This is a genomic window from Mycobacterium sp. KBS0706, assembly GCF_005938675.2.
Taxonomy (GTDB): domain Bacteria; phylum Pseudomonadota; class Alphaproteobacteria; order DSM-16000; family Inquilinaceae; genus Inquilinus.
Genome location: NZ_VCCH02000022.1, coordinates 1 through 55,677, shown reverse-complemented (window position 1 = coordinate 55,677; position 55,677 = coordinate 1). Strand labels below are relative to the sequence as shown.

The following is a 55,677-nucleotide window of genomic DNA, read 5'->3' as shown; positions in this document are numbered from 1 at the left end:
GGCGCGCCGGTCTCGTCCAGGTAGCGGACCTTCACCTCGGCGGGACGCACCACCTCGGCCCATTGCTCGGGCAGCGACAGGCAGCCTTCCTCGGCCGTCTGCAGCTCCTCCGACGCCCAGGTGATCTCCGGGTTGATCAGGCGCAGCGGCGCCGGCGGCTCGTCCTTGCCGGCGACATCGATGACGATGATCCGCTCCAGCACGCCGATCTGCGGCGCGGCGAGGCCGATGCCCGGCGCGGCATACATCGTCTCCAGCATGTCGTCGGCCAGCCGGCGGACGCGGTCATCCACCGCGGCGACCGGCTTCGCCTTGGTCTTGAGACGGGAATCGGGGGCGATCAGGATCGGGAGCTTGGCCATGGCGCGATCCAGATAGGCATGCGGCGAACAGGGGTCAAGCTTCGCCATCGGCAGAGCTGTTGTGTTAGGGTGCGCGCGCGCCGCCGGGCGCGACAGAGCGACGACACAGGACGAGAGCCGTGACTGCGATAGCCAAGCCCGAAACATCGCTGCTCGCCGACATGGCGCCGGAGGAGCAGGAGCGGCTGCGGTCGATCGCCGAGGACGTCCGCAGCGGTGCCAATTGGGTGGTGCGCAAGCGCAAGCTGCTCGACACGCTGCTGGCGATCGAGGCGGCGATCGGCGGCACGCCGAACGAGGCGCTGATCGGCGACGACAGCGACTTCGCCGCGCTGCGTGACGAGATCCGCAAGATGGAGGAAGCTGCCCAGGCCGCCGCGGCCGCCGCCGGCGAGGCGCTGGACGAGCCGCTGGATGAGGACGAGCTGGCCGCCGCGGCCAACGAGATCGCCTTCCTGACCGGCCTGCCGACCTATGTCGGTGCGGTGCTGGAGATGCTGGACGAGCGTGAGGTCAGCACCGTCGAGCAGGCAGCCTTCTACCACCTCTCGGCCCATCCGGAGCACCAGCGCGCCGCCGATGCCTGGTTCGACGCGGACATCCGCAACGACAAGGCGTTCCGCAAGTTCCTGCGCGCCAACCGCGACTATTCCGACCTGCTCGACCGGTTCGAGGAGATGCTGGACGTGGTCGAGGAGGGGCCGGAGGACGAGGAGCTCGACGACGTCGAGGTCACCCGGCACTGACACCAGCGGCCTGAGCCATCAGATGAAACCCGGAAACGCCATCTTCTCCGGCCTCGGCACCACAGTGTTCGAGGTCATGTCCCGGCTGGCGCGGCAGCACGGCGCGGTCAATCTCGGCCAGGGCTTCCCGGACGGGCGCGGGCCGGAGGACGTGCTTCGGGTCGCCGCCACCGCCGTCACCGATGGCTGGAACCAGTATCCGCCGATGCTCGGCCTGCCCGAGCTGCGCCAGGCCGTGGCGGCGCATGACAAGCGCTTCTACGGGCTCGAGGTCGACCCCGACAGCGAGGTCGTGGTCACCTCCGGCGCCACCGAGGCGCTGGCGGCGGCGCTGTTCGCGCTGATCGAGCCGGGCGACGAGGTGGTGCTGTTCGAGCCGCTCTACGACGCCTATCTGCCGCTGGTCCGCCGCGCCGGCGGCGTGCCGAGATTCGTCCATCTGACGCCGCCCGGCTGGTCCTTCGACCGGGCGGCGCTGGCCCGCGCCTTCTCGCCGCGGACCAAGGCGGTGCTGTTCAACAACCCGCTGAACCCGGCGGCCAAGGTGTTCGGCGCGGCCGAGCTCGACCTGCTGGCCGAATTCGTCGAGGGCTCCGACGCCTACGCCATCTGCGACGAGGTCTACGAGCACCTGGTGTTCGACGGCCGGCGGCACCAGCCGCTGATCGCCCGGCCCGGCATGCGCGACCGCTGCCTGAAGATCGGCTCGGCCGGCAAGACCTTCTCGCTGACCGGCTGGAAGGTCGGCTACATCACCGCCGCGCCGGCGCTGGCGACGCTGCTGGGCAAGGCGCACCAGTTCCTGACCTTCACCACGCCGCCGAACCTGCAGGCCGCCGTGGCCTACGGCCTGGCCAAGGGCGACGACTATTATGACGGGCTCGTCGCCGAGCTGCAGGGCAAGCGCGACCGCTTCGCCGCCGGCCTCACCCGGCTCGGGCTCGGGGTGCTGCCCTGCGACGGCACCTATTTCGTCAATCTCGACATCGGCTCGACCGGCTTCAACGGCGACGACCAGGCCTTCTGCCGGCACCTGATCGAGGAGGTCGGCGTCGCCGCCATCCCGGTCTCGGCCTTCTACGCCGAGTCCCCGCTCTCGACCGTGGCCCGCTTCTGCTTTTCCAAGCAGGATGCGGTGCTGGACGAGGCGCTGGCGCGGCTGGCCAAGCGTTTCGGCTAGGCGAGACGACTCTCTGGACAGCCGGGCAGCGGAATGCCTTTCTCGCAGCTACGATCCTGCGAAGGGAGGCCGCCCTGCTCGGCTCGATCCGCAACCATCTGCGGCACCACACCCGCTTCTATGCCGGCGTGCTGCTGGGGGTGGCGCTCTGGTTCGCCCTGGGCGGCAGGGCCGGCGGCCCGATCGCCGTCGTCGTCGCCGGCGATGCCTTCTTCGGCCTGTATCTCGCCTGGACCGTGGTCCTGGCCCGGCATGTGACGCCCGAGTCCTTCCGGCATCGCGCCGATATCGACGATGAGGGGCTGCCGCTGATCGTGCTGATCACGATGATCGCGGCCGGCCTCGGCGTGGCCTCGATCTTCAGCCTGCTGAACCAGGCGCAGGGGCCGGCGCCGCTGCATCTGGTGCTGGCGGTCGCCGGCGTGGCGCTGGGCTGGGCCACGCTGCACACGGTGTTCACCTTCCGCTATGCCCATCTCTATTACGGCAAGGCGGAGGGCGGGCACGGCAAACGCCAGGATGCGCGCGGGCTGGAGTTCCCGGGCGATGAGGAGCCGGGCGTGTGGGACTTCCTCTACTTTTCCTTCGTCATCGGCATGACGGCCCAGGTCTCGGATGTGCAGGTGACCGATTCGACCATGCGCCGGATGACTCTCGGCCACGGTATCCTGTCCTTCTTCTTCAACGCCGTGATCCTGGCGCTGGCGGTCAATATCGCGGCCGGCCTGGCGAACTGATCGATCCCGCCCTTGACAGGGCCGCCCATTCGCCCGACCTTTATCGCAGGTGCAACAAACGAAAGGAGGTGATCCGATGTCTAGCGCTCCGGTGACCATGATCTCCGTGGCGGCCCTGATGGGACGTGCGTCGGATCGGGCGATGTCGGCAACCTCCGGTCTGCCGGCCTGACACCGACCATTTCGTCGCGGTGATCCGCGAGTGCCGGCACTCAAGACCGGCGCCTCACCGAACGTTCAACTCCAACCGCCGCCCTCCGGGGCGGCGGTTTCTATATCGGGGCGAGGGTTTCGGAAGCGGGGCGAGCCCCAGCATTGTGCAATGCACCCATGCGATGGGTGTCCGCCATTGACTTTCGATCTCGGCGCCGCCACTTCTACGATCGAATTCAATCACCATCCCGGCATGGTTTCGCCGCTGCCCCGCGACACGCGATCCGCAGCGCAGGACGACGTCTCGTGCGCGTCCGTAAGGCCACACCATGTGGGTCCGGAGGGGATCCGCCGGGACCGGCTTCAGCAAGGGAGAATAATACATGCAGAACGACAAGCCTCTCGCCGGCAAGACGATCGCCATCCTCGTGTCGAACGGGTTCGAGGAAGTCCAGATGACCGAGCCGCAGCGGGCCCTGCTCGCCGCCGGCGCCACCCTGAAGATCGTCTCGACCGAGCAGGGGCTGGTCAATGGCTGGCATGAGAAGGCCTGGGGCCACTACTTCGCCGTCGACGTGCCGCTGTCGAACGCGCTGGCCGCGGATTTCGATGCCGTCCTGATCCCGGGGGGTGAGCGCGGCGTGGCCAAGCTGGCCGCCAACCCGCACACCAAGCGCATCCTCCGCGGCTTCGCCGATGCCGGCAAGCCGATCGCCGCTCTCGGCGTCGCGCCGCAGCTGCTGGCGCTGTCCGAGCGGATCCAGGGCCGCACCGTCGTCGCCAATGACAGCGTCCGCGAGACGCTCGAGGCCGCCGGCGCCAAGCTGGCCGACGAGGCCGAGACCGTGGTGGTGGACGGCAGCCTGATCACCGCCCGCGACGACCTCGACATGCCCGCGTTCAAGGACGCGATCGTCGAGCATTTCACGACCGTCGCCGCCTCGCTGGCCGCGGCCGCCTGATCCTCCGGGACCAGGACCAAATAAAAAAGGGCGCCGGTTTCCGGCGCCCTTTTTATTGCAACCGGACCTCGGAAGCCCGCCTTTCAAGCCCATCCCCGTCATGGCGAGGAGCGTAGCGACGTGGCCATCCATAGGCCCCGTGCCCCTGATGGCCACGCCCCTGCGGGGCTCGCCATGACGGGTCGATAATTCAGGCTGCGGTCCTACGCCGCCGCGTCGCGCCGGGCCGGGGTCGGGGTGTCCCAGAAGTGGCAGGCGGCCTGGTGGCCGGGGCTGCCGACATCGGTCAGCTGCGGCGCCACCTGGGCGCACAGGTCCTGCGCCTTCGGGCAGCGGGTGCGGAAATAGCAGCCGGTGGGCGGGTTCAGCGGGCTCGGCAGGTCGCCGGTCAGCACGATCCGCTTCTTGCTGCGCTCCGCATCCGGGTCGGGCAGCGGCACCGCCGAGATCAGCGCCTGGGTGTAGGGGTGGCGCGGATTGTCGTAGATGTCGTCGCGGTCGGCGATCTCGGCCAGCTTGCCGAGATACAGCACCATGATCCGGTGGCTGATGTGGCGCACCACCGACAGGTCGTGGCTGATGAAGATCAGCGACAGCCCGAACTGGCGCTGCAGCCGCATCAAGAGGTTGACGATCTGGCTCTGGATCGAGACGTCGAGGGCCGAGACCGGCTCGTCGCACACGATCAGCTTCGGGTTCAGGATCATCGCCCGGGCGATGCCGATGCGTTGCGCCTGGCCGCCGGAAAATTCGTGCGGATAGCGGTTGATCATCTCCGGCCGCAGGCCGACCAGGCCCATGATCTCCTCGACCTTGGCCCGGCGTTCCGTCTTGCTCAGCTTGCCTTCGAACACGTCGAGCGGCTCGCCGATGATCTCGCCCACGGTCATGCGTGGATTCAGCGAGGCCAGCGGGTCCTGGAAGATGATCTGCAGGTCCTGCCGCTTCTCGCGCATGGCGTGGCTGTCGAGATTGGCGATGTTCTCGCCCATCCACACCACCTGGCCCGCGGTCGGCGGGATCAGCTGCAGCACGGCGCGGCCGAGGGTCGACTTGCCGCAGCCGGATTCGCCGACGATGCCAAGCGTCTCGCCGGCCTTGAGGTCGAAGCTGACGCCGTCAACCGCCTTCAGGCTGTCGCGGTGGCTGGACCAGATGTGCCGCTTCGGCATCGAGAAATGCACGCGCAGGTCGCGCACCGACAGGATCGGCTTGCCGTCCGAGGGGAGGGTATCGGTCATGGCGCGGGCCTCAATGACGGGTCCGGGCGGCGCGATCGGCGTCGATGACGGCGCGATCGGCCTCGGTCAGGGGCAGCTGGGCCAGATGGCAGGCCTTGGCCCGCCGCACGTCGCCCGTCTGCAGGTCGCCGCCGCAGGGGCGCAGCCGCGGCTCTTCCGCCACGCAGCGGGCATGGGCGTAGCGGCAGCGCGGCTGGAAGTTGCAGCCGGGCGGCAGATCCTGCAGGTTCGGCGGCTGGCCGCCGATCGACGGCAGCTCGGCATGCCGGTCGGAGTTCAGCCGCGGCATGCTCTGCAGCAGGCCTTCGGTGTAGGGGTGCTGCGGGGTGTAGAAGATGTCCCGCACCGACCCGGTCTCGATCACGTTGCCGGCATACATCACCATCACCCGGTCGGCCAGGCCGGCGATGACGCCGAGATCGTGGGTGATCAGCACGATCGAGGTGTTGAACTCGCGCTTCAGGTCGCGCATCAGGTCCAGGATCTGGGCCTGGACGGTGACGTCCAGCGCGGTGGTCGGCTCGTCGGCGATCAGCAGGTCCGGCTGGCACAGCAGGGCCATGGCGATCATCACGCGCTGGCGCATGCCGCCGGAGAATTCGTGCGGATACATGCCGATGCGGCGCTTCGCCTCCGGGATGCGGACCAGGTCCAGCATCTCGATCGAGCGCTTCAGCGCCTGGCCCTGGGTCATCCCCTTGTGCTGCACCAGCACCTCGGTCATCTGCCGGGAGATCGGCAGATAGGGGTTCAGCGACGTCATCGGATCCTGGAAGATCATCGACATCTTCGAGCCGCGGAAGCGGTTCAGCTTCGCCGGCGGCAGGCCCAGGATCTCCTGCCCGCGGTACTGGACGCTGCCGGTGGCGCGGCCGTTCGAGGCCAGGAGCCCCATCACCGACATGAACAGCTGGCTCTTGCCCGAGCCGCTCTCGCCGACGACGCCGAGCGTCTCGCCGGCGGCGATGTCGAGCGAGATGCCGTTCACCGCGGCGACGACGCCGTCGCCGGTCTGGAAGCGGGTGTCGAGGTTGCGGATCGCCAGGATGGTCTCCGCCTGGGCGGCGGGGGAGGCCACGGTGCCGGTCATCGGGGTCGGGGAGGTGAGGACGGTTGCGGTCATGAGCTCAGCGATCGCGCGGGTCGAGGGCGTCGCGCAGCCCGTCCCCGATGAAGTTGAGGCAGAACAGGGTGACGGCCAGGAACACGGCCGGGAACACCAGCATCCACCAGGCGATGGTCATGCTGCGGGCGCCTTCCGAGATCAGCACGCCCCAGCTCGTCATCGGCTCCTGCACCCCGAGGCCGAGGAAGGACAGGAAGCTTTCCAGCAGGATCACCTGCGGCACGGTCAGCGACATGTAGACGATGACGGGACCGAGCGTGTTCGGGATCACGTGCTTGCGGATGATGCCCCAGCTCGACACGCCGCAGGCATGCGCCGCCTCGATGTATTCCTTGCGCTTGATCGACAGGGTCTGGCCCCGGACGATGCGCGCCATGTCCAGCCAGTTCACCGCGCCGATGGCGACGAAGATCAGGAAGATGTGCCGGCCGAAGAACACCATCAGCAGGATGACGAAGAACATGAACGGCAGCGAATACAGCACGTCGACGACGCGCATCATCATGCTGTCGACCCGGCCGCCCAGGAAGCCGGAGGTTGCGCCATAGGCCACGCCGATGATCAGGCTGACCAGGGTGCCGACGATGCCGACCATCAGCGAGATCTGGCCGCCATAGAGGGTGCGGACCAGCAGGTCGCGGCCATTCGCCTCGGTGCCGAAATAATGCGCGGCGGTGCCGTCGTCCGCGGCCGCGAAGCTCGGCGGTGCGGTGAAGGCGGTGTAGTCGACCTCGTCCAGCCCCCAAGGCAGGAGATAGGGCCCGACGATGCAGGCGATCGCGATCAGGGCCAGCACCGCGACGCTGGCGATGGCCGCCTTGTTGCCGCGCAAGCGCCGCCAGGCGTCCTGCCACAGGCTGCGGCCTTTGATCGGCTTGGCGGCCGGGGGCGGAAGGGTTCCGATGGTGGCGTCGGTCATCGCCGCGTCCTCAATCGTAGCGCACGCGCGGGTCGAGCGCGCCGTACAGCAAGTCGACCATGAGATTGAACAGGATGATCAGCACGGCGAAGAAGATCACCGTGCCCATCACCAGCGTGTAGTCGCGGTTCAGCGAGGCCTGCACGAAGTAGCGGCCGATGCCGGGGATGCCGAAGATCTGCTCGATCACGACCGAGCCGGTGATGATGCCGGCGGTGGCGGGGCCGAGATAGGAGACCACCGGCAAGAGGCCGGCCTTCAGCGTGTGGCGGACGATGGTGATCCGCTCCGGCAGGCCCTTGGCCCGGGCCGTGCGGATGAAGTTCGAGCGCAGCACCTCGATCATGCTGGCCCGGGTCAGCCGGGCGATATAGGCGGTCGGCGGCAGCGACAGCGCGATGATCGGCAGGATGAAGGAGGTCCAGCCGCCGGCGATGCCACCCGCGGGCAGCACCCGCCAGGTCACGGCGAAGATCAGGATCAGCAGCGGTGCCACGACGAAATTCGGAATGGTGATGCCGACCATGGCGATCGCCATGGTGCCGTAGTCGCCGGGGGAATTCTGCTTCAGCGCGGCGATGGTGCCGAACAGGATGCCGAAGAAACTGGCGATCGCGATCGCGATCAGGCCGAGCTGCAGCGAATAGGGAAAGCCCTGATAGATCAGGTCGTTGACCGAATAGTCCTTGTATTTGAACGACGGCCCGAAATCGCCCTGCAGCACGTTGCCCATATAGCGGCCGAACTGCATGTAGAGCGGCTCATCCAGGTGATAGGCCTTCTCCAGGTTCCGCTTGATCTCGATCGGCAGCGGCTTGTCGCCGGCGAAGGGGCCGCCGGGCGCCAGCCGGATCATGAAGAACGCGATCGCGATGATCACGAGGATGGTCGGGATGGCGCCGAGGATGCGGCGCACGGCATAGGTCAGCATCGTTTCAAATCCCTGCCCCCGCCGGAATGCCGGACATGTCGTGGGGGTGAAAAGGGCGATGCCCGCCCTCCGGGTGGAACCGGGGGGCGGGCATCGTCACGGAACCGTTCTTACCGCTCGACGGAGAGCCAGCGCGACAGGTGGTAGTCCTGCACGTTGTCCTCCCAGCCCTTCACGGCCGGCGAGACGGCATGCTTGGTGGTGTAGAAGTAGATCGGGATGATCGGCAGATCCTGGATCATCATCTTCTCGGCTTCGACCATCAGCTCGCCGCGCTTGGCGAGATCGGTCTCGAGGCCGGCCTTCTTCATCAGGTCGTCGAACTTCGGATTGTTGTACTCCGAGGTGTTCTGCTCACCGATGTACTGGGTCTCGAGCTCGAGGAAGTTGTTGGCGTCGTTGTAGTCGCCGATCCAGCCATGGCGGGCGATGTCCGGGAACTGCTTCTTGTCGCGCGTCTCCTGGAACGTGCCCCATTCCTGGTTCTGCAGGGTGACGTCGACGCCCAGCGTCTTCTTCCACATCGCGGCGATGGCGACGGCCACCTTCTTGTGGTTCTCGCTGGTGTTGTAGGTGATCTCCAGCTTCAGCGGCTTGTCCGGGCCGTAGCCGGCCTTGGCGAACAGCTCCTTGGCCTTGGCGTCGCGCTCGGCCTGGGTCATCTTGGCCACGTCGGGCTCGAAGCCCGGGTAGTTGTCGGTGCCCGGCGGCACGAAGCTATAGGCCGGCAGCTGGTCGGCCTGCGTCACATGCTTGATCAGCGTGTCGCGGTCGATCGCCAGATACAGGGCGCGCCGCAGGTCGGCGTTGCTCTTCCACGGCTCCTTGGTGAGGTTGTACGCGTAGAAGTAGGTGCCGAAATACGGCGTGATGTGGATCTGGTCCGGGATTTCCTTCTTCAGGGTCGGGATCTGCTGGCTCGGCAGCTCATAGGTCATGTCGAGCTCGCCGGCCTTGAAGCGCTGCAACTCGGCGTCGATGTCCTCGGTCGGGTAGAACATGACCGTGTCGATCTTGACGTTGGCCGCATCCCAGTAATTCGGGTTCTTGACCACCTTGACATAGCCCTGCGGCACCGCCTCGGCCAGCATGTAGGCGCCGTTCGAGACCATGTTGCCCGGCTTGACGAAGTCGTCGCCGAACTTCTCGTAATTGGCCTTGCTGATCGGGTGGGTCGAGTGGTGCAGCAGCGACGACACGAAATACGGGGTCGGCGCCACCAGCTTGACCTCGAGGGTGTGGTCGTCGACCGCCTTGACGCCCATGTCCTCGAGCTTCTTGCCGTTCTGGCCCAGGCGGATGTCGCGGGCGTTGACGACCTGGTCGAGGAAGTAGCCGTAGTCGCTGGCCGTCTTCGGGTCGATCAGCCGGCGCATCGAGAACACCCAGTCATCGGCGGTCACCGGGGTACCGTCAGACCACTTCGCGTTCTGGCGCAGCTTGAAGGTGTAGGTCAGGCCGTCGTCGGAGACGGTGTAGCTCTCGGCCTGGCCGGGAACCGGCTCGCCCTTGGCGTCGGCCATCAGAAGACCCTCGAAGAGGTCCATCTGGATGAAGGATTCGGGCACGCCCGAGGATTTGTGAACGTCCAGCGTCTCCGGCTCGGAGCCGTTGCCGCGGTTGAGCACCATCTCGGCCAGGGCCGCGCTTGAAACGCTGCCCAGGAGGGCGGCGGCAAGCAGCCCGCGCGCCAGGATTTTGGTGAAGCTGTGCATGTGTTCGCCCCTACTGTTTCCGGTTTCCCGGTCACTGGTTTGTTTGCAAGACGCGCCCCAACGGGCGCGCGCTCGTCCGTCTCCCACCAGCCAGGAGTGATGGCGTGGACGGTATCGTTTCGACCGCATTTGAGCAATCGAATTCGCGGGTCTGCTATGAATCCGGCGCGGGTTTCAAGCCTTGCAAAAGTCGCAAACAGGAAAGTTTCGAATCGGCGTCGCGCTTGTTCTTTACTTTCTTCTTGGCCTCATCTGAGCCGCGATTCCGAAACCGGCCGGGTTACGAAACGCAGCGCCAGCAGCAGGGCCAGAAGAAGCAGCGCCCCCGCCTGGTGCATCGCCCCCAGCCAGACGGGCACCTGCGTGAGCAGGGTGGAGATGCCGAGACCGACCTGGACCGCCACCATCAGCCCGGCCAGATGGCCCCAGCCGACCACCGCCGTACGGCTGCAGCGGGCGGCCAGGGACAGCACCACGAGCGACGTGCCGATGGCCAGCCAGCGATGGGTGAACTGCACCAGGGCGGTGTTGTCGAACCAGTTCAGCCAGGCCGGGATGATGCTGAAGGATTCCGGCGGCGGCAGCAGCCGCCCGTCCATCAGCGGGAAGGTGTTGTAGACCTGTCCGGCGTCCAGCCCGGCGACGAAGGCGCCCCAGCACATGGTGACGGCGACGCAGCCGATCGCGATCGAGGCGTGGCGGCGCAGCGACGGAGCCTTGGCGAAATCGCCGAGCCGCGGCAGCACCAGCCCGTAGGCGGTCCACAGGATCAGGGCATAGAGCAGCACGGCCAGGCCGAGATGCGCGGCCAGCCGGTAATGGCTGACCGAAGGCCGGTCGACCAGGCCGCTCATCACCATGAACCAGCCCAGCGCCCCCTGCAGCCCGCCCAGCACCAGCAGGCCAAGCAGGCGCAGCCGCAGGCCGCGGTCGAGCCCGCCGCGCCACCAGAACCAGGCCAGGCCGGCGGCGAACACCAGGCCGATCAGCCGGCCCCACAGCCGGTGCAGCCATTCCCAGAAGAAGATCTGCTGGAACGCCTCCAGCGACATGCCGGTGTTCTTGTACAGGTACTCCGGCGTCGCCTTGTAGGCGACGAAGGCATCCTGCCAGGCCTGGTCCGACAGCGGCGGCAGCGCTCCTTTGATCGGCGCCCATTCGACGATCGACAGGCCGCTTTCGGTCAGCCGCGTGACGGCGCCGATCACCGCCATGGCGAAGACCATCGCGGCGCACAGGAACAGCCACCACGCGACCGGGCGGGTGGCAGGGGCGGTGGTAGGGCGCAGGGCCGCGGCGGCAGGGACGGAGTGCATGAATCGGCTTATCGCGCCGGTCCGCGGCGGCGTCAAACCTGCTTTTGTCGCAGGGATAGGAAGACGATCGTTTTGAACAAGTGCCGGCCGGGTCCGCCGTCGCGAACCCGGTTTGGCTCACATACCTACCGGATCTTACCCTTGCGCGGGTCGTAGGGGTGGCTCGCGCCCCACTCCTCGACGAAGCGGACAAGCTCCGGGTCGGCCGGGTCGGGCAGGGTCACCGCCAGCTTCACATACTGGTCGCCGCGGCTGTCGCCGGTCGCGCTGCGCACGCCCTTGCCCTTCAGCCGCAGCACCGCGCCGCTGTTGGCGCCCTTGGGGATGGTCAGCATCACCGGGCCGACCAGCGTCGGCACCTCGACGCGGCCGCCCAGCACCGCCTCCTGCAGCGACACCGGCAGGGTCATGCGGATATCGTTGCCGTCGCGCTCCAGCACCGGGTCGGGCATGATCCGGACCTCGATCAGCGCGTCGCCGGGCACGCCGCGCCCGCCCTTCTCGCCCTGGCCGCGCAAGCGGATGGTCTGGCCGTCGGTCAGGCCGACCGGCAGGGTGATCTTGAGCGAGCGGCCGTCGGCCAGCGTCACCGTGGTCTCGCCGCCCTCGACGGCGAGGCGGAACTCGGCCCGCAGCGTGTAGCTGATGTCGCGGCCCTTGGCGCCGGCCCTGCCGCCGGCGGCCCTGGCGCCGCCCTGGCCGAACATGCCGCGCAGGATGTCGTCGAGGTCGCCGGCATCGGTGAAGGCGTCGTAGGTGTCGGTGCGCTGGTACCGCGTGCCGCCGGCGCCGCTTCCGGCCCAGCCGCCGCCGGGCCGGCGGGCATAGGCGCGCTCGGCGCCGTTGGCGTCGATCTCGCCGGCGTCGAAGCGGCGGCGCTTCTCGGCGTCGCTCAACAGGTCATAGGCGGTCGACACCGCCTTGAACCGCTCCTCGGCGCGCGCGTCGCCCTGGTTCAGGTCGGGGTGGTGCTTCTTGGCGAGCTTGCGATAGGCCCGCCGGATCTCGTCCTCGCTGGCGGTGCGGGCCACGCCCAGCACGGCATACGGGTCATCCATGGCTCGGATCTCTGGGGGTAAGTCCTTGATCCGGGTACATGATGTCGTGCCGCCTCGGTTTCAACGCTCCCCCTCGCCCCTGCGGCCTTCAATTTGCGGTTGCGTCGCCGTCGAAGCGCCGGCGCCAATCGGCCAGCTGATGCGTGATGTCCAGCGCCGCGGCCAGCGCCGCCCGGCCTTCCGGCCCGCTGACCGCCGGCGGCCGGCCGTTGCCGACGCTGTCGAGGAAGCTCTGGATCTCCAGCTTCAGCGGGTCGCCGGTCTCGAATTGCTGCTCCTCCTGGTACAGCTCCGGCTGGCCGTCGCGGCCGCGGGTCTTGCGGATGAAGGTCAGCTTGGCCTCGCTCAGGTCGACCATGATGTAGCCGTCCTGCTGGAAGATCCGCATGGTGCGGTGGCGCTTCCAGCTGACCCGGCTGGCGGTCACCGTCGCGGTGCAGCCATTGGCGAATTGCAGCCGGGCGTTGACGATGTCGTCGGCCTCGCTCAGCACCGGCGCGCCGACGGCGTCGATCCGGTCAACCGGCGATCCGACGATCTTCAGCACCAGGTCGATGTCGTGGATCATCATGTCGAGCACGACATTGACGTCGGTGCCGCGCGGCTTGAAGGCGGAGATGCGCTGGCATTCGATGTAGCGCGGCCGGTCCAGGATCTTGGCCAGGCCCTGCACCACCGGGTTGAACCGCTCGAGATGGCCGACCTGCAGCACCAGCTTGCGGTCGGCGGCCAGGCGGCTCAGCGCGTCGGCCTCCTCCAGCGTGTTGCTGATCGGCTTCTCGATCAGCACGTGGATGCCGGCCTCCAGGCAGGTGCGCGCCGTGTCGAAATGCGCGTTGGTCGGCACCGCGACGCTGACCGCGTCGACCTGGCCGATCAGCTCGGACAGGTCGGTCACCGCCCGGACGCCGAGCTTGGTCGCCAGCGCCCCGGCCCGGCCGGGGTCGGTGTCGCAGACCGCGACCAGCTCGGCCTCGGGCAGCTCCGCATGCTTGGCGGCGTGCAGGCTGCCGAAATAGCCCGCCCCGATCACCGCGGTCCGGGTCCGCTTCATGTCATCTCCACGCTCGTCAGCAACACTGCTCCGCCTTCCTAACGCTGTTGCCCACGCTTTGACCAGCGGTGATACGCTTCCGCTTGACGGGCGCGCCGCCCGGGGCGAGGAATACGTCCGACTTAACAAGCGGGTTGCGAACATGGCTGGCAGGCTGGCGGGCAAGACGGCGGTGCTGACCGCGGCGGGGCAGGGGATCGGCCGGGCGACGGCGCTGGCCTTCGCCCGCGAGGGGGCGACGGTCTATGCCACCGACATCAACGAAGCGGCGCTGCAGGCGCTGGCGGCCGAGGCGCCCGGCGTCACGGTCACCCGGCTCGACGTGCTCGACCACGGCGCGATCAAGGCCTATGCGGCCCAGCGTGGCGCCGTCGACGTGCTGTTCAACTGCGCCGGCTTCGTCCATGCCGGCACCATCCTCGATTGCGAGGAGAAGGACTACGACTTCTCCTTCAACCTCAATGTCCGCTCCAACTACCATATGTGCCGCGCCTTCCTGCCGGCGATGATCGCGGCCGGCGGCGGCGCCATCGTCAACGTCGCCTCGGTCTGCTCCTCGATCAAGGGCCTGCCGAACCGCTTCGTCTACGGCGCCACCAAGGCCGCCGTGCTCGGCCTGACCAAGTCGATCGCCGCCGATTTCGTCGGCCAGGGCATCCGCTGCAACGCCATCTGCCCGGGCACGGTGGAGACGCCGAGCCTGCATGACCGGATGGCGGCGCAGGGCGATGTCGAGAAGGCGCGCGCCGCCTTCGTGGCGCGCCAGCCGATGGGCCGCCTCGGCACCGCCGAGGAGATCGCGTCGCTGGCCGTGTACCTGGCCTCGGACGAGGCCTCCTACCTCACCGGCCAGGCGATCAACGTCGACGGCGGCATCACCATCTGATAGCGGCTTCCGGCCGCCCACCACCCGAGACTCCAGGGAGAGAACACCGATGAAGCTGCTGCGCTACGGCCCCGCGGGGCAGGAGAAGCCGGGCCTGCTCGACGCCGAGGGCCGGATCCGCGACCTGTCGGGCGTGGTCCCCGACATCGCCGGCGACGCGCTGACCCCCGCCGGCATCGCCCGGCTGAAGGGCCTCGACCCGGCCACTCTGCCGGTCGTCTCCGGCAACCCGCGCTACGGCGCCTGTGTCGCCGGCACCGGCAAGTTCATCTGCATCGGCCTGAACTACTCCGACCACGCCGCCGAGACCGGCGCCACCGTGCCGCCGGAGCCGATCATCTTCATGAAGGCCACCAGCGCCATCGTCGGCCCGAATGACGATGTCGAGATCCCGCGCGCCAGCGAGAAGACCGACTGGGAGGTCGAGCTCGGCATCGTCATCGGCAAGCCGGCGAAATACGTGTCCGAGGCCGACGCGATGAGCCATGTCGCCGGCTTCTGCGTCATCAACGACGTGTCCGAGCGCGCCTTCCAGACCGAACGCCACGGCCAGTGGACCAAGGGCAAGAGCTGCGACACCTTCGGCCCGACCGGCCCCTGGCTGGTGACGCCGGACGAGGTCGGCGATTACGACAACCTGCATATGTGGCTCGAGGTCGACGGCCACCGCTACCAGAACGGCTCGACCAAGACGATGGTCTACAAGACGCCGTTCCTGGTCAGCTATCTCAGCCAGTTCATGGGGCTGCGGACCGGCGACATCATCTCCACCGGCACCCCGCCGGGCGTCGGCATGGGCCAGAAGCCGCCGAAATACCTCAAGGCCGGCCAGACCATCCGCCTCGGCATCGAGAAGCTGGGCGAGCAGGCCCAGAAGACGGTCCAGGCCTGAGGACCGATCCGCGGATGACACGGGCGCAATCGCGCCCGTGTCATCCGTCGCATTAATTTGCGGTAAATCGTCTTGCCGTCCGCGACGGCGGTGTACCATCTCTTCGTGTGATAGGGGACACGCCCGCTTCGGCGTGCCGCGTTCAGACAGATGGTGTCACCATGCTGAAGGTGTTCCACGTCAATCCGCGCCGCGCTGCGGTATTCGCCGCGCTCGGTGCCGCGCTCGCGCTGCCGCTGATGGTTCCCACCCCGGCCGAGGCCTGGTGGCGCGGCGGTTGGGGCGGCTGGGGCGGATGGCACGGCGGCTGCTGCTGGCATTCCGGTGTCAGCATCGGCATCGGCCTGCCGCTCTACGCGCCGCCGCCGGTCTATTATGCGCCGCCGCCCCCGGTCTATTACGGGCCGCCGCCGGTGGTCTATGGGGCTCCGCCGCCGGCCTATGGGGTCTACAGGGCTCCGCCACCGGTCTATGACGCGCCGCCGCGCACGGTCTATGCGGCGCCGCCGGCGCGGGCCTGGGTGCCGGGCTATTGGAGCCGGGGCGTCTGGGTCGAGGGCCACTGGCGCTGAATTCCGGCTTCTCCGGGCCGTCTGTGCCCTAGGTCACAGCGCCGGCCCGCCAACTTCGCCATAGTTCCACCTGCGCCTCGGTCGGATGGTCCGGTCGGGGCGTTGCGCTGGAACGAAGCGCGGAGTTGGAACATGAGCATCATCGGAATGCCCGGCCTGGAGCCGGACGATTCGATGGCGCAGAGCGAAGGATGGGTGAGTTCGGGGACAGAAGCCCGGTCCGCCCGAGTGTCCTGGTCCGAGGTCGCGGTCGCCTGGGTGGCCGTACCCGTAGTGCTCAGCGCCATTACGGCGATCATCGCACTGTTGTCTTGAGCTTGCGGTCAGCGTCGCGGCAGCGTCAGCAGCCCGACGCCGCCCAGCACCAGAAGCGCCCCGACCACCTGCAATCCCGTCAGCCCTTCGTCCATCCCGGCCCAGGCCAGGAGGATGGTCGAGACCGGCCCGAGCGCGCCCAGCAGCGACGCCCGGGCGGCGCCGATCCGCTTCAGCGCCTCGCTGGTCGCCCAGACCGGCAGCACCGTGCCGACCACCGCGATCCAGGCGGCGATGCCCAGCACCTTGCCGGACACCAGCAGGTGGTCGGCCGGGCGCAGCACGAAGAACTGGGCGATGCAGGCGACGCAGGCCGTCATCATGGCGATGGCGGTGAACCGGGTGCTGCCGATCCGCGGCACCGTCTCGCTGCCCCAGACCAGATAGGCGGCATAGGCCAGGGCGCTGAGCAGGATCAGCCCGGCGCCGCCCAGCCGGGCCGCGTCGAAGCTGTCGGCCGCGGCGTCCAGTACCAGGAACAGCCCGGCATAGGCGACCGCCAGGCACAGGATCTCCCGCCGCTGCGGCCGCCGGCCGAGCACCACGGACGACAGCGCCAGCACGAAGGTCGGGTACAGGAACAGGATGATCCGGCCCAGCCCGGCCGGCACCGTGCGCAGCCCCAGGAAGTCGCAATAGCTGGCGATCCAGTAGCCGAGCAGCCCGAGCGCCGCGGTGCGCAGCAGGTCGCCCGGCGCCAGCGGCCCCGCGGCCCGGCGCCGGGCCCAGGCCCACATCGCCACGAAGAAGGGCAGGGACAGGCCCATGCGCAGCGCCAGCAGCGTCTCGGCGTCGACGCCCTCGGCATAGCCCAGCCGGATCAGCACCGGCCGGGTGGAGAAGGCCAGCACCCCGAGGATCGCCAGCAGATAGCCGACCGCCTCGCCGCGCCGGCTGCCGTCCACGCGCGCCGCGGCGGTCATGATGCCAGCGTCGCGGCGAAGCGCAGCCGGACATAGTCGGCGCTCCAGTTGGCGGACTGGTCGCGCAGGCTGGGCGCCAGCAATCCCTCGACCTCATCCAGGATCCCGGCCCGCGCCGCGCCGCCTATGCCGTCGAGCAGCGGGTTGGCGAAGGTGTCGAGCCAGCCGCGCATGCCGGTGGGCAGCGGCGTCGGCCGCGGCACCAGCCCGATGCTGTCGACACGGAAGCCCTGCGCCTCCAGCTTCGCCCCGTATTCGGCCGGGGTCGGGAAGAACCAGGGGATGCGGGCGGCGCCGTCGAGGCCGCGGGCATTCAGCGCCGCGACCAGGGCGGTGACGATCGCCGCGACATTGCCGTGGCCGCCGAACTCGCCGACGAAGCGGCCGCCCGGCTTCAGCGCCCGCCGGACGCCGGCGATCACGGCGTCGGGCTGCCGCATCCAGTGCAGCGCCGCGTTGCTGAACACGGCGTCGAACTCGGCCTCGAAGGCCAGGGCCTGGCCGTCGGCGATGCGGGCGTCCAGCCCCAGGGCGCGGGCTGCCGCCACCAGCTCGGCCGAGGCGTCGGCGCCGACCACTGTGGCGCCGGCCGCCGCCAGCTTCGCGGTCAGGGCGCCGTCGCCGCAGCCGAGATCGAGGATGCGCTCGCCCGGCTGCGGCGCCAGCAGTTCGAGCACCGGCTGGCCCAGATCGGCGACGAAGCGGGCGTTGCGGGCATAGCCCTCGGCGCTCCAGGACTGCGCTTCCTTGATCGTGCTCATGGCGGTGGTTCCCTGTTGGTCCGGCAGACTATTGCGCCGGCGGGCGTCCCTGGGCCAATGCCCGATGGGTGTATCGGTCGTGACGGCGCAAAGCGGGCAGGGGCCGATATGCCGATTTTCTACAAGACGCGTCCGGCGCCGGCCCTATGATCGCGCCGATGGACAGCATCACGCAGGAACAGGCGGTGGCGGCCGAGCCGCTCGCGCAGGGCGAGCGGTCGCGGTTCTTCACGGCGTCGGGCTTCGACGGGCTGGAATGCCTGGAGGCGACGTTCCGCACCCATCGCTATGCCCTGCACATGCACGAGACTTACGCCATCGGCGGCATCTTCGCCGGCTGCGAGACCTTTTTGGCCCGCGGCGAGCAGCGCTATGGCGGCCCCGGCGACCTCGCTTTGGTCAACCCGGAGGACGCGCATGACGGCGAGCCCTATGGCGGCGGCTACCGCTACCGCATGACCTATCCCTCGGTCGCGCTGATGCGGCGCCTGGCGTCGGACATCGCCGGCCGGCCGGTGGCCGAGACCCCGTTCTTTCCCCAGCCGGCGGTGCACGACCCGGACCTCGTGGCCCTGTTCGCCGAGGCCTTCGCCGCCCAGGCCCGGGGCGACGCCCTGGCGATGGAGGAGCTGCTGCTGCGCGCCTATGGCAGCTGCCTGATCCGCCACGCCGCGTTCCGTCCGGCCGAGCCGGCGTCGGATTCGGGCCGGATCGCCCGGGTGACCGAGCTGATGCGCGACCGCTATGCCGAGGAGCTGTCGCTCGACGATTTCGCCGCCGAGGCCGGGCTGTCGCGCCACCATCTGATCCGGGCCTTCCGGCGCGAGCTGCGGATGACGCCGCACGCCTATCTGCTGAACCTGCGCGTCCAGGCCGCCCGCCGCCGGCTGCGGGCGGGCGAGGCGCCGGCCGAGGTCGCGGCCGCCACCGGCTTCTGCGACCAGGCCCATCTGACCCACGCCTTCAAGGCGCGGCTCGGCGTCGCCCCCGGCGCCTACCGGGCCGGGTTCCACCTCTGACCCCATTGGCTGCCGCATGACCCGAGACCTCCGGCGCGATGCCCTGGACGGCATCCGCGACATCCTCCCGCCCGCCATCGCCGCGATCCCGATCGGCCTGCTCTGCGGCGCGCTCGGCGCCGCCAAGGGCCTGTCGCCGGCCGAGATGGCGCTGATGTGCGCCCTGGTCTTCGCCGGCGGCGCCCAGTTCGCCGCGATCGATCTGTGGTCCTATCCGGTGCCGGTGGCGACGCTGGTGATCTCGACCCTGCTGATCAACTCCCGCCACATCCTGATGAGCCTGTCGCTGGCCCGCCGCACCGGCCACTTCACCTGGGGCCAGCGTCTGCTCGGCTATGCCGTACTGGCCGACGAGAACTGGGCGATGGCGGAGCGGCGGGCCACGGTGCGCGAGCTGACGCCGGCCTATTTCCTGGGGATGGGCGCCTTCTTCTACCTGAACTGGCTGGTCTGGGGGACGCTCGGCGCCGTGATCGGCGCGGCGATCGGCGACCCGTCCCGGATCGGCGCCGACTTCGCCTTCACCGCCCTGTTCATCGGTCTGGTCGTCGGCTTCTGGCGCGGCCATCGCAGCACGGTCACCATTGCCGCCAGCCTGGTCACCGCCGCCCTGGTCTATCACCTGGCCGGCCCGCCCTGGCATGTCGCGGCCGGCGCCTTGGCCGGCATCGCCGCCGCCTGGCTGGCCGCCGAGCCGGAGGAGGTGCCGGCATGAGCGTCGATCTCACCACCTTGGCCGCTATCCTGGGCATGGCGGTCGTCACCTACCTGACCCGGATCTCCGGCCTGTTCCTGGCCGGGCGGCTGCGGCTGCAGGGTCGGCTGAAGGCGGCCTTCGACGCGGCGCCGCCGGCGGTGCTGACCGCGGTGATCGCGCCGATGGTGCTGGCCACCGGCTGGCCTGAGACCGCAGCGGCTTTGGTCACCGCCATTGCCGCCACGCGCCTGCCGCTGCTCGCCACCATCCTGGTGGGCGTGGCTGCGGTGGTGGCTCTGCGCGCCATCGGCTGACGGCCCTCCATTCCTTCCTAAACTGGGGCGCCGCGCCGACTTGCGCGGCGTTGGCTCTGTCTGAACGGTTTGTCCGACATTCACCATTGCCTCACTAACATGTCAGATGTTATGTCTGACATGAGGTCGCGGATTTGGTGCCCGGAATAGGCATTGCATCCCGGCGAGGCGAAGCGTGAACGGCCATGGCGCGAGGGAGGACAGTTTGGTTCAGGCGGCGACGACCCCGGACGCCCTCATCCCGTCCCTGACGGATGCGCTCGGCGCCGCTTCTGTCCTCGCCGGCCCCGACATTCCGGCCCGCAACGAATCCGACTGGAGCACCCTCGGCCCCCTGCGGCCGCTGGCGGTGGTCCGCCCCGCCGACACCGCCGGCGTGGCCGCGGCGATGCGGATCTGCGCCGAGCACGGCGTCCCGGTGGTACCCCAGGGCGGGTTGACCGGGCTGTGCGGCGGCGCTCGGCCGGTGGCGGGCTCGGTCGCCTTGTCGCTGGAGCGCATGGTCGGGGTCGAGGAGATCGACACCGCCTCGGCCACCATGACGGTGCGGGCCGGCACGCCGCTGCAGGCGGTGCAGCAGGCGGCCGACGATGCCGGTTTCTTCATCCCGCTCGACCTCGGCGCCCGCGGCTCCTGCGCCATCGGCGGCAACCTGTCGACCAATGCCGGCGGCAACCGGGTGATCCGCTACGGCATGGCGCGCGAGATGGTGCTGGGGATCGAGGTGGTGCTGCCGGGCGGCGAGGTCGTCACCAGCCTCAACAAGATGCTGAAGAACAATGCCGGCTACGACCTGAAGCACCTGTTCATCGGCAGCGAGGGCACGCTCGGCGTGATCACCCGGGCGGTGCTGCGCCTGTTCCCGAAGCCGGGCTGCACCATGGCCGCCTTGTGCGGCCTGTCCAGCTACGAGCACACGGTGCGGCTGCTGAACGCCGCTCGGCGCGGCCTGGGGCCGCTGCTCTCGGCCTTCGAGGTGATGTGGCCGGATTATTGGGACGTGGTCACGCAGCGGGTGCCGGGCATCCGCAGCCCGATCTCCGGCGGCCATGCCGGCTACGTCCTGGTCGAGGCGCAGGGCACCGACGAGGCGGTGGACGGCCCGCGCTTCCAGGCCTGGCTCGAGCGCCAGGCCGAGGACGGCGTCATCGCCGATGCAGCGGTGGCGCAGTCGCTGGCCGACATCCGCGCCTTCTGGGGCGTGCGCGACGCGGCCGCCGAGTTCAAGCAGGTGCTGGGGCCGCACGAGTCCTTCGATATCGGCTTGCCGGTGGCAAGCATGGACGCCTATGTCCAGGCCTGCCGCGCCGCGCTGGAGCAGCGCCTGCCCGGCATCGTGGCGCTGTTCTATGGCCATATCGGCGACGGCAACCTGCACATCGTCGCCGGCGTCCCCGGCGCCGAGCCGCAGCCGAAGCAGGAGATCGTCGAGACCGTCTACGCCATGGTCCGCGAGTTCGACGGTACGGTCTCGGCCGAGCACGGCATCGGCCTGACCAAGAAGCCGTTCCTGCCCTATGTGCGCAGCGAGGCGGAGCTGGCGCTGATGCGCCGGCTGAAGGACTCGCTGGACCCGCGCGGGCTGCTCAACCCCGGCAAGGTCCTGTAGCTCCGTCGCCCGGACCGGCCCGGGCGCAGACGACAAACAGCCGAGAGGGAGCCAAGATGACGACGACACCACCAGCGGCCTCGCCGGGGACGCATGGCGAGGCCGTGCTGGATCGTGCGATCCGGCGGGCGACGTGGCGGCTCGTGCCGTTCCTGATCCTGATGTACATGATGGCCTATCTGGACCGGGCCAATATCGGCTTCGCCAAGCAGGCCTACCAGGCCACGACCGGCATCAGCGACGCGGTCTTCGCCTTCGCCGCCGGCATCTTCTTCCTGACCTATGCCGCCTTCGAGGTGCCCAGCAACTTGGTGCTGCACCGGATCGGGGCGCGGGTCTGGATGGCCCGGATCATGGTGACCTGGGGGCTGATCGCGGCGGCCATGGCCTTCGCCCATGGCGAGACCTCCTTCCTGGTGATCCGGCTGCTGCTCGGTGCGGCCGAGGCCGGCTTCTTCCCCGGCGCGATCCTGTTCATGACCTACTGGTTCCCGGCCAAGGCGCGCGGCCGGGTGATGGGGTTGTTCTATTTCGGCTCGCCGCTGGCGCTGATGCTCGGCGGCCCGGCCTCCGGCGTGCTGCTCGACCTCGACGGGCTGTTCGGCCTACATGGCTGGCAACTGATGTTCCTGATCGAGGGGGTGCTGGCCTCGCTGGTCGGCATCTGGGCCTATTTCTATCTCACCGACCGCCCGTCCGAGGCGCGCTGGATGCCGGCCGAGGAGCGCGAGGCGCTGAGCCGGGCGATCGCGGCGGAGGAGCGGGAGAAGCAGGCGGCCGGCCGGGTCGGGTTCCGCGCCGTGCTGACCGACCCGCGGCTGCTGCATTTCGCAACGATCTATTTCCTGATCCAGATCAGCGGCTACGGCGTCGCCTTCTACCTGCCGACCCAGGTCAGCGCCCTGCTGGACGTGAAGGTCGGGCTGCTGGTCGGACTGGTCTCGGCGATTCCCTGGGCCTGCGCCATCCTGGCCGCGACGTTCTGGCCCGGGCTGGCGGTGCGCACCGGCTACCGGCGCAGCTTCGCCTTCGTCTCGCTGCTGGGTATCGCGGCCGGCCTGATCATCTCGGCCAATGCGCCGCCGGCGATCGCGATCGCAGCCCTGTGCCTGACGACGATGGGCATCATCACCTCGCAGCCGATCTTCTGGACCTTCCCGACCGGCTATTTCGGCGGGGCGGCCGCCGCGGGCGGGATCGCCGCGATCAACGCCATCGGCAATCTCGGCGGCTTCTTCGCCCCGAACGTCAAGACCGCGGTGGAGGAGGGCTTCCAGTCCTCCGCGGCCGGCCTCTACGTGCTGGCGGCGGCCGGCCTGTTGGCTGCGCTGCTGGTGACGCTGCTCCGCCCCGGCCCGCGCGCCGACGTCAAGCTGCGCGAGGCGACGGTCAGGGTCTGATCCAGGCGTTCAAAGCCGTCATCGCGAGACCCGAAGGGGCGCGGCGATCCAGCGGCACCGACCTCTGGATCACCACGTCGGCTTCGCCTCCTCGCGATGACGCCGGCTTCAAAGACAAACTAAGCCTGCTGGTCGTTGGCGTTCGCCGGGCCGAGCCATGGGTCGACGATACTGACCCCGAGGTCTCGAAAATCCTTGGTGTTGCGCGTAGCCAAGGTAGCGCCATGAACCATCGCAGTCGCCGCCATCAGGGAATCCAGCGGCGCGAGCGTCCGGCCTCCGGCCCCAGCGAAGGCGCGAAGACGTCCGGCCTCCTCCGCGACGGTCATGTCGACAACGAGGGTGCGATCCTCGAACCGCTTCTTTGTCGCGTCGATGAAGGCGAGCAGCTTCGATTTTCGAGTGGCGTCAGCGACCCGCTCGAGCCCGTACGCCAGTTCATGGAACAGGATCGTACTCATCCAGAGATCCGCCTCGCGTTCCAGAAACGCGACGACCTGCGGCGACGGAACCGGCCTCGCCAGTTCCGACGCGACATTGGTGTCGAGGATGTATTTCGTCACCGCTGAGGCTCAGTCCGCATCGAACGGGTCGGCCCGGGACTCAGTTCGGGGCGGCAATTCGATCTCGATCCCGCTGGGCGCATGCTCGACTAGCCAGCGACCGAGGTGCTGGTCCTGAGCCTGTGTCAGCGCCTTGAATGTCTTCGCAGAGATCACGACACAGGGATCCTGCGTTCCGATCACCTGCGGTTCGCCGGCCTTGGCGCGCCGCAGGATCTCGGACAGTTGGGCCTTGGCATCCTGGACAGTCCACACAGCAATCTCCACCGCGATATGGACCAGTCTAGACTAGATCGACTTCCTGATCCAGCCAGAGCGCCTACCCCCGGTTCATCCGATTATCGACCAGGTCGGTCACCACCGCCGGGTCGGCCAAAGTCGAGGTGTCGCCCAGGGCCTCGTGCTCATTGGCGGCGATCTTGCGCAGGATGCGGCGCATGATCTTGCCGGAGCGGGTCTTCGGCAGGCCCGGCGCCCACTGGATCAGGTCCGGCGTGGCGATCGGGCCGATCTGCTTGCGCACCCACTGCGACAGCTCTTTGCGCAATTCCTCGGTCGGTGCCTCGCCGGCGATCAGGGTGACATAGGCGTAGATGCCCTGGCCCTTGATGTCGTGCGGATAGCCGACCACCGCGGCCTCGGCCACCTTCGGATGGGCCACCAGCGCGCTCTCGACCTCGGCGGTGCCCATGCGGTGGCCGGAGACGTTGAGCACATCGTCGACCCGCCCGGTGATCCAGTAATAGCCGTCCTCGTCCCGGCGGCAGCCGTCGCCGGTGAAGTACAGCCCCTTGAAGGTCGAGAAATAGGTCTGGACGAAGCGGTCATGGTCGCCGAACACCGTGCGCATCTGGCCGGGCCAGCTGTCGGCGATGCACAGGTTGCCCTCGGCCGCGCCCTCCAGCAGCTTGCCGTCGCCGTCGACGATCAGCGGCTTGACCCCGAAGAAGGGCAGGGTGGCGGAGCCGGGCTTCTGGGCGATGGCGCCGGGCAGCGGCGTGATGAGAATCCCGCCGGTCTCGGTCTGCCACCAGGTGTCGACGATCGGGCAGCGACCGTCGCCGACCACGCGGTGGTACCACAGCCAGGCCTCGGGGTTGATCGGCTCGCCGACCGAGCCGAGCAGCCGCAGCGAGGCGCGGCTGGTCTTCTGCACCGGGCCTTCGCCGTCGCGCATCAGGGCGCGGATCGCGGTCGGGGCGGTGTAGAAGATGTTGACCTTGTGCTTGTCCACCACCTGCCAGAAGCGCGAGGTGTCCGGATAGTTCGGCACGCCCTCGAACATCAGCGTGGTGGCGCCGTTCGCCAGCGGCCCGTACAGGATGTAGCTGTGCCCGGTCACCCAGCCGACATCGGCGGTGCACCAGTAGATGTCCCCGTCATGGTAGTCGAAGACGTATTGATGGGTCATCGCGGCATAGACCAGGTAGCCGCCGGTGGTGTGCAGCACCCCCTTCGGCTTGCCGGTCGAGCCGGAGGTGTAGAGGATGAACAGCGGGTCCTCGGCGCCCATCTCCTCCGGTGGGCAGTCGGCCGAGACCTTGGCGGCGGCCTCGTGCAGCCAGATGTCGCGGCCCTCGGTCCAGCCGGTCTTGCCGCCGGTGCGGCGGACGACGACGACGGTGTCGACCTCCGGGCAGCTTTTCAGCGCCTCGTCGGCATTTGCCTTCAGCGCCACGGCGCGGCCGCCGCGCAGCCCTTCATCGGCGGTGATCAGCACGGTCGAGCGGCAGTCGAGGATGCGGTCCTTCAGGCTGTCGGGCGAGAAGCCGCCGAACACCACGGAATGGACCGCGCCGATGCGGGCGCAGGCCAGGAGGGCATAGGCCGCCTCCGGGATCATCGGTAGGTAGATGGTGACCCGGTCGCCCTTCTTGACGCCGCGTGATTTCAGCACATTGGCCAGGCGGCTGACCTGCTCGTGCAGCTCGCGATAGGTGATGTGGCGGCTGTCCTTCGGGTCGTCGCCCTCCCAGATGATCGCGGTCTGGTCGGCGCGCTTGGCCAGGTGCCGGTCGATGCAGTTGGCGGCGGCATTCAGCGTGCCGTCCTCGAACCAGCGGATATGGACGTCGCCGGTGTAGCTGGTGTTCTTGACCCTGGTGAACGGCCGGATCCAGTCGACCCGCTTGCCGTGCTCGGCCCAGAAGCCGTCCGGATCATTGACCGAACGTTCGTACAATTCCTTGTACTGGGCGGCATCCACCCAGGCGCGCTTGGCCCAGTCGTCGGACACGGGAAAAAGGCTGATGTCGCTGCTCATGGGGTCTCCCCGATCGAACTTTTCTCGCCGCGCCGGCCGGGTGGGCGCGCCCCGGCCGAACGATCCCGCATTCATAGCAAGAGGACCCGGCCGATGGCCACGGCTTGATCGCCCGGCTTCGTCCGGCGGCCGCACGGGGCGCGACGCATCGCTGCTGCGACGACACGCGGCCTCGCCTTCTTATCGCCGCTTTGGCATGCAGGGTGGACGTCTCTCCTCATCAATCTCGGTGCCGTCCGGCCGACCATGACCTTTCGCGCCCTGCTCCCCCGCCTGCTGTTGCTGTTCGCCCTGGTCTGCGCCGCCCTGCCGGCCGCGGCCCAGACCAATCCTGATTTCGACAAGCAGAATGCGGGGTGGCAGAGCACGGTCCGGCAGCTCTACGTCAAGCTGTCGGCGCAGAACCTGTCGGATGACGACTACAACGGCCTGCGCACCCAGCTGGCCGCCGTGGTCGACCAGGCCCAGGCCGCGGCGGATGCCGCGAACGACGCCCTCGGCAAGATCAAGCAGGTCAGCGACGCGCTGGGCCCGCCGCCGGCCGAAGGCGCGCCGCCGGAGACGGCCGATGTGACGCAGCAGCGGCAGCAGCTGGCGGAGGCCCTCTCCAAGTACAACGGCCAGGTGCGGCAGGCCGAGGCGGTCAAGACCCAGGCCCAGCTGCTGCAGCAGACCGCCGATGCCGCGCGCGTCGACCAGTTCCGGCGCGACTTGCTGACGGTGTCGCCGGCCACCTTCGACCCGAGGACCTGGGTGCCGATCCCCGACCAGGCCGGCTATCTGGCGACGCGGCTGCTGCTGCCGTTCCAGGATCAGCTCGGCCCCGGCTGGGACGGGGTGGGCGAGATCGCACGCCGCATCCTGTTCGCCGCCGTCGTCCTCGGCATCGGCTGGCTGGCCCGGCGCTGGCTGCTGCGGCGGTTCGGCCGGCATCCGGCCGAAGGCGTGCCGTCGCTGCGGCGCCGGGTGGCCGCGGCGCTGGTGCACACCGTCGCCCATGGCGTGCTGCCGGCGATGATGACGCTGGCTGTGGCGGTGATCTGCGCCGGCTGGCTCGGCGACCGTCCCGCCAGCTATGTCGCCATGATCGCCCTCGGGGTCCTGGCCTGGGGCATCGTCGGCTATTTCGTCGCCTCGGCCGCGATCTCGGCCGCGCTGACGCCCGACGACCCGGCCTGGCGGCTGATCGACCTGACGGATGCCTCGGCCCGCACGCTCTGCCGCAGGCTGCGGGCGGCGGCGGTGGTCTGGGCCGTCGCCGGGGTGACGCTGGCGGTGGCCGACGGCCGCATCCTGATGCAGGGCGAGCTTCGATCCCTGCTGATCGCGGCGGCGCTGGCTGCGGGTGCGCTGGCTCTGCTTTCTCTGCTGCCGGGGTCGCTGTGGGGCTATCGCGCCGATCTCGAGGCCTTGCCGGAGGGGGAGCCGACCGACGACCAGCGAGCCGCTGCCAGGCCGTCCGGGCGCTGGCCGCGCGTTCGCCTGCTGGCCGCCCTCCTGACCGTGGCCGTGCTGGTCGCCGGGATGATCGGCTATCAGAAGCTGGCGCTCTACATCACCTATCTGCTCGTGGCCGTGATCGGCATCGGCGCCGCCGTCCTGATCCTGCGCAGCGTGGTGCACGAGGCCATCGGCCGGTTCCTGACCCAGCCGGTCGGGCGGATGGCCAGGATCCGCCATTCGCTGTTCCCGAACGATCGCGGCCTGTGGGTGTTCGAGACCGGCGCTGCCCTGTGCACCGACATCGTCCTCGGCCTGACCGCGCTGGTGGCTCTGGCGCCGGTGCTCGGCCTCAGCGGCACCGACCTCGCCGCGATCGGCACGGCGGTGCTGGAGGGGGCGACGGTCGGCGGCGTCCGCATCGCGCCCCTGAACATCCTCGGCGCCGTCGCCGCCTTTACCCTGGGGATCCTCGCCACCCGCTTCCTGCAGCGCCGGCTCGATGCCCGCTTCATCGAGAAGCTGCAGATCGATCGCGGCCTGAAGAACTCGATCCGCACCGGCATCGGCTATCTCGGCGGGCTGATCGTCGCGATCTTCGCCATCGGCCTGCTCGGGCTCGACCTGTCGAACCTGGCCCTGATCGCCTCCGCCCTGTCGGTCGGCATCGGCTTCGGCCTGCAGAACATCGTCCAGAACTTCGTCGCCGGCCTGATCCTGCTGGTCGAGCGGCCGGTGAAGGTGGGCGACTGGGTGGTGGTCGGCGGGGCCGAGGGCGTGGTCCGCCGGATCAGCGTCCGCGCCACCGAGATCCAGACCTTCCAGCGCTCCTCGGTGATCGTGCCGAACGGCAACCTGATCTCGTCCCAGGTCGTCAACTGGACCCACAAGGACAGGAACGGCCGGATCGACATCCCGGTCTCGATCGCCGCCTCGGCCGATGTCGAGACCGCGCGTGACACGCTGCTGGCGCTGGCCAAGGAGGACAAGCGCGTCAGCGCCTTCCCGGCGCCGGTGGTGGCGTTCAAGAGCTTCAGCACCGGGACCCTCGACCTCGAGCTGCGCTGCCATATCTCCGATGTCGACAACTTCGCCGGCGTCGGCACCGATCTGCGCTTCGCCATCTGGAAGGCGTTCCGCGAGGCCGGCCTGGCCTTCCAGCCGATCGCGGCCGACATCTCGCTGCCCCAGGCGGTGCAGGTGCTGGCGACCGTGCTGCGGGAGCGCAACGGCGCAGCCCATGGCGATGCCGCGGAGGAGGCGCGGGAGCCGTCGCATGCTGCATGACCTCGGCCGTGTCGTCGGCGCCATCGCCCGCGACCGGCTGGACGAGGCATCGGTGTACCGGCGCGAGCGGCTCTACGCCCGGCCGCGAGCGCCGGCCGGCCCGCCGGGCGTGCTGGAATGCCCGATCTGCGGCACCCGGGCGCGCCGCTTCCTGCGCTTCGGCCTGGAGGGGCGGCGCAACGCCATGTGCCCGGGCTGCGGCAGCGTCGAGCGGCACCGCTTCCTCTGGCTCTACCTGACCGCCCGGACCGGCCTGCTGACCGGCCGGCATCGGGTGCTGCATGCGGCGCCCGAGCCGTGGCTGGAGGCGCGGCTGCGCGGTCTGCCGAATCTGCGCTACCGCTCGGTCGACCGGTTCAGCCCCTTCGCCGATATCCAGGCCGACCTGACGGCGCTGCCCTTCGCCGACGGCGCTTTCGACGTGGTGATCGCCAACCATGTGCTGGAGCACATCCCCGACGACGGCGCGGCGATCGCCGAGCTGGCGCGGGTGTTGCGCCCCGGCGGCCGCGCCGTCCTGATGGTGCCGTTCGATCCGAAGGGGCCGACGCAGGAGGGGGCGGGCATCGCCGACCCGGCCGAGCGGATGCGCCGCTTCGGCCACCCCTATCATTACCGCATCAACGGCCGCGACTTCCCCGCCCGGCTGGCCTCGGCCGGGCTGGCGCCGATCGCGGTCGACAGCCGGGCCCTGCTCGGGCCGCATCTCCGCCGCCGCTTCCGGGTGAACCGCAACCACCTGTTCGATTGCCGCCGGCAATAGGCGTAGACGTCAGGGCTGCGGCATCGCAGTTCCTATACCAACGGCCCGAAATCTTGACCCGTCATGGCGAGCCCCGAAGGGGCGTGGCCATCCAGTGGCGCCGCCCTCTGGATGGCCACGGCGCTGCGCGCCTCGCCATGACGAAAGGGTGGAGAGCCGATCTCACGACCGTTGGAGTCGGTTGAGATGCATTTGATTAAAAATTAATTCATCATTGCCGCTCATCCAAACCTTTAAACTTGGCGAGACATCACGATGAATCCGCGATGAACTCTTTGATTTCAGGTTGATCGACCGTCAAAGCCTCCGTATTGATGCGGAAGGGGGCGGGACGAAACCCTGCACAGAGATGTTGGGAGCGGACGCCTGGCCCGAACTCTGACCAGGATGGCGGCACATGAAGATTTCGACTGTGTGTGCGGCGGGAACCGTTGCCGTGCTTCTGGCCACGCCCGTCATGGCCCAGCAGGCGACGGGGATCTATCTCGGCGCCGGCGCCGGCGTGAACATCCGGCAGGACCAGCGCTGGACCTTCACCGACCCGCGCACCGACGGCCATGCCGATGTCGCCTTCGACACGGCGCCGGCCGGCAACCTCTATATCGGCTATGATTTCGGGGCGATCCGGGCGGATATCGAAGGCAGCATCCGCCAGAACGACGTCGGCGATGTCGGGGTCAGCTGGGATTCGTTCCGGCTCAACCGGTTCATCACGGTTCCGGCGGGGAACGACGTCAAGGTCAACGTCAAGGGCCATGAGCGGACCATCGGCCTGATGGCCAATGTCTATTACGACTTCGAGTTCGGCTCGCCCTTCGTGCCCTATATCGGCGGCGGCCTCGGCGTCGGCTTCAACAACTGGAAGGTGAAGATTCCGGACGCCGACATCAACTTCGACTATGATTCGCCGCTCTTCGCCTATCAGGGCATCGCCGGCGTGTCCTATTACATCACGCCGAACTTGGCCGCGAACCTGGAGTACCGGTATTTCGGCGAGACCGACGCCGAATTCACCACGGGCAGCACCAAGATCAAGCTCGACGCCCCGGCGAACCACACCATCCTGGCCGGCATCAAATACGTCTTCGGGGTCGGCGCCGCCCCGGCCGGGCCGGCGCCGGAGACCCCGGTCGACGCCGGCCAGCGCAGCTATCTGGTGTTCTTCGATTTCGACAGCTCGCGCCTGACGCCGGAGGCGCGGTCGATCGTCGCCTCCGCCGCCACCGACGCGCTGCGCGGCCAGTCGACCCGGATTGACGTCACCGGCCACACCGACCGGTCCGGCACCGACGCCTACAACCAGGCCCTGTCGGTGCGCCGGGGCGAGGCGGTGCGCCGCGAGCTGGTCACGGACGGCGTCGCCGACAGCCTGATCGTGGTCCGCGGCGTCGGCGAAGCCGACCCGCTGGTCCCGACCGCCGACGGCGTGCGCGAGCCGCAGAACCGCCGGGTCGAGATCGTGATGAACTGACGATGGGCGGCATGGGCCGGGGGATCCCGGCCTACGCAGCCGCGACCAGCAGCCAGCCGCCCCAAGCGACCAGGCCGGCCCCGGCGGCGCGGCCGAGCCAGCGGCCGCCGGGAACCGTCTTCTCCAGCAGGACGAACAGCGCGATCGCGCCGACCCAGGCGAGGTTCATGACCCCGCCGACGAACAGCAGCAGCATCAGCGCCCAGCAGCAGCCAAGGCAGAACAGGCCGTGGCGGAGGCCGAGGCCGAACGGTCCCGACCGGCGGTGCCGGGTCAGGAATTCGGCCGGGGATCGGCAGCGGACGAGACAGGCCTGCTTCGGCGCGGTGAACTGCCAGGCGCCGGCGAGCACCAGCGCGCTGCCGGCCAGCACCGTGCTGGCGGTCGCCATCGCCGGGGACAGCAGGGCCAGGGAATCGAGCTGCCACTGCAAGGTGGCGGCCAGGACGCTGAAGCCCACCCAGACCGCGAGATAGCCGAGCGCGAACAGAGTGGTTGCGTCGTGCGGGGCGGCCTGGCGGCGATGGCGCTGCAAAGCGGCGTGGGTCAGCAGCATCGGCGCCGCCCCGGGCAGCATCATCGCCACCATCATCACCGACCACATCGCCACCATCAGGGCGAATGTGGCGCCGGTCCAGGGTATGGGCATCGCCGGGTCCATCGCCATGCCGGGCATCGCCATCCCAGGCATCTCCGCGCCGGGCATCTCCGCGCCGGGCATTTCCATGCCGATGCCGAGGCCGATATAGGTCCAGGCCGCGATGCAGGTGCAGGCGAGGGCGACGAACGTCACCAGGCGGTCGCGGCGCAGCACCGCCTCGATCGCGGAGGGCACGGCCGCCATCGCCGCCGGCTACGCCACCACCCCGGTGTTGCTGAGATGGATATGCGCGAACTGGGCATAGGTGCCGGCGAGATCCAACTCGAGGCCCGCGGCCGCCTTGGTCGTGCCGCTGCCGATCTCGGCCAGGCGGTATTCGAAGCCGTGGGGCAGGTCGATGCGGACGCGGTGTGCGGCGCCGGTCACCGGGTTGCGGATCGGCTCGCCCGTCACCTCGACCATGCCCGGCACGACGAAGCGCCCGCGGCGACCGTCGACGTCGATGTCGATCTCGATAGGTTCGAACAGCGGCTGGAGCCGATTCGGGCTCATGGCTGCGTATACCCACCACATCGTCGCCATGTCCTCGGTGTCCTGGCCGGTCATGATCCTGAGCAGGGCGTCGCGCTGCGCGGCGTCGGCCCGCTCATCGATGATCAGCTGCATGGTGCCGTTGCCGTGATGCACAGGCCCTGGCCAGATGTAGAGGCCGACGGCGCGCAGCCCGTCCAGGCTGACATCGCCGAAATGCCCGGATTCGATCAGGAAGCCGACCACGGCGCGGCAGTGCCCATGCGTCGGCAGGTCGTTGAACTGGCAGGGGCAGCCATAGGAGCAGTTGCAGTTGGCGAGCTCCGTCGCCTTCAATTCCCATTCCACCATCGTCTTGGCCTCCCCGAAGGTCTGTTGGAGCAGCCGAAACAATCGAACAAAGCATAGAATGATATTAAAATATTACGCCTTTTGGGAGACGGCGGCAATGCCGCCATCCGGAGGACGCCTCTACCGCCCCTCGCGCCGCCAGGCGGCCATCAGCCCGCCGAGGCCGAGGAACAGGGCGATCAGCGGCGGCAGCAGCGGCGTCTCGGTCATGCCGGTGACGGTGTAGTCGCCATTGCCGCGCAGGCCGAACCAGCCGGCGCCCGCGGCGGCCCGGTCCGGCCGGGTGCGGCGAAGGGTCGGCACGCCGTCGCTGGCCAACCAGGCGACGCCGCCGCCGCTGGCCTGGGTCACCGGCGCCAGCTTGTCGGTCACCGCCCGCATGTCGCTCAACTCCGGCGGGTTCAGCGTGCCGACCACGGCCAGCGCGGTCTTGTCGCCGTCGCTGACCCGGTAGATGCCCGGCCCCTGGGCGTTGACCCGGCCGGCATAGAGGCCGGGCGAGGCCTCGCTCAGCGTCACGCTCTGGGTCTTGCCGTCCGGGTCGGTCACGGTGACGGGCGGGTTGCTCTGGTCCAGGTTGCGGCGGCGGATCTCGATGCGCTGCCCGGCCGCCTCGGCGCGCAGCACGTTCTCCTCCAGCTCCGGCTCGCGCATCAGCCAATGGGCCAGGCGGCGCAGCAGCTCCGCCTGCGGGCCGCCGCCCTCGAAGCCGCGGCTCCACAGCCAGATCTGGTCCGACGCCATCTGCGCCACCCGGCCCTCGCCGACCCGGTTGAGCACCAGGAGCGGCCGGCCGCCGATCCCGGTCATCACCACATTGCCGCCATGCGGCACCACGTCGATCTGGCGGAACCAGCGGCCCCAGCTCGGGCCGCCGCCTGGGCCGCCGGTCGATCCGTCCAGCGTCGCCGTCACGGGATGGCGCTGGCCGAGGTCGGTCACCACCGGGCGGAAGCCCTGCTCCAGCACCTCGCCGGTCGGTTCAGCCGGCAGGATGTTGCCGATCGGCGTGCGGTACAGGCTCAGCGGCTCGGCGAAGGCCTCGCCGGAGACCTCGAGGAAGGCGCCGCCTTCCTCCACATACTGGGCGATGTTGCCGAGATAGAGGTTCGGCAGCACCCCCATCCGCCGGTAGCGGTCGAAGATGATGAGGTCGAAATCCTTGAGATTGGTCTCGAACAGCTCGCGGATCGGGAAGGAGATCAGCGACAGCTCGTTGATCGGCGTGCCGTCCTGCTTCTCCGGCGGCCGCAGGATGGTGAAGTGCACCAGATCGACCGAGGGGTCGGATTTCAGGATGTTGCGCCAGGTGCGCTCGCCCGGATGCGGCTCGCCCGACACCAGCAGCACGCGCAGCCGGTCGCGCACGCCGTTGACGACGATGGCGGCGCGGTTGTTGGCCTGGCTCAGCTCGCCCGGCAGCCCCTCGACCGCGAATTCGAACACGGTCGGACCGCCATGGTCGAGGCGGAAGCTGACCTGGGTGTCGCGCCCGACCGGCAGCTGCAGCGCCTCCGGCGCGCCGGCGTCCTTGGTCGCGGTCACGGTGGCGACGGCGCCGGGCTCGGCGTTCGGCAGGTCGTCGACCCTGAGTGTCACGGTCACGTCCTGGCCGACCAGGCCGAAGCTCGGCGCCTGGGCCACGACGATGCGGCGGTCGAACTCGTCCGGCCGGCCGGTCAAGAGCGTGTGCACAGGCCCGAAGGAGCTGCGGACCGCCGGGTCGGTCGGCACGTCGTGCACCTGGCCGTCGGTGATCAGGATGGCGCCGGCCAGCCGCCGCCGCGGCACGTCGGCCGTGGCCGCGCCCAGCGCCTCGAACAGATGGGTCTCGTCCAGCGGCGCGCCGGCGCCTTCACCGACGCTGACGAAGCGGGTCTCGAGATCCGGGAAGGCGGCAAGCTTGGTGCGCAGATCCGCCAAGGCGGCGTCGATCCGGGCGGGACGGTCCTCGATTTGGTCGGAGGGCGAGCGATCGACCACCACCACCGCGACGTCGCGGATCGGGTCGCGCTTCTCCTCCACCAGCGACGGGTTCAGCAGGGCGGCGGCCAGGGCGAGGAAGGCGAGGGTGCGCCAGCCCAGCCCGGGGGCGCGGCGCCAGGCGCCGACCAGCAGCGCCAGCACGGCGAGGCCGAACAGCGGTCCGAGGACGATCCAGGGCAGGAGAGGCGAGAGGGCGACCGAGGCGGCGTCCATATTCACTGCCCCAGCCGTTCCAGGATGGCCGGCACATGCACCTGGTCCGACTTGTAGTTGCCGGTCAGGGCGTACATCACCAGGTTGACGCCGAAGCGATAGGCCATCTCGCGCTGGCGCTCGCCGCCCGGCACCACCGGCAGCATCGGCGCGCCGCCCGGCCCGGTCGCCCAGGCCCCGGCCCAGTCATTGGCGCCGATGATGATGGTCGAGACGCCGTCATTGACCGTGGCGTCGGCGGTCTCCACCCACAGGTCGCCGCCGGCGTAGCGGCCGGGGAAGTCCTGCATCAGGTAGAAGGCGCGGGTCAGGATATGGTCCGGCGGCACCGGCGTCAGCGGCGGCACGTCCAGGCCCTGGGTCAGCTCGCGCAGCTTCTCGGCGCCCGGCCCGGCCAGCGCCCCGCCGCTGCTGCCCGTCGCCTGGTCGCGGGTGTCGAAGAAGATGGTGCCGCCGGTGCGCAGGAAGGCGTTCAGCTTGCCGATCGCGGCGTCGGACAGGGCCGGCTGCTCCGGCGTCATCGGCCAGTACAGCAGGGGGAAGAAGGCCAGCTCGTCGCTCTCGACATCGATGCCGACGGCGCCTTCGGCATTGACCGAGGTGCGGTCGCGCAGCACCTGGGCCAGGCCTTCCAGCCCGGCCTGGCTGACCGCGTCGACATCCTGCGACCCGGTCTCGACATAGGCGAGGCGGACATGGTTGGCCATGGCGATGATGCGGCTGTCGTCCTGCGCCCGCGCCGGTGCGGGCGACAGCAGCGACGCGGCGACGGCGCCGGCCACCAGCAGCGCCGCCGTGGTGGCGCGCCGCGGCGGGGTCAGCAGGCCGCGCATGAACAGGGCGATCAGCCCGTCCAGGATCAGCAGGGTCATGGCCAGGGCGAAGACCCAGGGCCGCAGGTCGACCTCGGCCGGGGCCTCGTAGCCCGCGACCGACACGCCGGGCGGCAGGCTCGGGATCGGCTCCAGGCTGGTCACGGCCGAGCCGAGGTTGAGGGCACGGCGGTTGTCCTCGGTGCCGTAGAAGCCGGGCGGGTGCTCCGGCCCCGGCACGGTGCTGGCGAAGGCCGGGCCGGCGATCGGCAGGGCCAGCGGCGGCGGCGGCACCAGCCGGCCGAGCCCGTCCAGCAGCTTGACCGGCGCCAGGCTGGCCTGGCCGCTGTCGCCGCCGACGCCGCTGCCCAGCGCCACGACGCGGCGCAGCATGTCGACGAACAGGCCGGAGAAGGCGAGGTTCGACCAGCCGGGCCCGGCGGTGGTGTGGATCAGGATCAGCCAGCCGCGGCCGCGCTTCTCGGCGGTGACGATCGGCGTGCCGTCGGTCAGCCGGGCCCAGGTCTTGTCGGCCAGGTCGGGCGACGGGTCGGCCAGCACCTGGCGCTGGATGCGCACATCCGCCGGGATGGTCAGGCCCTGGAACGGGCTTGTGGCATCGAACGGCGCCAGCGACATCGGCTCGGTCCAGGACATCGCGCCGGACAGGGTGCGGTCGCCGAAGCGCAGCGGCACCGGCACCAGCGGGTCCGGGTTGGCCGCCAGGATCGGCCCGGCGAAGCGGATCAGGGCGCCGCCGCCTTCCATCCAGCGATCGGCCGCCTGGCGGTCGGCCTCGGAGGACAGGGTGCCGTCCGGCAGCAGCAGCGCGGCCAGCCTGTCGGTCGGCTGGGTGCCGCCCAAGAGGTCGGCGACGCTGCCGCGGCGGATCTCGGCGAAGGGCTCCAGCGCCCGCTGCAGATAGTAGCTCTCGGTCAGCAGCGGCTGGGCCCGGGCGGTGTCCTGCGGCGCGGCCAGGCCGACCGGCCGGCGGCGCCAGCGCTCGTCGACCAGCACCGTGGCGCCGGCCGTGGTCTCGCCCTCGATCGATACCGCGGCGATGGCGTTGCGTGCGGTCGAGGGCAGCTCGAACCGGGCCTCGGCCTGGCGCTGACCGGCGGGGAAGCGGACCTCGGTGCGGGCCAGCGGGCGGCCGTCCTCGGCCGCGGCGCGCAGCACCAGCGGCACGTCGCCGACGGCGGCGGCACGCTTCACCGGGACGGTGAGGGCGGTGTCGACCACTTGCGGCGTGCCGACCAGATGCGCCAGGTCGAAGGCCTGCGGCGTCAGCACCTCCAGACTGCCGAAGCGCTGCAGCCGGGCGGCGAAGTCGCGCACCCCGTCCGCCTCTTTCTCGGCGGTGATGCCGTCGCTGGCCCAGACGACATGGACCGATCCGGGCAGGCGCAGCGCGTCGGCCGCCTTCAGCGCCGCCGCCCGGTCGGTCGGCCAGGGGCTGGGCGCCATATTATCGATCAGGCCGCGGGCCTCGCTCGGGCGCAGCAGGCGGCTCGCCGCCACCGGCTCGCCCGGGGCGGTCGGCGCGGTGGCCAGCAGCACCACGTCGCGGCCGGCGCGCTCGGCCTTGTCGACGGCGGTGCGCAGGGCCTCCTGCCGCTGCGGCCAGGCCTTGCCGGCGGCCCAGCCATTGTCGACCACCAGCAGCACCGGGCCGCTGCCGGGCAGTGCGGAGCCGGGGTTCAGCACCGGATGCGCCAGGGCGATGATAATCAGTGCCGCCAGGGCCAGGCGCAGCACCAGCAGCCACCAGGGCATCCGCTCCGGCGTCTCCTCCTGCGCCTGCAGGCCCAGCAGCAGGCGGATCGCCGGGAAGCTCAGGCGCCGCGGCGCCGGCGGCGTGACCCGCAGCAGCCAGTAGATCACCGGCAGCAGGATCAGCGCCGCCAGGATGGCGGGGGCCAGGAAGACGAGGCCGCCGAGCGTCACCATCTGGCCCTGCCGGTCGCGGCCCCGGACATCACGCCCCACAGACTCAGCAGCGCCGCCTCGGCCGATCTGTCGGTGCGGTGCACGGCGAAGCTCCAGCCGGCGCGGCGGGCGATCGCCGCCAGCCCGTCCTGGTGCTCGGCCAGGCGCTCGCGATAGGCGTCGCGCACCGACCGCACCCGCGGGATCAGTGCCGATTCGACCTCCTCGATGCCCTCGAAGCGGATGCGGCCCTCGAAGGGCAGCGTCGCCTCGGCCGGGTCGAGCACCTGCAGGATGTGGCCGCGCACGCCGCGGGCGGCATAGGCGGCGACCGAGGCGCCGAACTCGTCGAGCGGGGCCAGGCAGTCGCCCAGCAGCACCATGGCGGCGTGGCGCGGCACCCGCAGCTCCCATGGCACCGCCTTGCTGGCATCGTCCAGGGTGCCCCGGTCCAGCGCTGCGGCCAGGCGCAGCAGGCTGGCGCGGCCGGTCGCCGGCGGGGTGTCGCCGCCGATCAGCGCCACCCGCTCGCCGGCGCGGTTCAACAGCGAGGCCAGGGCCAGCAGCAGCACCTCGGCGCGATCGCGCTTGGTCGGCAGCGAGCGGTCGGAGCGGTAATCCATCGACGGCGAGGCGTCGCGCCACAGCCAGGCGGTCTGCACCGCGGCCCATTCGGTCTCGCGCTGGAACAGCCCTTCGGACTTGCCGGACTGGCGCCAGTCGATCCGGCCGATCGGCTCGCCGGCCTGATAGCGGCGGAACTGCCAGAAGCTCTCGCCGACTCCGACCCGGCGGCGGCCGTGCACGCCCTGGGCCACGGTCGAAGCGACGCGGTCGGCGGCGATCAGCAGCGGCGGCAGCGTCGCCGCCAGCGCATCGGCCGCCTTGCGCCGCCCGGCGCCGGTCAGGGGGGATGAACCGTCCGCCACCTCGGCCTCAGCCCAGGCGCGCGACCAGCCGCTCGACGACGTCGGCGATGGTGGCGCCATCGGCGCGCGCGGCGAAGGTCAGGGCCATGCGGTGCTGCAGGATCGGGCGGGCGAGGGCGGCGACGTCGTCGACCGAGGGCGACGGCCGGCCGGTCAAGAGGGCACGGGCGCGGCAGGCCAGCATCAGCGACTGGCTGGCGCGCGGGCCGGGGCCCCAGCCGACCATGCGCTGCACCTCGGGCAGGTCGGTCGAATCGGGCCGGGCGGCGCGGACCAGCGACAGGATCGCCTCCAGCACCGTCTCGCCGACCGGCAGCCGGCGCACCAGGCGTTGGGTCCGCTGCAGGGCCTCGGCGCTCATCACCGCCTCGATCTGGGCCTCGTGCACGCCGGTGGTGGCCAGCAGCATCCGCCGCTCCGCCGCCAGGTCAGGGTAGCCGACATCGACCTGCATCAGGAAGCGGTCCAGCTGCGCCTCGGGCAGGGGGTAGGTGCCTTCCTGCTCCAGCGGATTCTGCGTGGCCAGGACGTGGAACGGCTCCGGCAGCGGCAGGTAGCGGCCGGCGATCGACACCCGGTGCTCCTGCATCGCCTGCAGCAGCGCCGACTGGGTGCGCGGGCTGGCGCGGTTGATCTCGTCGGCCATCAGCAGTTGGCTGAACACCGGGCCGGGAATGAAGCGGAAGCTGCGGCGGCCGGTCTCGCTCTCCTCCAGCACCTCGGAGCCGAGGATGTCGGCCGGCATCAGGTCCGGCGTGCACTGCACCCGCCGCTCCTCGAGGCCCAGCACGGTGCCGAGCGTCTCGACCAGCCGGGTCTTGGCCAGGCCGGGCAGGCCGACCAGCAGGACATGGCCGCCGGCCAGGATGGTCACGAGGCTCTGGTCGATCACCTCTTGCTGGCCGAAGATGACCCGGCCGATCATGCTGCGCACGGCGGCCAGCCGCTCCACGGCCGCATCGATGTCGCCGGGCGTGGCCGGGGTGTCGAGCTCGGTCGGGACGGTCGTTTGCATGGGCGTGCCGCTCTGCCGGGGAACTGACGGATCTATTGCAAGAGTATGGCGGAATTGAGCGACGGCGAGTCGAAGAAAACGCAATCGGCCCGGGCGCAGTCTGACGCAGGCGCCATGGATGCGGCTTTGGCCGGTGCCCGGCGCGGCCCGAGCGCGGCGGACGAGGCCTATGACATCCGCATCGGCCGCGACGGCACCTGGTACTATCACGGCAGCCCGATCCGCCGCCTGCCCCTGGTCAAGCTGTTCGCCACCGTGCTGCGGCGCGACGCCGCCGGCGACTACTGGCTGATCACCCCGGCCGAGCGCGGGCGGATCACGGTCGACGACGCGCCCTTCGTCGCCGTGGCGGTGGAGGTGGCGGGGGCGGGCGAAGACCAAGTCCTGACTTTCCGCACCAATCTCGACGCGGCGCGCGAGGCAGGGCCGGAGCATCCGATCCGGGTGACCTTCGCCGCCGGCACCGGCGAGCCGTCGCCCTATATCCGGATCGCCGAGGGGCTCGACGCGCTGCTGTCGCGCCCGGTGTTCTACGAGCTGGCCGAGATCGCCGTCAGCCATGACGGCCGGATAGGGGTCTGGAGCCACCGGACATTCTTCCCGCTGGACCAGGCGTGACCACCGAACCGCCCCCGGGCGCGGCCGATCTGGAGCGGCTGCGGCGCTATCGGCCGCGCCTCTCCCGCGGCGACCACGACCTGAATCCGGACCTGAAGCCGCTGGCGAGCCTGCGTCCGGCGGCGGTGCTGGTGCCGATCGTCCGGCGGCCGGAGGGCGACACCATCCTGCTGACCCTGCGCACGCCGCACCTCAATGCCCATGCCGGCCAGATCGCCTTCCCCGGCGGCGGCGTCGATGTGGGCGACCCGGACCCGCTGTCGGCGGCGTTGCGCGAGACTGAGGAGGAGATTGGCCTGCCGCGCGGGAAGGTGGAGATCGTCGGCCGGCTCGACACTTATGTCAGCCGCACCGGCTTCGAGATCCAGCCCTTCGTCGGCCTGCTGACGCCGCCCTTGGAGACCGCGCCCGATCCGTTCGAGGTGGCCGAGATCTTCGAGGTGCCGCTGGCCTTCATCCTGGCCCCCAACAACCCGAAGCTGCACCGCATCACCGTGCAGGGGGTGGAGCGGCAATATTATGCCTTCCCCTATCGCGACCGCTATGTCTGGGGTGTGACCGCGGGCATCCTGCGGAATCTCCGCGACGTGCTGCACGGAACCACGGCCGAATGACGACACCGCACCGCCTGTCGCCGCTGCCCGGCTGGGCCACCGACCCCGCCGCCCGGGCGGTGATCGACGCCCTGTCGATCCCCGGCTTCGATCCGCGCTTCGTCGGCGGCTGCGTCCGCAACGCGCTGCTCGGCCGCGACGCCGCGGATGTCGACATCGCCACGCCGCTGCGGCCGGAGGCGGTGATGGTGGCGCTGCGCAACGCCGGGCTCGGCGTGATCCCGACCGGGTTGCAGCACGGCACGGTCACCGCCCGCTCCGGCGGCAAGAGCTTCGAGGTCACGACGCTCAGGATCGATGTCGAGACCGACGGCCGCCACGCCATCGTCGAGTTCACCGCCGACTGGCGGGCCGATGCGTCTCGGCGCGACTTCACCATGAATGCGCTGTCGGCCGATTTCGAAGGGGTGGTGCATGATTATTTCGGCGGCGTGGCGGACGCGCTCGCCGGCCGGGTCCGCTTCGTCGGCGACCCGGCGCAGCGCATCGCCGAGGACGGCTTGCGCATCCTGCGCTTCTTCCGCTTCCACGCCCATTTCGGCAGCGGCGAGCTCGACCCGCCGGCGCTGGCCGCCTGCGCCGCCGCGTCCGGCAGCCTCGACCGGCTGTCTGGCGAGCGGGTGCGGGCCGAGCTGCTGAAGCTGCTGGCCGCGCCAGACCCGGTGCCGGTGTGGCGGGCGATGGTCGAATCCGGCATCGCCCGGCACGTGATCGGCGAGGATGGCGACATCGCCCGGCTGCAGGGGCTGGTGCAGGTCGCGCCGGGCTCCGATCCGGTGTTGCGGCTGGCGGCACTGCTGCGTGGCGACGCGGCGGCGGTCGCGGCCCGGCTGAAGCTGTCGAATGACGAGCGCGACAGGCTGCTCGGGCTGCAGGACAGCACGCTCGACAAGGCGCCGGATGAAATCGGGGTGCGGCTCCTGTTGTACCGGCACGGCCGGGCCGGCGGCCGCGACCGGCTGCGCCTAGCCTGGGCCGCGGCGCCGACGCGCTGGAGCTTCAAGCGCGCCTTGGCGGCGCTGGAAAAGGAGCCGGTGCCGACCCTGCCGGTGCGCGGCCGCGACGTGGTCGCCCTCGGCGTCACCGGTCCCGCCGTCGGCCGCGCCTTGGCCGAGGTCGAGCGCTGGTGGATCGCCCGGGGCCTGCGCCCCGGCCGCGACGAAAGCCTCGGCCGGCTGCGGGAATTGGCGGGGGTCTAGGGTTCAAACGGGGAAACGAAATGACCGAGAATACGATCAGCGCCGGCGGCGTCGAGATCGCGACCGAGGCCTTCGGCGACCCGGCGCACCCGCCGGTGCTGCTGATCATGGGCGCCATGGCCTCGATGCTGTGGTGGCCCGAGGCACTCTGCCGCCGCCTGGCCGGGCAAGGCCGCCATGTGATCCGCTACGACAACCGCGACACCGGCCGGTCGACTGCCTATCCGCCCGGCGAGGCGGCCTACGGCTTCGACGACATGGCGGATGACGCGATCCGCGTGCTCGACGGCCACGGGCTGGGCCGCGCCCATCTCGTCGGCATGTCGCTCGGCGGCATGATCGCGCAGCTCGCGGCGCTGGCGCATCCGGACCGGGTGGCCTCGCTGACCGCGATCAGCACCTCGCCGGTCGGCACCGACACCTCGCATCTGCCCGGGACCACCGCGGCCTATATGGAGCATGCCGCGACCGGCGAATCGGTCGACTGGACCGACCGGGCGCAGGTGATCGACTTCATGTGCCGCGACGCCCGCGCCATCGCCGGCACCGCCCATCCGCATGATTCGGCGGCGGCCCGCCGGCTGATCGAGACCGATGTCGACCGCGCCCGCAGCTTCGCCAGCGCCACCAACCACTTCATGCTGAAGGGTGGCGACCGGTGGCGGGGTCGGCTGGGCGAGCTCCGGCCGCCGCTGCTGGTCATTCACGGCACGGCCGACCCGATCTTCCCGGTCGATCACGGCGCCGCCCTGGCCGCCATCGTGCCGGGCGCCCGGCTGGTGCGGATCGAAGGCGGCGGCCACGAGCTGCATCCGGCGGACTGGGACACCTACCTGGCCGCGATCACGGAGCACACCGCGGCGTAGCGGACCTACGCCGCCACCCTCTCCGCCGCGAGGTCAGCCCACAGCGCCTCCGGGATGTCGCGCCGCAGCAGGGCCAGGTTGCGGTCGACCTCCTCGGCTGACTGGTGGCCGACGACGACGCTGACGACGGCCGGGTGGCGCAGCGGGAACTGCAGCGCCGCCGCCGGCAGCGGTACGTCGTGGCGGCGGCACACCGACTCGATCCGCCGGGTCTGTTCCAGCACCTCGGGCGTCGCCGGCTTGTAGTGGTAGCGGGCGCCCTCGATTGCGCCGGTGGCCAGGATGCCGGTGTTGAACGGCGCCGCCACCAGCACCGAGATGCCGCGCTTCACGCAATCGTCCAGGAACGGCACCGAATCCTGCTTCAGCAGGGTGTAGCCGCCGGCCAGCATCATGCAGTCGAAGTCGCCGGCCTCGGCGAAGCGCTGGCACACCTGCCAGTTGCCGACGCCGACGCCGATGGCGCCGACCACGCCCCGGTCGCGCAGCTCCGCCAGCGCCGGATAGGCGCCGTCCATCGCCTCGGCGAATCGGGCCTCATAGGCGTCGCCGTGCAGGTCGGGGGTGACGTCGTGGATGAAGACGATGTCCAGCCGGTCGCGCTTCAGCTTGGCCAGGCTGCGCTCGACCGATCGCAGGATGCCGTCGCGGCTGTAGTCGAAAAGATTCTGGCCGTCCTCATTGGTGCGGCCGGCCTTGGTCGACAGTACATGCTCGCCGCGCGGCCGGTCCGCCAGCGCATTGCCGAAGCGCGTCTCGCTGACCCCGGCGGCATAGAGGGCGGCGGTATCGAAATGGCGCAGTCCGCGGTCCCAGCAATGGTCCACCAGCGCGGCCACGGCGGCATCGCCGATCGAGCTGAACAGGCTGCCGCCGCCGATGCCCAGGCGGGACACGCGCAGCGTGGTGCGGCCGACCGGGCGGCGCTCAACGGGATCGAACATGATGCTCCTCGGGCTGGGCTGATGGCCCATCTTGGCACCATTTCTCGTCCGAGGGTCCAATAGAGATTCCGCCGCACATGGCCGACACTTCCGCCGGAAACGACCATCCGGGTCAACGAACCTAAAGGGAGAAACGCGATGAGCGAGTCCATACACCCGGTCGTCGACGGCGGCGTGCGCCAAGGGTCCGGCAGCTTCCAGGGAGGCACGCTGACCTGTCTGTGCACCGATCGTCCCGTCAAGGTGCGCATCGAGGGCGACGTCGCCCACAACCATGCCTGCGGCTGCACCAAGTGCTGGAAGCCGAAAGGCACGGCCTTCTCGGTCGTCGCCGTGGTGCCGAGCGACAAGGTGACGGTGCTGGAGAACGGCGACAAGCTGGCGGTGGTCGATTCGAGCGCCCTGATCCAGCGGCATGCCTGCAAGCAATGCGGCGTGCACCTGTACGGCCCGGTCGAGCGCGACCATCCGTTCAAGGGCCTGTCCTTCATCCATCCGGAGCGGTTCGACAACGCCGGCTATGCCGCGCCGACCTTCGCCGCTTTCGTCTCGTCGATCATCGAATCGGGCGTCGATCCCAGCCGCATGGACGGCGTCCGCGCCCGGCTGACGGAGCTGGGGCTGCCGCCCTATGACTGCCTGTCGCCAGGTCTGATGGACTACGTCGCGACCTGGACCGCCAAGCGCTCCGGGGCTTTGCCGGCTTAGCGCTGGCTGAGCCGGATCGGATCATCCCGATCTGACCACGGCAGTGAGTTTTTGCCTCTCCCGCTTGCGGGAGAGGTCGGAGACGCGGAGCGGCTCCGGGTGAGGGGATTTTGTCGAGGCTGGGACCAGCTCTCACCCGGTCGTCCTGCGGACGCCCGGCCTCTCCCGCCAGGCGGGAGAGGCAATTTGATTGCGCTGGGCACCTATCGATCCCAGCCTCACCCTTCCCGTTGCATCCGCTGGCGCCGGGCGAGTTCGGCCTCGGTCGGCTCGGCCAGGGCGAAGGATCCGGTCGTCACCTCGCCGGACCGCGCATAGCGGCTGATCACCACCCCGGTGGTCGAGGCCTTGCTGTCGACCAGCTTCAGCCCGGCCGGGATGGCGCCGCGGCCGAACAGCCGCTTGCCGGAGCCGAGCACGACCGGGAAGGTCAGCAACCGGAACTCGTCGATCAGGTCGGCCGCCAGCAGGGTCTGGATCAGGTCGGTGCTGCCCTGCAGCAGCAGCGTCGGGCCGTTGTGCCGCTTCAGCTCCGCGACCGCCTCGGCCGCGTCGCCGCGCAGGGCCACCGAGTTCTGCCAGGCCAGGGGCGCGGCCGAATGCGTGGCGACATATTTGGTCACCCGGTTGAACACCTTGCCGATCGGATCGTCCGCTCCGACATGCGGCCAGTGGGCGGCGAAGATCTCGTAGGTCTTGCGGCCGAGCAGCAGGTCGAAGGGGGCGTCGAAGGTCTCCCCCATGGCCTGGCCCATGACGTCGTCCCAGTGATGAAACGTCCAGCCGCCCAGCGCGAACCCGCCGGTCGGATCCTCCTCCGGCCCGCCCGGGGCCTGCATCACGCCGTCCAGGCTGACGAACGCGGCGGTGACGACCTTCCTCATCTCGATCTCCTGTCGATGGCGGCGTCTCGCACGCCGGGATCGATCCAAGGACGGTCGGGGAGGCGGCGATCCGACATGCCGCCTCCCGTTCTGCGTCCGCCGCGACGACGCTACTTCATCACCGCGACGAAGCTGGCGGTGTAGCCGGCCGGGCTGTTACTGCCGTGGGGCTTCACCCGGACGATCGAGCCGACCAGCGCCGGAACCTGCCTAATGCCGTTGGGCCATTTGTAGGCGAGACAGCCATTATAGGCGTACTCCCAGCCATCGGTTGAGGTGCCCGGCCGTCCGTACCCGACGATCGAGAATGCGACGGGGGTGTCGGGACTGCCCCGCGTCATTGTGCCCTTAAGATCCATGCCGCCGCCCTGCCAATCGAGCAGGGCGAAGAAATCGGTGCTCGAGACAGGCTCGATGTTGAGATCCGCCTCCGCGAAAATCAGGGCGAGCGCCTTCTTCGGGTCGTCCCCGACGAGGGCGGGGTCGTTGTGGAAGCTGCGATAGGTCCACTTGCCGGCGATGTCTGAACTGGAGCTGGCCATCGGAAAAACTCCTTCTGTCGAGAAATGCGGTTGAGGCAATGACGAGATCTCACCAAGCGAACGGACAGCTTGGCGGTACCTTCAGATCACTGGGGAACGGCGGCTCGGGGTAATATTGGATCGTGCGCTGGACCTCGCGGGCCGCGTCGTCTCCCCTCAACAGCCGGACCAGGTGCAGCGATTCATCGAGCCCGGACGAAATGCCGCCGCCGGTCAGGCGGTTGCGGTCGCGGTGGAAGCGCGGAAACCCCTCCACGACGGAGATTTTCTCGAACTCCTTCAGGCAAGGGATGAACGCCCAATGCGTGGTGGCGTGGTAGCCATCGAGCAGCCCTGCCGCTGCGAGGAGCAGCGCGCCCTCGCACACCGAGCAGACCCAGCCTGCGCCGGGGCCGATGCGAAGCAGGAAATTGAGAAGGTCGCGCGGCTTCTCTCCCCGCATGATCGGCGCCAGCGCCGCCGGATCGCCGCCGGGAACCCAGAGGATGTCGAGCTCCTTCGTGTCGTCAAAACAATGCGTGGCGAGGAAGCGAAAGCCGTCGCGCATCTCGATCGGCGTGTCGGTCGAGGCGGCGAGCAGCCGCAGCTCGGCGTCCGGCCAGGCCCATTTGAACACCTCGTGCGGGGCCGTGACGTCGAGCAGATCGACCTTCTGGTAAACCGGGATACCGATGATCATCCGATTGTCTCCACGGCCTGCCGGACTGCGGTGACGGGCTGCGATCAGGCCACGGCGAGACTACAAAAATCAGCTGCGACTTCAGGACCGCGTTTCAGCCGGCGTTAATTGCGTACAGGGATATCAGTAGTGCTAATCAGGGGCGCGGCTCGCAATGGTCGGGTCAGAAATTCAGAACAAATGAATCTATCTATAGAATAACCTCTCGGGCTCGGAATTGCAATTTTTCTCGGCCATGGCGTCCGCCGCGCCATCCGGGTCGCCCTCCGGTTCGTTTGGGGTCCGCGCATCCGCGCCACTCCCGCTGCCGATATTAAAAAATCGTCATCCCCGCGAAGCGGGGATCTGGTCGGCTCCGCCAGCGGGAGATTCCCGCTTTCGCGGGAATGACGGCCAAAAGGAAACAGGACGGGGCGCCCCTACGGCCAGGCGACCAGCGGCGGCAGCGACATCAGGATGGCCTCGGTGTTGCCGCCGGTCTTCAGGCCGAAGGTGGTGCCGCGGTCGTACAGCAGGTTGAACTCGACATAGCGGCCGCGGCGCTGCAGCTGATGCGCCCGCTGTTCCTCGGTCCAGGGCCGGTCCATATGGCGGCGGACGATGCCCGGATAGGTGTCGAGGAAGGCCAGGCCGACATCGCGGGTGAAGGCGAAATCGGCCTCCCAGTCGCCGCCGTCGAGATTGTCGTAGAAGATGCCGCCGACGCCGCGCGGCTCGTCGCGGTGCGGCAGGAAGAAGTACCGGTCGCACCACTCCTTGAAGCGCGGGTAATAGCCGGGGTCGTGCCGGTCGCAGGCGGCCTGCAGCGCGCCGTGGAACGCCGTCGTGTCGGCCTCGTCCGGCACCATCGGCGTCAGGTCGGCGCCGCCGCCGAACCAGCCGATCGAGGTCTCGATCCGCCGCGTATTCATGTGCACCGCCGGCACCAGCGGGCTCTGCAGATGGGCGACGACGCTGATGCCCGAGGCCCAGAACCGGCCGTCGCCCTCGGCGCCCTTGATCTGCGCCCGGAACGCCTCCGAGAACTCGCCATGCACGGTCGAGATGTTGACGCCGACCTTCTCGAACACCCGGCCGCGCATCGTCGACATCACGCCGCCGCCGCCGCCCGGCCGGTCCCAGGCCCGGCGCTCGAAGCGCCCCGCCGGCCGGGCGGCGAGTGGGCCGGCATAATCGTCCTCGATCGCCTCGAAGGCGGCGCAGATCCGGTCGCGCAAAGTCGCGAACCAGGCGGCGGCTTCGGCCTTGCGGGCCTCGGTCGGGTCGGGCGGGGTCTGGCTCATGCGGCGGGCCTCTGTTGCAGCGCCGGCACCATAGGGCGGGCGGAAGGGAGCGGGAATGGCCAACCGCGCCCCAGGCGTGGCGGCGTCAGGGCCCGACACCGGTCTGGCGAATCGCTTCGCCCAGAACCATCGCCGCCGCGGTCGCGACATTGATCGAGCGCGCCTCCGGCCGCAGCGGGATGACGATGCGGGCATCCGCCGCAGCATGCACCGCCTCGGGCACGCCGGCGCTCTCGCGCCCGACCATGATCCGGTCGGAAGGGGCGAAGGCGAAGCTCGTATAGGGCTGGCTGGCCCTGGTGGTCAGCAGCACCAGCCGCCCGGCATGGGCCGTCTCGGCATAGCGCCGCCAGCTGGTCCAGCGCGTGAGATCGAGGAAATCCGCGTAGTCCATGGCCGCGCGCCGCAGCCGCCGGTCGTCGACCAGGAAGCCGCAGGGCTCGATCAGGTCGACGGCGACGCCGAGCGCCGCCGCCAGCCGCATCATCGTGCCCGCGTTCTGCGGGATGTCGGGTTCGTAGAGGACGAGGCGCATGATTGGCTCGGCTGGTCCGCGGTGCTGCGTCGCTGGGTGGTTCTAGCGAATTGCAAGGGTCGGAATGGCATTGTATAGACCCCAGGCCGCCTCCTGCCCGGGATACGGCGTCGTCGCCCGGGCCCGAAGCCAGCTCGGGGGCGCGGGGGAAGATAAGGTCGACCAAGAAGGACCGTTGCAACAATGTCGGATACCACCCTCCAGGGCGCGCCGGGCCCGAGTCATACGCCAACCGGGGATCACGCATCCGGGGAGGGGGGCACTCGTCGCGACTTCCTGTATCTCCTGACCGGCGCGGTGGGCGCGGTCGGCGTCGCCAGCGTCGCCTGGCCCCTGATCGACAGCATGAACCCGTCGAAGGACGTCCTGGCCCTGGCCTCGATCGATGTCGACCTGACGCCGGTCGCGGTCGGCCAGTCCCTGACCGTGAAGTGGCGCGGCAAGCCGGTGTTCATCCGCCACCGGCCGGAAGACCAGATCAAGGCCGCGGAAGAGGTTCCGCTCAGCCAGCTGCCGGACCCGCAGCCCGATTCGGCGCGCGTGCAGAAGCCGGAATGGCTGGTGGTCATCGGGGTCTGCACCCATCTCGGCTGCATCCCGCTGGGCCAGAACCCGGGTGAGAACCGCGGGCCGTATGGCGGCTGGTTCTGCCCCTGCCATGGGTCGATCTACGACACCTCCGGGCGCATCCGACAAGGCCCGGCACCGCAGAATCTCGCTGTGCCGACCTACGCCTTCACCGCCGACACCAAGGTCAAGATCGGCTGAGCCGCTCGTTCCGGAGATTTCCCATGGCCCACTCAGCCCAGCCCTCGACCTTCCAGAATCCGGCGATCCGCTGGATCGACTCGCGGCTGCCGATCTTTTCGATGATGTACAAGGAGTACGGCGAGTACCCGGCTCCGCGGAACTTCAACTACCTTTGGAACTTCGGCGCCATCGCCGGGATGATGCTGGTGATCATGATCGCCACCGGCCTGTTCCTGTCGATGCAATACACGCCGCATGTCGATTTCGCCTTCCAGTCGGTCGAGCGCATCATGCGCGACGTCAATTACGGCTGGCTGATGCGCTACATCCATGCCAACGGCGCGTCGATGTTCTTCATCGCCGTCTACATCCACATCTTCCGCGGCCTGTATTACGGCTCCTACAAGAGCCCGCGTGAGCTGGTGTGGATCTTCGGCGTCCTGATCTTCCTCTTGATGATGGCCACCGCCTTCATGGGCTATGTGTTGCCCTGGGGCCAGATGAGCTTCTGGGGCGCCACCGTCATCACCAACCTGTTCTCGGCCATCCCGCTGGTCGGCGAGAACATCGTCACCTGGCTGTGGGGCGGCTTCGCCGTCGACAACCCGACGCTGAACCGCTTCTATTCGCTGCACTTCCTGCTGCCCTTCGTGATCCTCGGCGTCGTCGTCATCCATGTCGGCGCCTTCCACATCACCGGCTCGAACAACCCGTCGGGCATCGACCCGAAGGGGCCGCAGGACACGTTGCCCTTCCATCCGTACTACACGGCCAAGGACAGCTTCGGCATTGCCGTGTTCCTGATCTTCTATGCCTTCATCGTGTTCTTCGCGCCGAACCTGATGGGGCATGCCGACAACTACATCCAGGCCAACCCGCTGCAGACCCCGGCGCATATCGTCCCGGAATGGTACTTCCTGCCGTTCTACGCGATCCTGCGCTCGATCACCTTCAGCCTGTTCGGCATCCCGGCGAAGCTGCTCGGCGTCATCGCCATGTTCGGCGCCATTGCCATCCTGTTCGTGCTGCCCTGGCTCGACACCAGCCGGGTGCGCAGCGCCCGGTTCCGGCCGATCTACCGCTGGTGCTTCTGGCTGCTGGTCGCCTCGGTGATCGGCCTCGGCTACGCCGGGTCGCAGCCGCCGGAAGGGCTGCCGGTGGTGATCGGCCAGGTCGGCATGGTCTACTACTTCGTGCACTTCCTGGTGATCCTGCCGATCCTGGGCAAGATCGAACGGCCGCTGCCGCTGCCGCGCAGCATCAGTGAATCCGTCCTCGGGCCGTCGGCCGCTACGAATACGGTGAAGGCGTGACCATGCCGCTCCTCGACAAGATCATGCTCAGATCCGCCCTCACCGCCGCGGCCCTGCTGCTGACGCTCGGCGCCGTCCTCCCGGCCGCCCAGGCGGCGGAGGGCAGCGTCGAGCCGCCGGAGCAGACCTGGACCTTCGGTGGCTTCTTCGGCACCTTCGACCGGGCCTCCGCCCAGCGCGGCTTCCAGGTCTACAAGGACGTCTGCTCGACCTGCCACTCGATGCATCTGATGTCCTACCGCGACCTGACCGGGCTGGGCTTCAACCAGGACGAGGTCAAGGCCATCGCCGCCGAGTATAAGGTGGCCGACACCAACGATGCCGGCGAGCCGATCGAGCGCACGGCGCTGCCCTCGGACAAGTTCCACAACCCGTTCCCGAACGACAAGGCGGCGGCGGCGGCGAATGGCGGCAAGGTGCCGCCCGACCTGTCGCTGATGGCCAAGGCGCGCGGCGAGGGCGGCGAGACCGACGGCCCGAACTACATCTATGCTTTCCTCACCGGCTTCCACGACGCGCCGGAAGGCTTCCAGGTGCCGGACGGGCTGAACTACAACGCCTACTTCCCCGGCCACGTCACGGCGATGCCGAACATCTTGACCGACGACGCGGTGACCTACAGCGACGGCACCAAGGCGACGCATCAGCAGGAGGCCTGGGACGTCGTCAACTTCCTGATGTGGACGGCCGAGCCGTCGATGGAGGAGCGCAAGCACACCGGCGTCAAGGTGGTGCTGTTCCTGATCATCTTCGCCGGCCTCCTCTACTCGGTGAAGCGCAAGGTCTGGGCCAACGCCCACTGATCCTGCGCGGCCGATGATCCATGACGGGGCGGTGCTTGCACCGCCCCGTGCTATTTTGGGCAGGCGTTTTCCCGGGAGGCCTCTATGGACCGGACCGAGACCCGACCGCTCGCGCTGCCGCCCGACATCCGCGGCCTGAACCTGTTCACCACCGACCGCGACCTGCAGCGCCGCCTGGCACGGCGCAGCCCCGACCTGCTGCCGCGCTTCGGCGACCGGCTGGCCGAGTTCGGCGCCTGGGTCGGCGAGGCGGTGGAGGCGCAGGCCGACTACACCAGCCGGCACGCCCCGCCGCGGCTCGAAAGCCATGACGGCGCCGGCGCGCCGGCCGGCCGGGTGGTGCTGAATGCCGAGTACCGCGCCTGCCACGCCGACGCCTATCGCCGCGGCGCCGTCGGCTTGGCCTTTGGTTCAGAGGGGGGCGGGCTCGAGCGGGCGCCGCATCTCCTCTCCTTCGTCATGGGCGGGATGCTGTCCCAGGCCGACGTGTCGCTGCATTGCCCGGTGACGATGACCGGCGCCGTCGCCTGGGTGCTCGACCGTCTGGCGCCGGACCCGGTGCGCAGCCAGTGGCTGCCGCTGCTGACCCGGATGGACGGCCAGGCGCTCAGCGGCGGCACCTGGGCGACCGAGTTGCATGGCGGCACCGATGTCGCCGCCACCACCACGGTGGCGGAGCCGGACGGCGCCGCCTGGCGCCTGACCGGGCTGAAATGGTTCACCAGCAATGCCGGCGCCGGTGTGGCACTGGCCACCGCCCGGCCGCGCGGCGCGCCGGACGGGGCGCGCGGCCTGGGCTGCTATCTGGTGCCCTCGGCGCTGCCGGACGGCACGCCGAACCGGCTGCATGTCCGCCGGCTGAAGGACAAGGTCGGCACCCGCGGCCTCGCCACCGGCGAGACCGTGCTGGACGGCGCCTGGGCGGTCGAGGTGGCGCCGCCGCCGCATGGCCTCAAGGCGATGCTCGAGGCGCTGGAATACAGCCGGGTGCACAACGCCTTCGGCGCCGCCGGCATGCACCGCCGCGCCCTGCTCGAATCGCTGGCCTGGGCCAGCCACCGCCGCGTCGGCGGCACGCTGCTCCGCTCCACGCCGATGATGCGCGACGCGCTGCTCGACCTCGCCGCGACCCAGGAGGCCTCGGCGGTGCTGGCCTTCGAGGCGGCCATGGCCTTCGAGGCGCCGGGCGAGGAGCCGGCGGTCGAAGGCTGGCGCCGCGCCGCCGTAGCGCTGGCCAAATACTGGACCGCGGCCGAGGCAACCGCGGCGGCCGCCCAGGCGGTCGAGATCGTCGGCGGCAACGGCTACACCGAGGAATGGCCGACCGCCCGGCTCTACCGCGACGCGCTGGTCACCGCGGTGTGGGAGGGGCCGGCCAATGTCCAGGCGCTGGAGTTCCTGCGCGCCACCATCGGCAAGCTGCCCGGCGACCAGGCCTTGCTCGACCGCATCTCCGGCATCCTCGATTCGGCGCCCGGGGCGCTGCAGCCGATCGCGGCACGGCTGCGCCCGGTGCTCGACAGCTGCCGCACCGGCTTCGCCCATCTGCGGGCGCGGCCGGAGGACGGGCCGCGCCTGGCCCGGCGGCTGATGCATCCGGCGGCGGAGCTGCTGGCCGCGTCGCTGATGCTGGAGGAGGCGGCGGCCGACCTGGCCGAAGGCGACCGGCGCAAAGCGCTGATGGCTGGCCGGTTCGCCCTCCGGCTCGATCCGCACGCCGTAGTGGACCTCGGCGAGGATCCGTTGCATGCCCTGTTCGACGATATCATCGGCTATGGACTCTGCCCCGCATGACTCCGCTTTCGGTTTCCGCCCACGACCTTCTGGCCTTCTGGTTCGAGGAGTCCGGGAAGGATCGCTGGTTCTCCGGCGATGCCGGCTTCGACGCCGAGATCCGCGCCCGGTTCCTGACCCTGCATGAGGAGGCCGCTGCCGGCAGGCACGACGACTGGGCCGGCTCGCCGCTGGGCGCTGTGGCGCTCTGCATCCTGCTCGACCAGCTTCCGCGCAACCTGTTCCGCGGCACGCCGCGCGCCTTCGCCTCCGACTCCAAGGCGCTGGCCGTGGCCAAGGCGGCGGTCGAACAGGGCTTCGACCGGGACCCGGCGCTGACCGACGACCACCGGCTGTTCCTCTATCTGCCCTTCGAGCACAGCGAGGACCCGGCCGACCAGCGGCGCAGCCTGGCGCTGCAGGCCGCCGGCATCGCCGACCCGGAATATGTCGGCTACGCCCGGCGCCATCTCGCGGTGATCGAGCGTTTCGGCCGCTTCCCGCACCGCAACGCCATCCTTGGCCGCGCCAGCACGCCGGAGGAAGAGGCGCATCTGGCCGAGCATGGCGGCTTCTGATGGCGGCGATCACCGGGCTCGACCATGTCATCCTGGCGGTGGCGGCGCTGGATGCCGCGCGCGACACCTGGCGCCGCCTCGGCTTCACCGTGACGCCGCGCGGCCGCCACATCGGCTGGGGCACCGCCAATTACTGCATCATGCTCGAGGCGGATTACATCGAGCTGCTCGGCGTGCTCGACCCGACGCAGTTCGACAACGGCCTCGGCGAGCGCCTGGCACGGGACGGGGAGGGGCTGCTCGGCATTGCGCTCGCCACCCGCTCGGCCGATTCGACCGCGGCCGCCTTTGAGGCGGCCGGGGCGGGGGGAGAGCCGGCGCGCGACCTGGCCCGGCTGCTCGATCTGCCGGAAGGGCCGGTGCAGCCCTCGTTCCGCCTGTCCTATCCGGCCCGGCGCGACGCCTTCGGCCTGCCGCTCTTCGCCACCGAGCACCGGACGCCGGAGCTGTTGCGCCGGCCGGAGTGGGAGCGCCACGCCAACGGCGCCACCGGGATCGTCCGGCTCGACCTCCCGACCCCGCTCGCCGAATCCGCTCTGGCCGCCTGGGCGGCGCTGGACGGGGCGCGGCGCGGGGGCGAGTCGGTCGTGATCGGCGGATTCACCCTCGGCCTCGGCGACCAGCCGATGCTGCACATCGCCACCCGCGATCTCGACGCCTGCGAATCGGCGCTGCGGGCCGGCCATGTCGCCCATGCCCGGCACCCGGGCGAGGTGCGGGTGCCGCCGCTACCGGGAACCGGCCTGGCGCTGCGCTTCGCCGCCTAGCCGTCCACCCGCCGGCCGGTCGAGGCGACCGGCGCCTCCTCGGTCAGCTGCCGGAACTGCCGGTCGATCGCCTCGACCCGGCGCCGGAACTCGGTCCGGTCGCGGCCGGCCAGGGTGGTGCCGGTCGGCAGGTCGACGCTCAGCGGGTTGACCTGGGCGCCGGCGACCAGGACCTCGTAGTGCAGATGGGGGCCGGTCGCCATGCCGCTGGACCCGACATAGCCGATCACCTCTCCCTGCTTGACCCGAGCGCCCTTCTTCAGCCGGGCGAAGCGGCTCATATGGGCATAGGCGGTCGACAGCCGGCCATTGTGCTGCAGCCGGATGACCCGGCCATAGCCGCGCTGGGTGCCGATCAGCTCCACCGTGCCGTCGCCGGCGGCATAGATCGGGGTGCCGCTCGGGGCGCCGAAATCGACGCCGCGATGCATCCGGGTGTAGCCCAGGACCGGATGGCGCCGGGCGCCGAATCGCGAGGTCAGCCGCGCCCCGTCGACCGGGGTGCGCAGCAGCAGCCGGCGCACGCTGGTGCCGTCGCTGTCGTAATAGTCGACCGTGCCGTCGCGGCTCTCGAACCGGTACATGGTCAGGGTCTTGTCGCCGAGCTCGAGCCGCGCCATCTCGACCGGCCCGAGCCGGGCGACGCTGCCGTCCGGGCTGTGATCCTGGCTGAACAGCACGGCGAATCGGTCGCCCGGCTGCAGGTCGCGCTGGAAATCGACCGAATAGGCCCAGGTCTTCAGCAGCGACAGCACCACCGCATCCGGCACCCCGGCCGCGGTCGCATCGGCATAGAGGCTCGAATCGATCTCGCCGGCGATGCCGACCGGCCGGCTCTCCAGCACCCGTTCGGCCTCGCTGCTGCGGAAATTGCCGTCGGAGGTGCGCCGGGCGGTGACGGTGCGATCCACCTCCGGCATCAGGCTGACCGCCTTCAGCACGCGCTCGCCGCCGCTGCGGTCGAAGGTGACGGTGACCGGCTGGCCGATTCGCAGCTTGGTCGGGTCGTACAGCCCGTCCAGGGCGGCCGCGGCGGCATGGGCTTCGTCCTCGGCGATTCCGGCCTCGGCCAGCAGGCCGGTCAACGTGTCGCCCGCCGCCACCTCCACGACCCGGCGCTCGGGGCCGCGCGGGGCCTGCGGCCGGCTCAAGCCGTCGGCGAGGGCCGCCAGCACCCAATCCGCCGGCTCATCCGGGGCGGGAAGCAGCGCGTCATAGGCGATCTGGTCGCGAAGGTCCGAGCGGAGCCTCGGGATGGCCGGGCCGGCGGTGGCGGCATCGGCCGGGTGCGGCGATTCGGGGAGGAGAAAGGCACCGGCCCCGAGACCGGCCAAAGCGAGAATCGACAGGACTCCGAACGGGACGATTCGCAATGGATGGGTCTCCGAGGGGCGGTGGGGAGGCCGCCCGCTGGCCGGGGCGCGCCTGAATCACCGGCGGAACATGCGGGAGAGGGGGAATCGGGTCAACCGGCTGGGGCACCCGAAATCTCACCCACAACCCCTTGCGCGCGCACGCGTGTATATCCATCTAGGGATCGCTGGGACGGCGGAAGCGGCCGGCCCGGCGGTGTTCCGAGGCCCTGTGCCTTGCGCGGGAAAGCACCTCGCGAGGAGAAAACGCTGTTCGAAAAATTTTCGTCACAAAGCGTTTGACAGGCCCGGATCACCCTCCTATAAACCGCCTCACCGACGACGACCCCGGCGGCGAGCGAAAGCGAAACGGCGGGTCGGGCAGGGCGGCAGATGAAAATCTGGTTGCACTGAGAAGTCGGAAGGA

General features: G+C 69.8%; 54 protein-coding genes (1 of these 54 only partly in view). 27 read left to right on the top strand and 27 right to left on the bottom strand.

Annotation, left to right across the window (positions count from 1 at the left end; translation table 11 throughout):
• A protein-coding gene (gene def, locus FFK22_RS14410; RefSeq protein WP_138889445.1) for a peptide deformylase crosses the window boundary here: on the bottom strand, positions 1-362 show its 5' portion. Its footprint begins 154 nt before the window's first position; only the first 362 of its 516 coding nucleotides appear in the window; it begins with the start codon at positions 360-362; the stop codon falls past the left edge of the window.
• A gap of 119 nt (positions 363-481) precedes the next feature.
• Here def and FFK22_RS14405 point away from each other — a divergent pair, with 119 nt between their 5' ends.
• The 4 genes from FFK22_RS14405 to FFK22_RS14390 all read left to right on the top strand — a co-directional run bounded on the left by FFK22_RS14405 (position 482) and on the right by FFK22_RS14390 (position 4,140).
• On the top strand, positions 482-1,108 hold the full coding sequence (locus FFK22_RS14405; protein ID WP_138889446.1) for a hypothetical protein: 627 nt from the start codon (positions 482-484) through the stop codon (positions 1,106-1,108).
• Positions 1,109-1,130: 22 nt separating this feature from the next.
• Positions 1,131-2,288: an aminotransferase gene (locus FFK22_RS14400; protein WP_138889447.1), complete on the top strand. Its 1,158-nt coding sequence runs from the start codon at positions 1,131-1,133 to the stop codon at positions 2,286-2,288.
• 128 nt (positions 2,289-2,416) lie between these two features.
• On the top strand, positions 2,417-3,025 hold the full coding sequence (locus FFK22_RS14395) for a DUF1345 domain-containing protein (protein WP_186002465.1): 609 nt from the start codon (positions 2,417-2,419) through the stop codon (positions 3,023-3,025).
• Positions 3,026-3,561: 536 nt separating this feature from the next.
• Positions 3,562-4,140, top strand: a complete 579-nt coding sequence (locus tag FFK22_RS14390) for a DJ-1/PfpI family protein (RefSeq protein WP_138889449.1) — start codon at positions 3,562-3,564, stop codon at positions 4,138-4,140.
• A 203-nt stretch (positions 4,141-4,343) separates the two neighbouring features.
• On the opposite strand, the gene FFK22_RS14385 is transcribed toward FFK22_RS14390, so the two are convergent.
• From FFK22_RS14385 to FFK22_RS14350, 8 genes are all read right to left on the bottom strand, one after another.
• Positions 4,344-5,381 (bottom strand): ABC transporter ATP-binding protein, encoded by a 1,038-nt coding sequence (locus FFK22_RS14385; protein ID WP_138889450.1) that lies wholly within the window; start codon positions 5,379-5,381, stop codon positions 4,344-4,346.
• Between the two features lie 10 nt (positions 5,382-5,391).
• The gene (locus FFK22_RS14380) at positions 5,392-6,504 is read right to left on the bottom strand and encodes an ABC transporter ATP-binding protein (RefSeq protein ID WP_306770110.1); all 1,113 of its coding nucleotides are present in this window, start codon (positions 6,502-6,504) and stop codon (positions 5,392-5,394) included.
• A gap of 4 nt (positions 6,505-6,508) precedes the next feature.
• On the bottom strand, positions 6,509-7,426 hold the full coding sequence (locus FFK22_RS14375; protein ID WP_138889451.1) for an ABC transporter permease subunit: 918 nt from the start codon (positions 7,424-7,426) through the stop codon (positions 6,509-6,511).
• Positions 7,427-7,436: 10 nt separating this feature from the next.
• Positions 7,437-8,357 carry an oligopeptide ABC transporter permease OppB gene (oppB, locus tag FFK22_RS14370; RefSeq protein ID WP_138889452.1) on the bottom strand — a complete coding sequence of 307 codons (921 nt, stop codon included), beginning with the start codon at positions 8,355-8,357 and terminating at the stop codon, positions 7,437-7,439.
• A gap of 110 nt (positions 8,358-8,467) precedes the next feature.
• The gene (locus FFK22_RS14365; RefSeq protein WP_138889453.1) at positions 8,468-10,072 is read right to left on the bottom strand and encodes a peptide ABC transporter substrate-binding protein; all 1,605 of its coding nucleotides are present in this window, start codon (positions 10,070-10,072) and stop codon (positions 8,468-8,470) included.
• Positions 10,073-10,320: 248 nt separating this feature from the next.
• A complete protein-coding gene (locus FFK22_RS14360; RefSeq protein WP_138889454.1) occupies positions 10,321-11,388 on the bottom strand; it encodes a COX15/CtaA family protein in 1,068 nt (355 codons plus the stop codon).
• A 125-nt stretch (positions 11,389-11,513) separates the two neighbouring features.
• Positions 11,514-12,446, bottom strand: a complete 933-nt coding sequence (locus tag FFK22_RS14355; RefSeq protein ID WP_138889455.1) for a DnaJ C-terminal domain-containing protein — start codon at positions 12,444-12,446, stop codon at positions 11,514-11,516.
• Positions 12,447-12,534: 88 nt separating this feature from the next.
• Positions 12,535-13,500: a Gfo/Idh/MocA family protein gene (locus tag FFK22_RS14350; protein ID WP_138889456.1), complete on the bottom strand. Its 966-nt coding sequence runs from the start codon at positions 13,498-13,500 to the stop codon at positions 12,535-12,537.
• Positions 13,501-13,642: 142 nt separating this feature from the next.
• On the opposite strand from FFK22_RS14350, the gene FFK22_RS14345 reads away from it, so the two are divergent.
• The 4 genes from FFK22_RS14345 (at position 13,643) to FFK22_RS14330 (ending at position 16,165) form a co-directional block, all read left to right on the top strand.
• Positions 13,643-14,386, top strand: a complete 744-nt coding sequence (locus FFK22_RS14345; protein WP_138889457.1) for an SDR family oxidoreductase — start codon at positions 13,643-13,645, stop codon at positions 14,384-14,386.
• A gap of 49 nt (positions 14,387-14,435) precedes the next feature.
• The gene (locus FFK22_RS14340) at positions 14,436-15,278 is read left to right on the top strand and encodes a fumarylacetoacetate hydrolase family protein (protein WP_138889458.1); all 843 of its coding nucleotides are present in this window, start codon (positions 14,436-14,438) and stop codon (positions 15,276-15,278) included.
• A gap of 161 nt (positions 15,279-15,439) precedes the next feature.
• Positions 15,440-15,850: a hypothetical protein gene (locus FFK22_RS14335; RefSeq protein WP_186002464.1), complete on the top strand. Its 411-nt coding sequence runs from the start codon at positions 15,440-15,442 to the stop codon at positions 15,848-15,850.
• A gap of 132 nt (positions 15,851-15,982) precedes the next feature.
• Entirely contained in the window at positions 15,983-16,165 is a 183-nt protein-coding gene (locus FFK22_RS14330) for a hypothetical protein (RefSeq protein WP_138889459.1), read from the top strand.
• 8 nt (positions 16,166-16,173) lie between these two features.
• On the opposite strand, the gene FFK22_RS14325 is transcribed toward FFK22_RS14330, so the two are convergent.
• A complete protein-coding gene (locus FFK22_RS14325) occupies positions 16,174-17,088 on the bottom strand; it encodes a DMT family transporter (RefSeq protein WP_138889460.1) in 915 nt (304 codons plus the stop codon).
• Complete coding sequence (locus FFK22_RS14320) at positions 17,085-17,849, bottom strand: trans-aconitate 2-methyltransferase (protein ID WP_138889461.1); 765 nt, start codon at positions 17,847-17,849, stop codon at positions 17,085-17,087. Before FFK22_RS14320 ends, FFK22_RS14325 begins: the two co-directional genes overlap by 4 nt.
• Before the next feature lie 158 nt (positions 17,850-18,007).
• Between FFK22_RS14320 and FFK22_RS14315 the strand changes: the two genes are divergently transcribed.
• The 5 genes from FFK22_RS14315 (at position 18,008) to FFK22_RS14295 (ending at position 22,888) form a co-directional block, all read left to right on the top strand.
• Positions 18,008-18,868, top strand: a complete 861-nt coding sequence (locus FFK22_RS14315; RefSeq protein WP_186002463.1) for an AraC family transcriptional regulator — start codon at positions 18,008-18,010, stop codon at positions 18,866-18,868.
• A gap of 16 nt (positions 18,869-18,884) precedes the next feature.
• Positions 18,885-19,583 (top strand): AzlC family ABC transporter permease, encoded by a 699-nt coding sequence (locus FFK22_RS14310; protein ID WP_138889463.1) that lies wholly within the window; start codon positions 18,885-18,887, stop codon positions 19,581-19,583.
• Positions 19,580-19,879, top strand: a complete 300-nt coding sequence (locus FFK22_RS14305) for an AzlD family protein (protein WP_138889464.1) — start codon at positions 19,580-19,582, stop codon at positions 19,877-19,879. The genes FFK22_RS14310 and FFK22_RS14305 overlap by 4 nt, the downstream gene beginning before the upstream one ends.
• A 205-nt stretch (positions 19,880-20,084) precedes the next feature.
• Positions 20,085-21,488, top strand: a complete 1,404-nt coding sequence (locus FFK22_RS14300) for an FAD-binding oxidoreductase (protein ID WP_138889465.1) — start codon at positions 20,085-20,087, stop codon at positions 21,486-21,488.
• Positions 21,489-21,544: 56 nt separating this feature from the next.
• The gene (locus FFK22_RS14295) at positions 21,545-22,888 is read left to right on the top strand and encodes an MFS transporter (RefSeq protein ID WP_138889466.1); all 1,344 of its coding nucleotides are present in this window, start codon (positions 21,545-21,547) and stop codon (positions 22,886-22,888) included.
• A 119-nt stretch (positions 22,889-23,007) separates the two neighbouring features.
• Here the strand turns inward: FFK22_RS14295 and FFK22_RS14290 are convergent, their stop codons facing one another.
• The 3 genes from FFK22_RS14290 to acs all read right to left on the bottom strand — a co-directional run bounded on the left by FFK22_RS14290 (position 23,008) and on the right by acs (position 25,714).
• On the bottom strand, positions 23,008-23,451 hold the full coding sequence (locus FFK22_RS14290) for a type II toxin-antitoxin system VapC family toxin (protein ID WP_138889467.1): 444 nt from the start codon (positions 23,449-23,451) through the stop codon (positions 23,008-23,010).
• 9 nt (positions 23,452-23,460) lie between these two features.
• The gene (locus FFK22_RS14285; protein WP_186002462.1) at positions 23,461-23,706 is read right to left on the bottom strand and encodes a type II toxin-antitoxin system prevent-host-death family antitoxin; all 246 of its coding nucleotides are present in this window, start codon (positions 23,704-23,706) and stop codon (positions 23,461-23,463) included.
• A 64-nt stretch (positions 23,707-23,770) separates the two neighbouring features.
• Positions 23,771-25,714: an acetate--CoA ligase gene (gene acs / locus FFK22_RS14280; protein ID WP_138889469.1), complete on the bottom strand. Its 1,944-nt coding sequence runs from the start codon at positions 25,712-25,714 to the stop codon at positions 23,771-23,773.
• 246 nt (positions 25,715-25,960) lie between these two features.
• Here acs and FFK22_RS14275 point away from each other — a divergent pair, with 246 nt between their 5' ends.
• The 3 genes from FFK22_RS14275 to FFK22_RS14265 all read left to right on the top strand — a co-directional run bounded on the left by FFK22_RS14275 (position 25,961) and on the right by FFK22_RS14265 (position 30,675).
• On the top strand, positions 25,961-28,441 hold the full coding sequence (locus FFK22_RS14275) for a mechanosensitive ion channel domain-containing protein (protein WP_138889470.1): 2,481 nt from the start codon (positions 25,961-25,963) through the stop codon (positions 28,439-28,441).
• Positions 28,431-29,204 (top strand): class I SAM-dependent methyltransferase, encoded by a 774-nt coding sequence (locus FFK22_RS14270; RefSeq protein WP_138889471.1) that lies wholly within the window; start codon positions 28,431-28,433, stop codon positions 29,202-29,204. The genes FFK22_RS14275 and FFK22_RS14270 overlap by 11 nt, the downstream gene beginning before the upstream one ends.
• Positions 29,205-29,601: 397 nt before the next feature.
• Positions 29,602-30,675, top strand: a complete 1,074-nt coding sequence (locus FFK22_RS14265; protein WP_138892447.1) for an OmpA family protein — start codon at positions 29,602-29,604, stop codon at positions 30,673-30,675.
• Between the two features lie 31 nt (positions 30,676-30,706).
• Here FFK22_RS14265 and FFK22_RS14260 read toward each other — a convergent pair whose 3' ends face one another.
• The 6 genes from FFK22_RS14260 to FFK22_RS14235 form a co-directional block, all read right to left on the bottom strand.
• Positions 30,707-31,510: a DUF2182 domain-containing protein gene (locus tag FFK22_RS14260; protein WP_221938594.1), complete on the bottom strand. Its 804-nt coding sequence runs from the start codon at positions 31,508-31,510 to the stop codon at positions 30,707-30,709.
• An 18-nt stretch (positions 31,511-31,528) separates the two neighbouring features.
• Positions 31,529-32,158 carry a DUF1326 domain-containing protein gene (locus tag FFK22_RS14255; RefSeq protein WP_138892445.1) on the bottom strand — a complete coding sequence of 210 codons (630 nt, stop codon included), beginning with the start codon at positions 32,156-32,158 and terminating at the stop codon, positions 31,529-31,531.
• A gap of 120 nt (positions 32,159-32,278) precedes the next feature.
• Entirely contained in the window at positions 32,279-34,357 is a 2,079-nt protein-coding gene (locus FFK22_RS14250; RefSeq protein WP_138892444.1) for a hypothetical protein, read from the bottom strand.
• Between the two features lie 2 nt (positions 34,358-34,359).
• Complete coding sequence (locus tag FFK22_RS14245) at positions 34,360-37,119, bottom strand: DUF4159 domain-containing protein (RefSeq protein ID WP_138892443.1); 2,760 nt, start codon at positions 37,117-37,119, stop codon at positions 34,360-34,362.
• The gene (locus FFK22_RS14240; protein WP_221938593.1) at positions 37,113-38,027 is read right to left on the bottom strand and encodes a DUF58 domain-containing protein; all 915 of its coding nucleotides are present in this window, start codon (positions 38,025-38,027) and stop codon (positions 37,113-37,115) included. The genes FFK22_RS14245 and FFK22_RS14240 overlap by 7 nt, the downstream gene beginning before the upstream one ends.
• 7 nt (positions 38,028-38,034) lie before the next feature.
• On the bottom strand, positions 38,035-39,042 hold the full coding sequence (locus tag FFK22_RS14235) for a MoxR family ATPase (RefSeq protein ID WP_138892441.1): 1,008 nt from the start codon (positions 39,040-39,042) through the stop codon (positions 38,035-38,037).
• Between the two features lie 114 nt (positions 39,043-39,156).
• Between FFK22_RS14235 and FFK22_RS14230 the strand changes: the two genes are divergently transcribed.
• Genes FFK22_RS14230 through FFK22_RS14215 form a run of 4 tightly spaced genes read left to right on the top strand, consistent with a single transcriptional unit; the run spans position 39,157 to position 42,339 of the window.
• A complete protein-coding gene (locus tag FFK22_RS14230; protein ID WP_138892440.1) occupies positions 39,157-39,660 on the top strand; it encodes a DUF1285 domain-containing protein in 504 nt (167 codons plus the stop codon).
• Entirely contained in the window at positions 39,657-40,274 is a 618-nt protein-coding gene (locus tag FFK22_RS14225) for a CoA pyrophosphatase (protein WP_138892439.1), read from the top strand. The genes FFK22_RS14230 and FFK22_RS14225 overlap by 4 nt, the downstream gene beginning before the upstream one ends.
• Complete coding sequence (locus FFK22_RS14220) at positions 40,271-41,473, top strand: CCA tRNA nucleotidyltransferase (RefSeq protein ID WP_138892438.1); 1,203 nt, start codon at positions 40,271-40,273, stop codon at positions 41,471-41,473. Before FFK22_RS14225 ends, FFK22_RS14220 begins: the two co-directional genes overlap by 4 nt.
• A gap of 20 nt (positions 41,474-41,493) precedes the next feature.
• Complete coding sequence (locus tag FFK22_RS14215; protein WP_138892437.1) at positions 41,494-42,339, top strand: alpha/beta fold hydrolase; 846 nt, start codon at positions 41,494-41,496, stop codon at positions 42,337-42,339.
• Positions 42,340-42,344: 5 nt separating this feature from the next.
• Here the strand turns inward: FFK22_RS14215 and FFK22_RS14210 are convergent, their stop codons facing one another.
• Complete coding sequence (locus FFK22_RS14210) at positions 42,345-43,283, bottom strand: aldo/keto reductase (protein ID WP_138892436.1); 939 nt, start codon at positions 43,281-43,283, stop codon at positions 42,345-42,347.
• 138 nt (positions 43,284-43,421) lie between these two features.
• Here FFK22_RS14210 and gfa point away from each other — a divergent pair, with 138 nt between their 5' ends.
• Positions 43,422-43,991 (top strand): S-(hydroxymethyl)glutathione synthase, encoded by a 570-nt coding sequence (gfa, locus tag FFK22_RS14205; RefSeq protein ID WP_138892435.1) that lies wholly within the window; start codon positions 43,422-43,424, stop codon positions 43,989-43,991.
• Positions 43,992-44,209: 218 nt separating this feature from the next.
• On the opposite strand, the gene FFK22_RS14200 is transcribed toward gfa, so the two are convergent.
• From FFK22_RS14200 to FFK22_RS14180, 5 genes are all read right to left on the bottom strand, one after another.
• Complete coding sequence (locus FFK22_RS14200; RefSeq protein ID WP_138892434.1) at positions 44,210-44,875, bottom strand: dihydrofolate reductase family protein; 666 nt, start codon at positions 44,873-44,875, stop codon at positions 44,210-44,212.
• Positions 44,876-44,985: 110 nt separating this feature from the next.
• Entirely contained in the window at positions 44,986-45,417 is a 432-nt protein-coding gene (locus FFK22_RS14195; protein ID WP_138892433.1) for a hypothetical protein, read from the bottom strand.
• 49 nt (positions 45,418-45,466) lie between these two features.
• Positions 45,467-46,096, bottom strand: a complete 630-nt coding sequence (locus FFK22_RS14190) for a DJ-1/PfpI family protein (protein ID WP_138892432.1) — start codon at positions 46,094-46,096, stop codon at positions 45,467-45,469.
• A 419-nt stretch (positions 46,097-46,515) separates the two neighbouring features.
• Positions 46,516-47,379, bottom strand: a complete 864-nt coding sequence (gene hemF, locus FFK22_RS14185) for an oxygen-dependent coproporphyrinogen oxidase (RefSeq protein WP_138892431.1) — start codon at positions 47,377-47,379, stop codon at positions 46,516-46,518.
• An 85-nt stretch (positions 47,380-47,464) separates the two neighbouring features.
• Positions 47,465-47,914 (bottom strand): tRNA (cytidine(34)-2'-O)-methyltransferase, encoded by a 450-nt coding sequence (locus FFK22_RS14180; protein WP_186002461.1) that lies wholly within the window; start codon positions 47,912-47,914, stop codon positions 47,465-47,467.
• Between the two features lie 183 nt (positions 47,915-48,097).
• Here FFK22_RS14180 and petA point away from each other — a divergent pair, with 183 nt between their 5' ends.
• From petA to FFK22_RS14150, 6 genes are all read left to right on the top strand, one after another.
• Positions 48,098-48,682, top strand: a complete 585-nt coding sequence (gene petA, locus FFK22_RS14175; RefSeq protein WP_138892429.1) for a ubiquinol-cytochrome c reductase iron-sulfur subunit — start codon at positions 48,098-48,100, stop codon at positions 48,680-48,682.
• A gap of 23 nt (positions 48,683-48,705) precedes the next feature.
• Complete coding sequence (locus FFK22_RS14170; protein ID WP_138892428.1) at positions 48,706-49,977, top strand: cytochrome b N-terminal domain-containing protein; 1,272 nt, start codon at positions 48,706-48,708, stop codon at positions 49,975-49,977.
• 2 nt (positions 49,978-49,979) lie between these two features.
• Positions 49,980-50,780, top strand: a complete 801-nt coding sequence (locus FFK22_RS14165; protein ID WP_306770111.1) for a cytochrome c1 — start codon at positions 49,980-49,982, stop codon at positions 50,778-50,780.
• 84 nt (positions 50,781-50,864) lie between these two features.
• Positions 50,865-52,574, top strand: a complete 1,710-nt coding sequence (locus FFK22_RS14160) for an acyl-CoA dehydrogenase family protein (RefSeq protein ID WP_138892427.1) — start codon at positions 50,865-50,867, stop codon at positions 52,572-52,574.
• Positions 52,571-53,131, top strand: coding sequence for a DUF924 family protein (locus FFK22_RS14155; protein WP_138892426.1), 561 nt, complete (start codon positions 52,571-52,573; stop codon positions 53,129-53,131). Before FFK22_RS14160 ends, FFK22_RS14155 begins: the two co-directional genes overlap by 4 nt.
• Positions 53,131-53,898 carry a VOC family protein gene (locus FFK22_RS14150; protein WP_138892425.1) on the top strand — a complete coding sequence of 256 codons (768 nt, stop codon included), beginning with the start codon at positions 53,131-53,133 and terminating at the stop codon, positions 53,896-53,898. Before FFK22_RS14155 ends, FFK22_RS14150 begins: the two co-directional genes overlap by 1 nt.
• Here the strand turns inward: FFK22_RS14150 and FFK22_RS14145 are convergent.
• A complete protein-coding gene (locus tag FFK22_RS14145; protein ID WP_138892424.1) occupies positions 53,895-55,271 on the bottom strand; it encodes a peptidoglycan DD-metalloendopeptidase family protein in 1,377 nt (458 codons plus the stop codon). The two genes, FFK22_RS14150 and FFK22_RS14145, sit on opposite strands and share 4 nt — an antisense overlap.
• Between the last annotated feature and the right edge of the window lie 406 nt (positions 55,272-55,677).

What these genes read in the sequence shown, in the direction of transcription:
- FFK22_RS14385 (WP_138889450.1), bottom strand. Translation starts at nt 5,381, where the DNA reads ATGACCGATACCCTCCCCTCGGACGGCAAGCCGATCCTGTCGGTGCGC.
- FFK22_RS14320 (WP_138889461.1), bottom strand. Translation starts at nt 17,849, where the DNA reads ATGAGCACGATCAAGGAAGCGCAGTCCTGGAGCGCCGAGGGCTATGCC.
- FFK22_RS14355 (WP_138889455.1), bottom strand. Translation starts at nt 12,446, where the DNA reads ATGGATGACCCGTATGCCGTGCTGGGCGTGGCCCGCACCGCCAGCGAG.
- FFK22_RS14155 (WP_138892426.1), top strand. Translation starts at nt 52,571, where the DNA reads ATGACTCCGCTTTCGGTTTCCGCCCACGACCTTCTGGCCTTCTGGTTC.
- FFK22_RS14160 (WP_138892427.1), top strand. Translation starts at nt 50,865, where the DNA reads ATGGACCGGACCGAGACCCGACCGCTCGCGCTGCCGCCCGACATCCGC.
- FFK22_RS14180 (WP_186002461.1), bottom strand. Translation starts at nt 47,914, where the DNA reads ATGCGCCTCGTCCTCTACGAACCCGACATCCCGCAGAACGCGGGCACG.
- FFK22_RS14170 (WP_138892428.1), top strand. Translation starts at nt 48,706, where the DNA reads ATGGCCCACTCAGCCCAGCCCTCGACCTTCCAGAATCCGGCGATCCGC.
- FFK22_RS14150 (WP_138892425.1), top strand. Translation starts at nt 53,131, where the DNA reads ATGGCGGCGATCACCGGGCTCGACCATGTCATCCTGGCGGTGGCGGCG.
- FFK22_RS14375 (WP_138889451.1), bottom strand. Translation starts at nt 7,426, where the DNA reads ATGACCGACGCCACCATCGGAACCCTTCCGCCCCCGGCCGCCAAGCCG.
- FFK22_RS14400 (WP_138889447.1), top strand. Translation starts at nt 1,131, where the DNA reads ATGAAACCCGGAAACGCCATCTTCTCCGGCCTCGGCACCACAGTGTTC.
- FFK22_RS14250 (WP_138892444.1), bottom strand. Translation starts at nt 34,357, where the DNA reads ATGGACGCCGCCTCGGTCGCCCTCTCGCCTCTCCTGCCCTGGATCGTC.
- FFK22_RS14195 (WP_138892433.1), bottom strand. Translation starts at nt 45,417, where the DNA reads ATGGCCAGCTCCAGTTCAGACATCGCCGGCAAGTGGACCTATCGCAGC.
- acs (WP_138889469.1), bottom strand. Translation starts at nt 25,714, where the DNA reads ATGAGCAGCGACATCAGCCTTTTTCCCGTGTCCGACGACTGGGCCAAG.
- FFK22_RS14200 (WP_138892434.1), bottom strand. Translation starts at nt 44,875, where the DNA reads ATGAGGAAGGTCGTCACCGCCGCGTTCGTCAGCCTGGACGGCGTGATG.
- FFK22_RS14330 (WP_138889459.1), top strand. Translation starts at nt 15,983, where the DNA reads ATGAGCATCATCGGAATGCCCGGCCTGGAGCCGGACGATTCGATGGCG.
- FFK22_RS14245 (WP_138892443.1), bottom strand. Translation starts at nt 37,119, where the DNA reads ATGGTGACGCTCGGCGGCCTCGTCTTCCTGGCCCCCGCCATCCTGGCG.
- FFK22_RS14360 (WP_138889454.1), bottom strand. Translation starts at nt 11,388, where the DNA reads ATGCACTCCGTCCCTGCCGCCGCGGCCCTGCGCCCTACCACCGCCCCT.
- hemF (WP_138892431.1), bottom strand. Translation starts at nt 47,379, where the DNA reads ATGAGCCAGACCCCGCCCGACCCGACCGAGGCCCGCAAGGCCGAAGCC.
- FFK22_RS14270 (WP_138889471.1), top strand. Translation starts at nt 28,431, where the DNA reads ATGCTGCATGACCTCGGCCGTGTCGTCGGCGCCATCGCCCGCGACCGG.
- FFK22_RS14380 (WP_306770110.1), bottom strand. Translation starts at nt 6,504, where the DNA reads ATGACCGCAACCGTCCTCACCTCCCCGACCCCGATGACCGGCACCGTG.
- FFK22_RS14210 (WP_138892436.1), bottom strand. Translation starts at nt 43,283, where the DNA reads ATGTTCGATCCCGTTGAGCGCCGCCCGGTCGGCCGCACCACGCTGCGC.
- FFK22_RS14340 (WP_138889458.1), top strand. Translation starts at nt 14,436, where the DNA reads ATGAAGCTGCTGCGCTACGGCCCCGCGGGGCAGGAGAAGCCGGGCCTG.
- FFK22_RS14325 (WP_138889460.1), bottom strand. Translation starts at nt 17,088, where the DNA reads ATGACCGCCGCGGCGCGCGTGGACGGCAGCCGGCGCGGCGAGGCGGTC.
- FFK22_RS14215 (WP_138892437.1), top strand. Translation starts at nt 41,494, where the DNA reads ATGACCGAGAATACGATCAGCGCCGGCGGCGTCGAGATCGCGACCGAG.
- petA (WP_138892429.1), top strand. Translation starts at nt 48,098, where the DNA reads ATGTCGGATACCACCCTCCAGGGCGCGCCGGGCCCGAGTCATACGCCA.
- oppB (WP_138889452.1), bottom strand. Translation starts at nt 8,357, where the DNA reads ATGCTGACCTATGCCGTGCGCCGCATCCTCGGCGCCATCCCGACCATC.
- FFK22_RS14295 (WP_138889466.1), top strand. Translation starts at nt 21,545, where the DNA reads ATGACGACGACACCACCAGCGGCCTCGCCGGGGACGCATGGCGAGGCC.
- FFK22_RS14310 (WP_138889463.1), top strand. Translation starts at nt 18,885, where the DNA reads ATGACCCGAGACCTCCGGCGCGATGCCCTGGACGGCATCCGCGACATC.
- FFK22_RS14165 (WP_306770111.1), top strand. Translation starts at nt 49,980, where the DNA reads ATGCCGCTCCTCGACAAGATCATGCTCAGATCCGCCCTCACCGCCGCG.
- FFK22_RS14230 (WP_138892440.1), top strand. Translation starts at nt 39,157, where the DNA reads ATGGATGCGGCTTTGGCCGGTGCCCGGCGCGGCCCGAGCGCGGCGGAC.
- FFK22_RS14365 (WP_138889453.1), bottom strand. Translation starts at nt 10,072, where the DNA reads ATGCACAGCTTCACCAAAATCCTGGCGCGCGGGCTGCTTGCCGCCGCC.
- FFK22_RS14390 (WP_138889449.1), top strand. Translation starts at nt 3,562, where the DNA reads ATGCAGAACGACAAGCCTCTCGCCGGCAAGACGATCGCCATCCTCGTG.
- FFK22_RS14305 (WP_138889464.1), top strand. Translation starts at nt 19,580, where the DNA reads ATGAGCGTCGATCTCACCACCTTGGCCGCTATCCTGGGCATGGCGGTC.
- FFK22_RS14235 (WP_138892441.1), bottom strand. Translation starts at nt 39,042, where the DNA reads ATGCAAACGACCGTCCCGACCGAGCTCGACACCCCGGCCACGCCCGGC.
- FFK22_RS14335 (WP_186002464.1), top strand. Translation starts at nt 15,440, where the DNA reads ATGCTGAAGGTGTTCCACGTCAATCCGCGCCGCGCTGCGGTATTCGCC.
- FFK22_RS14345 (WP_138889457.1), top strand. Translation starts at nt 13,643, where the DNA reads ATGGCTGGCAGGCTGGCGGGCAAGACGGCGGTGCTGACCGCGGCGGGG.
- FFK22_RS14275 (WP_138889470.1), top strand. Translation starts at nt 25,961, where the DNA reads ATGACCTTTCGCGCCCTGCTCCCCCGCCTGCTGTTGCTGTTCGCCCTG.
- FFK22_RS14265 (WP_138892447.1), top strand. Translation starts at nt 29,602, where the DNA reads ATGAAGATTTCGACTGTGTGTGCGGCGGGAACCGTTGCCGTGCTTCTG.
- FFK22_RS14220 (WP_138892438.1), top strand. Translation starts at nt 40,271, where the DNA reads ATGACGACACCGCACCGCCTGTCGCCGCTGCCCGGCTGGGCCACCGAC.
- FFK22_RS14190 (WP_138892432.1), bottom strand. Translation starts at nt 46,096, where the DNA reads ATGATCATCGGTATCCCGGTTTACCAGAAGGTCGATCTGCTCGACGTC.
- FFK22_RS14255 (WP_138892445.1), bottom strand. Translation starts at nt 32,158, where the DNA reads ATGGTGGAATGGGAATTGAAGGCGACGGAGCTCGCCAACTGCAACTGC.
- FFK22_RS14315 (WP_186002463.1), top strand. Translation starts at nt 18,008, where the DNA reads ATGGACAGCATCACGCAGGAACAGGCGGTGGCGGCCGAGCCGCTCGCG.
- gfa (WP_138892435.1), top strand. Translation starts at nt 43,422, where the DNA reads ATGAGCGAGTCCATACACCCGGTCGTCGACGGCGGCGTGCGCCAAGGG.
- FFK22_RS14350 (WP_138889456.1), bottom strand. Translation starts at nt 13,500, where the DNA reads ATGAAGCGGACCCGGACCGCGGTGATCGGGGCGGGCTATTTCGGCAGC.